The sequence below is a fragment of the Streptomyces sp. NPDC014907 genome (genome assembly GCF_055562975.1).
This window is the reverse complement of the sequence record NZ_JBVHEG010000002.1, coordinates 1-45259: the sequence shown is the minus strand read 5'-3', so window position 1 is coordinate 45259 and position 45259 is coordinate 1. Positions and strand designations below refer to the sequence as shown.

39 protein-coding genes are annotated in these 45259 nt (G+C 73.7%); 28 read left to right on the top strand and 11 right to left on the bottom strand.

What is annotated here, in order from left to right; translation table 11 throughout:
* Positions 1-129 precede the first annotated feature (129 nt).
* The 3 genes from thiE to ACZ3IL_RS05575 all read left to right on the top strand — a co-directional run bounded on the left by thiE (position 130) and on the right by ACZ3IL_RS05575 (position 2832).
* Positions 130-807 (top strand): thiamine phosphate synthase, encoded by a 678-nt coding sequence (gene thiE, locus ACZ3IL_RS05585; protein ID WP_467386923.1) that lies wholly within the window; start codon positions 130-132, stop codon positions 805-807.
* 198 nt (positions 808-1005) lie between these two features.
* Positions 1006-1923 (top strand): methylenetetrahydrofolate reductase [NAD(P)H], encoded by a 918-nt coding sequence (gene metF / locus ACZ3IL_RS05580; protein ID WP_467386921.1) that lies wholly within the window; start codon positions 1006-1008, stop codon positions 1921-1923.
* Positions 1924-1977: 54 nt separating this feature from the next.
* Entirely contained in the window at positions 1978-2832 is an 855-nt protein-coding gene (locus ACZ3IL_RS05575) for a hypothetical protein (protein WP_467386919.1), read from the top strand.
* Between the two features lie 22 nt (positions 2833-2854).
* On the opposite strand, the gene ACZ3IL_RS05570 is transcribed toward ACZ3IL_RS05575, so the two are convergent.
* The 5 genes from ACZ3IL_RS05570 to ACZ3IL_RS05550 form a co-directional block, all read right to left on the bottom strand.
* Positions 2855-4291 (bottom strand): phytoene desaturase family protein, encoded by a 1437-nt coding sequence (locus tag ACZ3IL_RS05570; RefSeq protein WP_467386917.1) that lies wholly within the window; start codon positions 4289-4291, stop codon positions 2855-2857.
* A gap of 51 nt (positions 4292-4342) precedes the next feature.
* Entirely contained in the window at positions 4343-4975 is a 633-nt protein-coding gene (locus ACZ3IL_RS05565; RefSeq protein WP_467386915.1) for a DUF4126 domain-containing protein, read from the bottom strand.
* Between the two features lie 262 nt (positions 4976-5237).
* Entirely contained in the window at positions 5238-5846 is a 609-nt protein-coding gene (locus ACZ3IL_RS05560) for a TetR/AcrR family transcriptional regulator (protein WP_467386913.1), read from the bottom strand.
* Between the two features lie 43 nt (positions 5847-5889).
* Entirely contained in the window at positions 5890-7977 is a 2088-nt protein-coding gene (locus ACZ3IL_RS05555; protein WP_467386911.1) for a YhgE/Pip family protein, read from the bottom strand.
* Positions 7949-9019, bottom strand: coding sequence for an ATP-binding cassette domain-containing protein (locus tag ACZ3IL_RS05550; RefSeq protein WP_467386909.1), 1071 nt, complete (start codon positions 9017-9019; stop codon positions 7949-7951). Before ACZ3IL_RS05550 ends, ACZ3IL_RS05555 begins: the two co-directional genes overlap by 29 nt.
* Positions 9020-9180: 161 nt before the next feature.
* Here ACZ3IL_RS05550 and ACZ3IL_RS05545 point away from each other — a divergent pair, with 161 nt between their 5' ends.
* From ACZ3IL_RS05545 to ACZ3IL_RS05535, 3 genes are all read left to right on the top strand, one after another.
* Complete coding sequence (locus ACZ3IL_RS05545; protein WP_467386907.1) at positions 9181-9699, top strand: SAV_6107 family HEPN domain-containing protein; 519 nt, start codon at positions 9181-9183, stop codon at positions 9697-9699.
* Between the two features lie 67 nt (positions 9700-9766).
* The gene (locus ACZ3IL_RS05540) at positions 9767-10555 is read left to right on the top strand and encodes a class I SAM-dependent methyltransferase (RefSeq protein WP_467386905.1); all 789 of its coding nucleotides are present in this window, start codon (positions 9767-9769) and stop codon (positions 10553-10555) included.
* A 282-nt stretch (positions 10556-10837) separates the two neighbouring features.
* Entirely contained in the window at positions 10838-11242 is a 405-nt protein-coding gene (locus ACZ3IL_RS05535) for a DUF3040 domain-containing protein (protein ID WP_467386903.1), read from the top strand.
* A gap of 438 nt (positions 11243-11680) precedes the next feature.
* Here the strand turns inward: ACZ3IL_RS05535 and ACZ3IL_RS05530 are convergent, their stop codons facing one another.
* From ACZ3IL_RS05530 to ACZ3IL_RS05515, 4 genes are all read right to left on the bottom strand, one after another.
* Positions 11681-14095: a transglutaminase TgpA family protein gene (locus tag ACZ3IL_RS05530; RefSeq protein ID WP_467386901.1), complete on the bottom strand. Its 2415-nt coding sequence runs from the start codon at positions 14093-14095 to the stop codon at positions 11681-11683.
* Positions 14092-15444: a DUF58 domain-containing protein gene (locus ACZ3IL_RS05525; protein ID WP_467388163.1), complete on the bottom strand. Its 1353-nt coding sequence runs from the start codon at positions 15442-15444 to the stop codon at positions 14092-14094. Before ACZ3IL_RS05525 ends, ACZ3IL_RS05530 begins: the two co-directional genes overlap by 4 nt.
* A complete protein-coding gene (locus tag ACZ3IL_RS05520; RefSeq protein ID WP_467386899.1) occupies positions 15444-16463 on the bottom strand; it encodes an AAA family ATPase in 1020 nt (339 codons plus the stop codon). The genes ACZ3IL_RS05525 and ACZ3IL_RS05520 overlap by 1 nt, the downstream gene beginning before the upstream one ends.
* Before the next feature lie 147 nt (positions 16464-16610).
* Positions 16611-17174: a beta-class carbonic anhydrase gene (locus ACZ3IL_RS05515; protein ID WP_467386897.1), complete on the bottom strand. Its 564-nt coding sequence runs from the start codon at positions 17172-17174 to the stop codon at positions 16611-16613.
* Positions 17175-17584: 410 nt separating this feature from the next.
* Here ACZ3IL_RS05515 and rsmH point away from each other — a divergent pair, with 410 nt between their 5' ends.
* The 16 genes from rsmH to ACZ3IL_RS05435 all read left to right on the top strand — a co-directional run bounded on the left by rsmH (position 17585) and on the right by ACZ3IL_RS05435 (position 35251).
* Positions 17585-18541: a 16S rRNA (cytosine(1402)-N(4))-methyltransferase RsmH gene (gene rsmH, locus ACZ3IL_RS05510; protein WP_467386895.1), complete on the top strand. Its 957-nt coding sequence runs from the start codon at positions 17585-17587 to the stop codon at positions 18539-18541.
* Complete coding sequence (ftsL, locus tag ACZ3IL_RS05505; protein WP_467386893.1) at positions 18538-19005, top strand: cell division protein FtsL; 468 nt, start codon at positions 18538-18540, stop codon at positions 19003-19005. The genes rsmH and ftsL overlap by 4 nt, the downstream gene beginning before the upstream one ends.
* A gap of 7 nt (positions 19006-19012) precedes the next feature.
* Positions 19013-21001 (top strand): peptidoglycan D,D-transpeptidase FtsI family protein, encoded by a 1989-nt coding sequence (locus ACZ3IL_RS05500; RefSeq protein WP_467386891.1) that lies wholly within the window; start codon positions 19013-19015, stop codon positions 20999-21001.
* A 16-nt stretch (positions 21002-21017) separates the two neighbouring features.
* Positions 21018-22727 (top strand): UDP-N-acetylmuramoyl-L-alanyl-D-glutamate--2,6-diaminopimelate ligase, encoded by a 1710-nt coding sequence (locus ACZ3IL_RS05495; RefSeq protein WP_467386889.1) that lies wholly within the window; start codon positions 21018-21020, stop codon positions 22725-22727.
* A 4-nt stretch (positions 22728-22731) separates the two neighbouring features.
* On the top strand, positions 22732-24156 hold the full coding sequence (locus ACZ3IL_RS05490; protein ID WP_467386887.1) for a UDP-N-acetylmuramoyl-tripeptide--D-alanyl-D-alanine ligase: 1425 nt from the start codon (positions 22732-22734) through the stop codon (positions 24154-24156).
* The gene (mraY, locus tag ACZ3IL_RS05485) at positions 24153-25223 is read left to right on the top strand and encodes a phospho-N-acetylmuramoyl-pentapeptide-transferase (RefSeq protein WP_467386885.1); all 1071 of its coding nucleotides are present in this window, start codon (positions 24153-24155) and stop codon (positions 25221-25223) included. The genes ACZ3IL_RS05490 and mraY overlap by 4 nt, the downstream gene beginning before the upstream one ends.
* Positions 25205-26644 (top strand): UDP-N-acetylmuramoyl-L-alanine--D-glutamate ligase, encoded by a 1440-nt coding sequence (gene murD, locus ACZ3IL_RS05480; RefSeq protein WP_467386883.1) that lies wholly within the window; start codon positions 25205-25207, stop codon positions 26642-26644. The genes mraY and murD overlap by 19 nt, the downstream gene beginning before the upstream one ends.
* Positions 26645-26699: 55 nt before the next feature.
* Complete coding sequence (gene ftsW, locus ACZ3IL_RS05475) at positions 26700-28040, top strand: putative lipid II flippase FtsW (RefSeq protein ID WP_467386881.1); 1341 nt, start codon at positions 26700-26702, stop codon at positions 28038-28040.
* A 6-nt stretch (positions 28041-28046) separates the two neighbouring features.
* Positions 28047-29141, top strand: a complete 1095-nt coding sequence (gene murG / locus ACZ3IL_RS05470) for an undecaprenyldiphospho-muramoylpentapeptide beta-N-acetylglucosaminyltransferase (RefSeq protein ID WP_467386879.1) — start codon at positions 28047-28049, stop codon at positions 29139-29141.
* Between the two features lie 42 nt (positions 29142-29183).
* Complete coding sequence (locus ACZ3IL_RS05465; RefSeq protein WP_467386877.1) at positions 29184-29987, top strand: cell division protein FtsQ/DivIB; 804 nt, start codon at positions 29184-29186, stop codon at positions 29985-29987.
* Between the two features lie 278 nt (positions 29988-30265).
* Complete coding sequence (ftsZ, locus tag ACZ3IL_RS05460; protein WP_467386875.1) at positions 30266-31483, top strand: cell division protein FtsZ; 1218 nt, start codon at positions 30266-30268, stop codon at positions 31481-31483.
* Positions 31480-32256, top strand: coding sequence for a peptidoglycan editing factor PgeF (gene pgeF / locus ACZ3IL_RS05455; protein WP_467386873.1), 777 nt, complete (start codon positions 31480-31482; stop codon positions 32254-32256). The genes ftsZ and pgeF overlap by 4 nt, the downstream gene beginning before the upstream one ends.
* The gene (locus tag ACZ3IL_RS05450; RefSeq protein WP_467386871.1) at positions 32256-32975 is read left to right on the top strand and encodes a YggS family pyridoxal phosphate-dependent enzyme; all 720 of its coding nucleotides are present in this window, start codon (positions 32256-32258) and stop codon (positions 32973-32975) included. Before pgeF ends, ACZ3IL_RS05450 begins: the two co-directional genes overlap by 1 nt.
* A 122-nt stretch (positions 32976-33097) precedes the next feature.
* A complete protein-coding gene (locus ACZ3IL_RS05445; RefSeq protein ID WP_121832120.1) occupies positions 33098-33718 on the top strand; it encodes a cell division protein SepF in 621 nt (206 codons plus the stop codon).
* Positions 33719-33798: 80 nt separating this feature from the next.
* On the top strand, positions 33799-34089 hold the full coding sequence (locus ACZ3IL_RS05440; protein ID WP_190102598.1) for a YggT family protein: 291 nt from the start codon (positions 33799-33801) through the stop codon (positions 34087-34089).
* Positions 34090-34144: 55 nt separating this feature from the next.
* Entirely contained in the window at positions 34145-35251 is a 1107-nt protein-coding gene (locus ACZ3IL_RS05435; protein WP_467386868.1) for a DivIVA domain-containing protein, read from the top strand.
* Positions 35252-35424: 173 nt separating this feature from the next.
* Here ACZ3IL_RS05435 and ileS read toward each other — a convergent pair whose 3' ends face one another.
* A complete protein-coding gene (ileS, locus tag ACZ3IL_RS05430; protein WP_467386866.1) occupies positions 35425-38568 on the bottom strand; it encodes an isoleucine--tRNA ligase in 3144 nt (1047 codons plus the stop codon).
* 548 nt (positions 38569-39116) lie between these two features.
* Between ileS and ACZ3IL_RS05425 the strand changes: the two genes are divergently transcribed.
* The 5 genes from ACZ3IL_RS05425 (at position 39117) to ACZ3IL_RS05405 (ending at position 43958) form a co-directional block, all read left to right on the top strand.
* On the top strand, positions 39117-39983 hold the full coding sequence (locus tag ACZ3IL_RS05425) for a TraR/DksA family transcriptional regulator (protein ID WP_467386864.1): 867 nt from the start codon (positions 39117-39119) through the stop codon (positions 39981-39983).
* A gap of 124 nt (positions 39984-40107) precedes the next feature.
* Positions 40108-40812, top strand: a complete 705-nt coding sequence (gene lspA / locus ACZ3IL_RS05420) for a signal peptidase II (protein WP_467386862.1) — start codon at positions 40108-40110, stop codon at positions 40810-40812.
* Between the two features lie 40 nt (positions 40813-40852).
* Complete coding sequence (locus tag ACZ3IL_RS05415; RefSeq protein ID WP_467386860.1) at positions 40853-41794, top strand: RluA family pseudouridine synthase; 942 nt, start codon at positions 40853-40855, stop codon at positions 41792-41794.
* Positions 41791-42258, top strand: coding sequence for a GNAT family N-acetyltransferase (locus tag ACZ3IL_RS05410; protein ID WP_467386858.1), 468 nt, complete (start codon positions 41791-41793; stop codon positions 42256-42258). Before ACZ3IL_RS05415 ends, ACZ3IL_RS05410 begins: the two co-directional genes overlap by 4 nt.
* Before the next feature lie 113 nt (positions 42259-42371).
* The gene (locus ACZ3IL_RS05405; protein WP_467386856.1) at positions 42372-43958 is read left to right on the top strand and encodes a Na+/H+ antiporter; all 1587 of its coding nucleotides are present in this window, start codon (positions 42372-42374) and stop codon (positions 43956-43958) included.
* Between the two features lie 120 nt (positions 43959-44078).
* Here the strand turns inward: ACZ3IL_RS05405 and ACZ3IL_RS05400 are convergent, their stop codons facing one another.
* Positions 44079-44360 carry a metal-sensitive transcriptional regulator gene (locus ACZ3IL_RS05400; protein ID WP_018845516.1) on the bottom strand — a complete coding sequence of 94 codons (282 nt, stop codon included), beginning with the start codon at positions 44358-44360 and terminating at the stop codon, positions 44079-44081.
* 196 nt (positions 44361-44556) lie between these two features.
* On the opposite strand from ACZ3IL_RS05400, the gene ACZ3IL_RS05395 reads away from it, so the two are divergent.
* The gene (locus tag ACZ3IL_RS05395) at positions 44557-45135 is read left to right on the top strand and encodes a dienelactone hydrolase family protein (protein WP_467386850.1); all 579 of its coding nucleotides are present in this window, start codon (positions 44557-44559) and stop codon (positions 45133-45135) included.
* Positions 45136-45259: the final 124 nt, after the last annotated feature.

The window sequence follows — 45259 nt, the reverse complement described above, 5'->3', positions numbered from 1 at the left end:
CGCCCCGCCCCGCCCCCCCCCCCCCCCCCCCCCCCCCCCCCCCCCCCGCCCCGCCCGCCCCCCCCCCCCCCCCCCCCCCCCCCCCCCCCCCCCCCCCCCCCCCCGGCGACATCGACGGGGGACCCTTCCATGACCGCGCCCACGACCGCGCCCGTGCCCACGCCCCGCGAGCGGCTCGCCGACGCCCGGCTCTACCTGTGCACCGACGCCCGCAGGCGCCAGGGCGACCTCCCGGACTTCCTCGACGCCGTGCTCTCCTCCGGCGTGGACGTCGTGCAGCTGCGCGACAAGGGCATGGAGGCCGCCGAGGAGCTGGAGCACCTCGCCGTCCTCGCCGACGCCGCCCGCCGGCACGGCAGGCTCCTCGCCGTGAACGACCGGGCCGACGTCGCCCACGCCATCGGCTCCGACGTCCTCCACCTCGGCCAGGGCGACCTGCCCGTCCCCGCCGCCCGGGCGATCCTCGGCGACGGGGTCCTGATCGGCCGTTCCTGCCACGCCGGGGCGGAGGTGGACGCGGCGGCCGCCGAGCCGGGCGTGGACTACTTCTGCACCGGGCCCTGCTGGCCCACCCCCACCAAGCCCGGACGGCACGCGCCGGGACTCGGCCTCGTGCGGTACGCGGCCGGCCTGGCCCAGGACCGGCCCTGGTTCGCGATCGGCGGCATCGACGAGAAGAACCTGGACGAGGTCCTGGACGCGGGCGCCCGGCGGATCGTCGTCGTCCGGGCGATCACCGAGGCCGACGACCCGGCCGCCGCGACCGCCGCCCTCGCCCGGAGGGTCCGGGAGCGCGCGGACGCCTGAGACCGGCCGGAGGACCCGGGGCCGGCGGGGGAGCGGTCCTCCGGGGCCGGACGGGGCCGGGCACGCCCGGACCGGCCGGCCGGGGCACCTCCCCGTGATCTCCGGGAGCGGTTCCCGGGCCCCGCCGCGTGTCCGAAAAGCTGTCCAGCACTCGGACGCCGGGTACGCGGCCCGTCGCCCCGCGTCTAACCTGCCCGTATGGCCCTTGGTACCGCTTCCGTCCGTTCGGACCGCGCGCGCACGGTCCGCGAGATCCTCGCCTCCGGCGGCACGTCGTACTCCTTCGAGTTCTACGCGCCCCGGACCGAGAAGGGCGAGCGGGCCCTGTGGAACACCATGCGCCGCGTCGAGGCGGTCGGCCCCAGCTTCGTCTCCGTGACCTACGGCGCCGGCGGCTCCACCCGGGGCGGCACCGTCAAGGCCACCCAGAAGATCGCCTCCGACACCACGCTCACCCCCGTCGCGCACCTCACCGCCGTCGACCACTCCGTCGCCGAACTGCGCAACGTCCTGGGCCAGTACGCCGACGCCGGCATCCGCAACATGCTCGCCGTCCGCGGCGACCCGCCCGGCGACCCGCTGGGCGAGTGGGTCGAGCACCCGGAGGGGGTCCGGTACGCCGCCGACCTGGTCCGGCTGATCAAGGAGTCGGGAGACTTCTGCGTCGGCGTCGCCGCCTTCCCCGAGATGCACCCCCGCTCCACCGACTGGGACACGGACATCCGGCACTTCGTGGACAAGTGCCGCGCGGGCGCGGACTACGCCATCACCCAGATGTTCTTCGACCCGGAGAACTACCTGCGGTTCCGCGACAGCGTGGTGAAGACGGGCTGCGAGACCCCGATCATCCCCGAGGTCATGCCCGTCGTGAACGTGAAGACCCTCGGCCGGCTGCCCCAGTTGAGCAACGCCGCCTTCCCGGCGCGCGTGAAAGACCGCATCCACGCCGTCAAGGACGATCCCGCCGCTGTACGCTCCATCGGTATCGAGTTCGCGACGGAGTTCTGCGCGCGTCTGCTGTCCGAGGGCGTCCCCGGGCTGCACTTCATCACGCTCAACAACTCCACCGCGACGCTCGAGATCTACGAGAATCTCGGACTGCACCAGCAGTCGTGACCGGTCGTACCCGCCCCGACCCGCGGCGGTGACCGTGGAGAGGGGCGGCGGGGCATGGGGTGGACGGTCCTCTACATCGCGTTCGGCGTGGTCGCGCTGTGGCTGCTGGGGGAGGTGCTCCTCCAGTACAAGGCGCGGCTGCGCTGGCGCCTGCTCGCCTTCGCCGGCTTCCTCGGCGTGGTCCTCGGCGTCCTGATGCCGTCGGTCCCGGTGATCATCGCCGGCGCGGTCGCCTTCGCCGCCGGCCAGACCTGTGTGACGCTCTCGTTCCGCCGCGGCTTCTCCACGGGCTGGGCGATCGGCGGCAACCCCGGCGCGAGCCGCCGCCGCAGGTCCGGCGCGCCGGCCCAGGCCGGCCCCACCCTGGAGGTCACCGGCCTCTCGTACGGCACGGAGGACGAGGGGGGCGCCGGCCACGGTCCCGGGACGCGCCCGGAGACGGCCGTCGAGACCACGATGGTCCACGAGCCCCTGCCGGCGCCCGACGGCACCGGCGGGTACGCGAGCCACGAGACCGGCGGGGGGACCGGCCACCACGCCGGGGCCGCCGCCGGACACGACCCCTACGGCCCCGCCCACGACCCCTACGGGCCGGAGTACGCGCCGGAGCACGGGACCGGGTACGACCCCGGGTACGAGCAGCCCGTCCACCCGCAGCAGGCCTACGACTACGGCGGCGCCGGACAGCAGCAGTACGCCGCCTACTCCGACCCGTACATCGGCCCGGGCACGGACGGCCAGCAGTACACCTCGTACTACGGCGACCCCTACGCGCCCTCGTACGCCTACGACACCCCGCCCGGCGGGGTCTGGGTCCCGCAGCAGCGCGACACCGAGCCGGCCCCGCAGCAGGCCCCCGGCCCGTACGGCCACGAGCCGCACCCGGACGACCGGGAGTACCGCCACTGAGGCGTACGGGACCTCCGCGGCCTCATCGGGAGCCGCGGAAGTCCGCCCCCTCCACGATCAGCCCCGCCACCAGCGCGCCCGACATGCCCGCGTGGGCGAGCCCGCCGCCCGGGTGCGACCAGCCGCCCGCGAGGAAGAGCCCGGGGAGCGGCGCGCGGTTGCCGGCCGGGAGCAGCCGGCCCCCGGCCCCGGCGAGCGCCGGCCCCGGCACCTCGGCCGAACCGGTGTCCCGCCGCACGTCCTCGGGGGTGCGGACGTGCCGCCACAGCAGCCGCTCGCGCAGCTCCGGCACCGCGCTCCCGGCCGCCTCCACCATCCGGTCGGCAAAGGGCTCCCAGTCCTGGCGGGACCCCCCGGTCCGCACGGTCGCCGTGACCGTCACCGCCTCGTGGTCCGCGTCCGGCCGCAGCGCCGGGTCGTCCGGCCGCAGCACGGTCACCGTGGGCCGGGCGCCCTCCGCGTGCACGACGGTCCGGTGGACCGCGTCCGCCTCCCGCGCTCCGCGCAGGGCCAGACAGACCGTCACCCGGCCGGTGCCGAGCACCTGGTGGCGCGGCGGGCCGTCGCCCCGCTCCCCCGCGACGGCGTGCTCGCGGCGGAGCGCGGACACCGGGGCCCCGGAGACCACGTGGTCGGCCGGGACCTCCTCGCCCCCGGCCAGCCGGACGCCGGCCGCCCGGCCGTCCTCCTCCAGGACGTCCTCCACCGGCGCGCCGAAGACGAACTCCACCCGCCGCTTCCGGCACCGCTCGTACACGGCGTCGGCGAGTGCCCGCAGGCCCCCGGCCACGTACCAGCTCCCGAAGGTCTGCTCCATGTACGGCAGGACGGCGGCCGAGGCCGGGGCGCCGGCCGGGTCGAAGCCGTAGGACCACGCGTACGCGTCGAGCAGGGCGGCGAGCCGGGGATCGCGCAACTCCCGCTTCCCCACCTGTGCCAGCGTCGTCGTCGGGCGGCGCAGCAGGCCCGCCTTCGGGGCCGGGTACGGTTCGCGGGCGAGCGGCGCCGGGTCGGCCGGCTGCGGCTCCTCCAGGAGCGGCCGGCGGGTGCGGTCCCAGGCCTCGCGGGCCCGCGTCAGGAAGTCGCCCCACCGCTCGCCCGCGCCCGCGCCGAGCGCCGCGTCCAGGGCGGCGACCGTGCCGGCCCGGGAGGCGTTCGGCAGGTCCACGCGCGTACCGTCGGCGAAGACGTGACGGGCCGCCGGATCGACCTGCGTCAGCGCGACGCACTCCTCCAGGGGCTCCTTGCCCGTCTTCACGAACAGGTCGCGGTACACGGCGGGCAGGTGCAGCAGCCCCGGGCCCGTGTCGAAGGCGAACCCGTCCCGCTCGAAGCGGCCGACCGCGCCGCCGTACGTCGCGCCCCGCTCGTACACCGTCACCCGGTGGCCCGCCACGGCCAGCCGGGCCGCCGCCGCCATGGCGCCGAGTCCCGCGCCGATCACCACAATCCGTGCCATGACGGCGAGCCTATCCGGCCCCCGCGACACCACCGGCCGCGCGGGGAGGGGTCAGGGGAGGGACGGCCCGCCGGGCGGCGGGGGGCCTCCCCGGGCCGCGAGCCTCCTCTCCTCCCGGCGCTGTGACCCGCGGCGCAGAAAGCGGCGGATGCGCCGGGCGAGGAAGACCACGACGACCAGGCCGAGCAGGAGCAGGGCGCCAGCGACGGCCGCCGCCGCCACCGGGTGGAAGAGCGCGAAGGTGACGAGCGCGGCGACCCCCAGGTCCTCCGCCAGGCTCAGCGCGATGTTCGAGAACGGTTCCGGCGAGGTGTTGACCGCCATCCGCGTACCCGCTTTGACCACGTGGCTGAGCAGGGCCGTCGAGCCGCCGACCGCGCCCGCCGCCAGCTCCGGCAGCGATCCGTCCTGCCCGGCGAGGAGGGCGCCGACGACGGCCCCCGCGACCGGCCGGATCACGGTGTGGACGGAGTCCCACGCCGAGTCGACGTACGGGATCTTGTCCGCCACCGCCTCGCACAGGAACAGCACGCCCGCGACGACGAGGACGTCGGTGCGCTGCAAGGAGCCGGGCACCTCGTCGGTCAGCCCGGCCGCGCCGAGGACGCCGAGCAGCAGGACCACCGCGTACGCGTTGATCCCGCTGGCCCAGCCGCTGGTGAACACCAGGGGGAGTACGGACACGCCCGCGATCGTAACCAGGACTGAGTACCCGTACCTAGGCGGCGGGATGAGTAGGCGCGCGGATGGGCCCGGCACGGTCCGGACGGAAGAGTGGGGCCCACGGAAAAGGGGCGCGGCCCCGGACCGCCGGCACGGGGCGGCGGAACGGGACCGCGCACCCGCACCGGTACGGGGGTGCGTGAGAAGGCCGGTGCGGCGAGGCTCGGGGGGATCGAGCTTCGCCGCACCGGCCCTTTCGCGTCCCGCGCGCGTGCGCCCCGCGTCAGCGGCCGCCCACCCGGCCGTGGAGGAGGCGGGAGAGCGCCGCGTGGACGTCGTCGAGCGAACGCCCGCTCTGGAAGGCCTGCCAGTCGAGGGCCGCCACGAGGACCATGCCCACGAGGGCCGCCGCCGTCAGCTGGACGTCGATCTCCTCGTTCAGCTCCCCGGCCTCGATCCCCTCGCGCAGGACGCCCTCGACCACCGCGACCGCCTCCTGGCGGACCACCAGGAGCGTGGAGTTCCACGCCCGGTTGGTGCGCCACAGCTCGGCCACGTACAGCTGGGTGAAGGCCGGGTAGCGGTCGATGAAGACCAGGCCCGCCCGGATCATCGCGTCCAGCGCGTCGACCCGGCTCCCGCCGCGCGCGGCGGTCTCCTCGGCCGCCGTGCGCAGGGAGGCGGCGAGCAGCGACACCCCGTGCCGCAGCAGTTCCTCGAAGAGCTCGGTCTTGCTCTTGAAGTTGTAGTAGACCGTGCCCTTGGCCACGCCCGCCCGCTCGGCGATCTCGTCCACCGTCGTCGCGGAGAAGCCCTGTTCCGCGATGAGGGTGACGGCCGCCTCGTAGAGCTTCGCGCGCGTGGCCCGGCGTCGGGTGCTGCTGCTGTCCATGGGGTCGATTCTCACAGGTGTGACGGGCGGCACCGGCCGCGCCTCACAGGCTCAGTTCGGGATGGAGCCGGTCCAGCGTCCAGACCTGCCGCCTGCGGGCCGAGACGGCCGTGAGGGCCAGGGCGCCCGCGGTGAACGCGGCCAGGACCGCGCAGGCCTGCCAAACGGGCCCGGTCCCGCCTCCCGTGATCAGCCGGCGCAGCGCCTCGACCACGTAGGTCATCGGCAGGAAGGAGTGGACGGCGTTGAAGAAGGCCGGACTGGTCTGTACGGGGTACGTGCCGCCCGCCGAGGTGAGCTGGAGCATCAGGAGCGCGAGCACCAGGATGCGTCCCGCCGCGCCGAAACGGGCGTTGAGCCACTGCACGATCGCGGTGAAGCAGCAGGTGACCAGGGTGAGGAAGCCGACCGTGCCGGCGGCCCGCGCCATCTGGAGGCCCAGCCCCCAGTGCAGCACCGACATCAGGGCCGCGACCTGGAGGACGCCGATCGCCGCCACCGGCAGCCAGCCCGCGAGGGCGATCCGCCAGGCCGAACCGCCCGCCGCGAGGGCGCGCCGGTTCAGCGGCTGGATGATCATGTACGCGACCATCGCGCCGACCCAGAGGGAGAGCGGGATGAAGTACGGGGCGAAACCGGTGCCGTAGTTCGGCGCCTTGTGCATCGACTGGGAGGCGAGCCGCACCGGGTCGGCCATGACCTCCGTGCGCCGGTCGCGGTCCTGCTGGTCGTAGTCCGGTATCCGGCCGACGCCGTCGCGCAGCCCGCCCGCCAGCTCCCCGGAACCGTCGGCCAGCTTGAACAGGCCGCCGTCCAGGTCGGTCGCGCCCTTCTTGAGCTTGCCGATCCCGGTGTCGAGCCTCACCGAACCGCTCTTCGCCCCGGTGATGCCGGTGTGCAGCTTGTCCGCGCCCGCCGCGACCTTCTTGGCGCCCGCGTTGAGCTCGTTGATCTTCCGGACGGCGCCCTCGACGTCCTCGTCCAGGTGCGGTGCGCGGGCGGCCAGCTCGTCGGCCTGCTTCTTGAGCGTGACGAGCCGCGCGTCCAGGACCTTCAGGTCGCCCTTGCTGTCCTTGGTCAGCTCGTGCACGTCGTCCGCGACGGTCGCCACGTCGCCGGCGGTGACCGCGGCCCTCTTCAGGACCTCGCACGCCCGGGCGTCCGGCTCCGGGTTCTCCACGCACGCCTCGCGGTGCAGCGCGGCCATGTCGGTGTCGGCCTTGTGGGCGGCGGTGCGGACCAGCGGGGCCCGCTTGGCCAGGACGTCGAGGTTGTGGCGGACGGCGGTGGCCGAGTCGGAGACCAGCCGGGCCGTGTCGCGGATCGACCTGCCGTTGTCCGCCAGGTAGGGACGGACCTTGTCGGCGGTGCCGTTCACCTTGTCGGCGAGGGCCTGGGTGCCGTCGGCGACCTTGCGGGAACCGTTCTCCAGGTCCTTGGCGCCCTTGTCGAGCTTCTTCAGGCCGGCGGCCAGGTCACCGCTGCCGGTCTTGGCGTTCACGAGGCCGTTCTCCAGGCTCTCGGAGCCCTTCTTCGCCTTGTCCACGCCCCGCTTCAGGTCGGCCGCGCCCGCGGCGGCCTTCTCGGTGGCGTCGTGGATGTCGGAGAAGGAGATGAAGATCTTGTCGAGGAAGGAGCGCGAGGACTTGGCCGAGGCCGCGCTGCGCACCTCGGCGAAGACCGTCCGGGATATCTGGCCGACGATGTAGTTGTTGGCGTCGTTCGTCCGCACCCGCAGGGCCCCGGTCTCGGGGGAGTCGCCGGAGCTGGAGGCGATGCGGGAGCTGAGGTCGCCGGGCATCGTCAGGGACAGGTAGTACTTCCCGTCCTCGACGCCCCGGCGCGCCTCGGCGTCGCTCACCCGGTGCCACTCGAAGGTCCCGCTCTCCAGGAGGCCCTTCGTGAGCTCGTCGCCGGCGTTGATCCTCCGGCCGTCGGCGACGGCCCCCCGGTCCTCGTTGACGAGGGCCACGGGAATCCTGTCGAGCCTGCTGTACGGGTCCCAGAACGAGTACAGGTAGAGGGCGCCGTAGAGCAGGGGCAGCAGCAGGATCGCGACGAGCGCGGCGCGCGGCAGCTTCCCCCTGCCGAAGCGCCTCAGCTCAAGCGCGGCCAGTTTCGGCGAGCGCATCGGCCGCCCCCTCCTCGGTCGTGGACGCGGTGGTGTCCGTTTCGGCGTGGTCGGTTCCGGTGGCGGCGGCCCGGACGGTCGCGGTTTTCGCGTCGCCGGTGCCGGTGGACTCGGTGTCGGCGGGCTCGGTGCCTGCGGGCTCGGCTCCGGAGGGCTTGGCGCCGGAGGGCTTGACGCCGGCCGGCCCGGACTCCGCGCCGCCGGTGCCCGCGGTGCCGGCGGGCCTGCTCTCCGCCCCGCCGGTCCCGGTGCCGGGGGCTCCCGCGTCGCCGGTCCCGGTGCCGCCGGCCGCGGGCTCCTCCGCGTGTTCCTCCGGGGTCTCCTCCTCCCGCACGGGAAGGGTGCGGACCCGCAGGACGTCCGCGGGGGACTCGCTGCAGACGGCGAGGACGGTCGTCCCGGACGCGGCCAGGGAGCGCAGGAGCTCCCAGGCCCCGGCCCGGTCGGCGTCCGAGAGCTTCAGGTCGAGGTCGTCCACGGCGAGCAGCCGGGGGCGGCCGATCAGGGCGAGGGCGAGGGAGAGCCGCAGCGCCGCCGGCCGCTCCAGGTCCCGCACGGCGGTCCGCCCGCCCTTCGGCAGGGCGTCGAGGTCGAGCCCCGCGGCGGCCACGGCCTCCGCGATCCGGGCCCGGGCCTCCGCCGCCCGCGTACCGGGACGCCGCAGGAGCGCCCGTACGGAACCGTCGAAGCGGCGCTGGAGCAGGGCCCGCTCGCGCAGGTGCTCGGCGACCGTGAGGGCGGGGTCCAGCTCGCTGACGCCGAACACCTGGCCCAGCGCGCTGATCCGGCGCACCGCGGCCATCTTCCGGGGCAGCGGGAGACCGCCGACCTCGGCGTGCCCCTCCGACGCCTTCATCCGGCCGGTGAGCGCGAGGAGCAGACAGGTGCGCCCCGAACCCGACGGGCCCTCGATCGCCACCAGCGCGCCCGGCTCCGCCCGGAAGGAGACCTCCCGGAAGGCCCAGCCCCGGGGCCCCTTCACTCCGAAGCCGTCCGCGACGACTGCGGCGCCGTGCGGCGGCCGCCCGGTTTCCGTGTCCACGGACCCACCCCCTTCCCCATTTTTGAACTGACCAGTCAGTGCAAAATTTACCCCTGAGCCAGAACCTTCGCAAAAGAGCAGGTCAGCGTGATTGTCAGTGGGGGTGGGCACCATGAACACATACGGCAGCAGTGCCGTCACGCGACGACAGGAGGCTCGTCATGGCACGTCCATCCGCAGCAGCCACGCCCCGGCGCCACCACGTCCCCGCGCACTCCGGGCCCGCGTCCGACATCCACCCCGTCTCCCGCCGCACCGCCGCCCCGCCCGCCGCCCTCGACCTCCTCGCCAAGGCCCGCGCCGGGCTCGACGAGGCCGCCGCCCTCGACCGTCCCCACGAGCGGTACGCCACCGCCCACCTCGCCGCCCTGCGCGCCGCGGCCGCCGTGCTCGCCGCCCGCGGCAGACCCGAGAGCGGCTCCCACCGCCGGGAGCGGATACGGAGCGCCTGGGAGCTCCTGGCCGAGCTGGCGCCCGAGCTGGCCGAGTGGAGCGACCACTTCGCCGCCGGCGCGCCGCGCAGGGCCCGCGCCGAGGCGGGCATCACGAGCGCCGCCACCCCGAGGGAGGCCGAGGACCTCCTCCGGGACGCCGCGCACTTCCTGCGCCTGGTCGAGCGGCTCCTCTCCCTCCGGCCGGTGCGGCCCCGCGGCCCCGCCGGCGGCGGAACGGAAGGATGATCCGAAAGGCGGGACCGAGGCCATAGGGTGGGGAGGGTCCGTACCCGTCACCGAGGAGTCAACAGCCGTGCCGGACCCTTCCCCCGCCTTCGGACGCGAGGCGACCTCACGCCCGTCGCGCGCCTCCCTGCGCACCGCCGTCGTCTGGGACGTCCTCAAGGACGCCCTGGACCGCCGGGTCGAGGCCACCGGGAAAGACGTCCTCGACGTCCTCGACACGGGCGGCGGCTCCGGGAACTTCGCGGTGCCGGTGGCCCGCCTCGGCCACCGGGTCACCGTCGTCGACCCCAGCCCCAACGCCCTCTTCGCGCTGGAGCGCCGGGCCGCCGAGGCCGGGGTCGCCGACCTCGTGACCGGAGTCCAGGGAGACGCCCGCGGCCTCTTCGACGTGGTCGGGCGCGAGGGGTACGACGCCGTGCTCTGCCACGGCGTCCTGGAGTACGTGGACGACCCCGCCGAGGGCGTGCGGAACGCGGTCGCCGCGCTCCGTCCCGGCGGCAGCCTCAGCCTGCTCGCCGCCGGAGTCGGCGGCGCCGTCCTGGCCCGCGCCCTCGCCGGGCACTTCACCGAGGCCCGGCACGCGCTCACCGATCCGGCGGGCCGCTGGGGCGCGGGCGACCCCGTGCCCCGGCGCTTCACCGCCGAACAGCTCGCCGGACTGGCCACCGGGGCCGGGCTGGACGTCGGCGCCGTGCACGGCGTCCGGATCTTCGCGGACCTCGTCCCCGGCGTCCTCGTGGACACCGAGCCGGACGCCGCCGAGGCCCTCCTCAGGCTGGAGGCCGCCGCCGCCGAGCTGCCCGCCTTCCACGCCGTCGCCACCCAGTTGCACGTTCTCGGCGAGAAGCGGGCCTGAGCAGGGGCCACCCGTCCGGCGGTGCGGGCCACCGTGCTCCATGGAGTACGCCACAGCCCGCCCGGCACGGCCTCCGGCCCCGTATGATCGAGGGACACCATCCGGCATGACGGACCGGGGGCCGGGGAATCAACGCCTCAGCGACCGGTCCTCACGGCGGCCCGGATCGGTTGCACGATTGGCTACTCGGCATTGTGGGCGGGTTTCACGGGGGCGATTCCCTGCCTATTCTGAAAGGGCCGCATACCGGTCGCCCCCGCGACCGACGACTAGGAGGACTCCGTGCCGCTCTCGGAGCACGAGCAGCGAATGCTCGAGCAGATGGAGCGAGCGCTGTACGCCGAAGACCCCAAGTTCGCGACAGCGCTCGAGGGAAGCGGACTGCGTACGTACACCCGGCGACGGGTCTACCAGGCAGTCGCCGGCTTCCTGGTGGGTATCGCGCTCCTCATGGCCGGAATGGTCGCACAGCAGACCTTGATCGGCGTGATGGGATTCCTCATCATGCTGGGCTGCGCGGTCCTGGCGGTCACCGGCTGGCGCAGGGCGCCGAAGCCGGGCGAGCAGCAGGCCGGGGCTGGAACGGCGGCCGTCGGCCGCCGGACCCGGCAGCGACGCTCCATGATGAACCGGATGGAAGAGCGGTGGCAGCGCCGCCGCGACGAACAGCAGGACGGCGGCCACTGACGGCCCCCTGAGCGGCGCCCCCGCTCCTTCCGCACCCGAACCCCGCGAGGCCGCGCACCCGAGCGCACCGGCCCCGCGGGGTTCGAGGTTTTCCGGCCCCCCTCAGTTACCTGTTCCGCACGGGCGGGGAACGGCGGGGGCCGGAGCCCGGAAAGCCCCGGCCCCGACGCCGACGAGCCCGGAGCCGAGGGGGGTCCGGGGGCTCAGGACCGAGGGGGCTGGAGAGCCGGTGCCGGCGAGCCCGGAGCCGAGGAGGTCCGGCCCCGGCCGGGAAGCCCGGCGCCGGTGCCCGGCGGCACCCCGGAGCCGGACCCGGCAGGACCCCGGCCCAACGCCTGGCGGCACCCCAACGCCCCGGTACCCCGATACCGGAGCCCGGCAAGGACCCCGGCACCCCGGCACCGGGCCCGGCAGGACCCCGGCCCGGGGCCCGTTCCCTCAGCCCGTTCCCTGCGGCGCCCGGCGCAGGCGGGACGTCAGCGCGTGGCGGCGGTCCGACCATCCGGCCGCCATCGACGACCGGCGGGCCGAGACCGCCCACCGGACCCGGACCGCCGAGCGCGGGAGGAGGAGGGCGCGCAGGCGGGTGCGGCGGTTCGCCCCCGCGTGGAAGCCCGCCCGGACCCGGGCCGCGTCCTCGGCCAGGCCCGCGGCCGGCCGCGGCCGGGGCGCGTACAGCGCCTCCTCCACCGCCCCCGCCACCCGGCGCACCGCGTCCGCGGCCTCGTCCCGCAGCCCGCCCAGGCGCACGATCCGTTCCGCCGTCCGCCGTGGCGTCCGCGACCCGTCCGGTTCGATCCCGTAGTCCCAGGCGGTGTCGTTGATCTCCCGCCAGACCGCGAGCGTCCGCGCCGCGGTCTCCCCGGCGCCGCGCGTCCCGGCGGAGCCGAGCCGCCGGGCACGGACCCGGGACCGCCAGAGCAGCGGCAGCGACGGCAGGACGAGGAGCAGCAGCGCGGCCAGGGACAGCAGCACCACCGTCAGCGGGTCCGGCCCGGAGCCGCCCGAGGACGCCCCGGCCGCCACCGCCTTCGCGCCGCAGTCGCCGAGCCGCCGCATCTGCGGCGTGCAGCTCTCCGACGCGCTCGGCGCGGCCGACGGCGCCTCCGACGCGGCCGGCCGGGGCTGCGCGGGCCCGGTGGCGGTGCCCGTGGACGTGGTCTCCCGGGCGTACGAGGGGGTGGAGCCCCGGGACGGGGTCGGTTCGAACCGCGTCCAGCCCGCTCCCTCGAAGTACAGCTCGGGCCACGCGTGCGCGTCCCGGATGCCGACCGACACCGATCCGTCGGTCTGGGTCGTGCCCGGCATGAAGCCCACGGCCACCCGGGCCGGGATGCCGAGCGACCGGGCCATCGCCGCCATCGAGAAGGAGAAGTGGACGCAGAAGCCCTGCTTGTCCTTCAGGAAGCGGGAGACCGCCCGCACCCCGGTGCCGGACTCCACGTCGACGTCGTAGCGGAAGCCGCCGTCCCGCGCGAACCAGTCCTGGAGCCGTACGGCCCGCTCGTAGTCGTTGCGCGCGCCCCGGGTGACGCTCAGGGCCGTCGCCCGCACGTCGGGCGGCAGCGACGCGGGCACCCCGGTGTACTCGCGGCGCAGCTTCTCCGGGGCGGCCCCGGCGGCGGCGAGCTGCTCCGCCGTCGGTTCCGTCTCCAGGCTGGTGACCTGGTAGCGGGCGCCCCGGGTGGTCTGCTTGTCGTCGCCGACCAGCATCCGGCCGGCCGGTTCGTAGCGCCAGCGCCCGTCGATGTCGACCCGGGCGGCCGGGTACGGCATCGGCAACCACTTCTGCTCGTACGCGTCGGAGGCGACGAAGTTGGTGGTCACCTCGGTGACCCGGACGCCCTGGGAGAGCCCCTCCGGCCACGGCAGCCGCTCGGGCACGTCCTCGATCGGGCGGACCGAGGACTTCCACGAGACGCCGTCGAACCGGTCGAGCGCGACGAGCCGCAGGTACATGCCGCTGTTGTCGGGGGCGTTGGTCCGGTAGCGCAGGACCTCCCGGTCCTCCTGCTGGCGCAGGTCGTCCTGGAGGGAGACCAGCGGGTTGACGGCGGAGATCGTGCCGCCCCTTCCGGCGCCTCCGGTCCCCTCGCCGTCGCCGGCACCCCCGAGGAGGCCGCCGTCCAGACCGGGCAGCACGAACGGCACCACCAGCGCGACGCCCATGGCCACGGCGCCGATCCGGCGGCCGGTCCGGGTCGGGGCGAAGGACGGGCCGTCGCCGACGGGCGAACCGGGACGGCCGGAACGCCGGACGCCGCCGAAGACCCGCCCCCACTGGGAGAGCCGGTCGCGGCCCTCCGAGAGGAGGAGCAGCAGGTAGCCGGTGGCCGCGAGGAGGAACCAGAGCCATCCCGCGCCGCCGCCGGAGAGGCCGGCCGCCACCGAGTACAGGGCGAGCAGCGGTAGACCGGCCGGCGCCGCCCTGCGGAAGGTGACCGCGAGGGCGTCCACCAGGAACCCGATCACCACCACCCCGCCGACCAGCATGAGCCGGATGCCCTCGGTGTCCGGCGCGGGGACGGCGTACTGGCCGACGTCCTCGGCGCCCGCCCGCAACAGTCCGGCGGCGTGCGCGAACGCCCCCGGTCCGGGGAGCAGCCCGAGCACCGCCCGCTCGCGTGCGAAGATCGCGGTCAGCGCGAGCAGCGCGACGGCGGCCTGGGCGGCCAGGACCGTCCACCGGGCCGACGGCACCCGCCGGACCAGCGTGCCCGTCCCGCTCACCAGGGCGAGCACGAAGGCCGCCGTGAAGATCCAGGTCGCCGGCCTGACCAGCGGGAGCAGGGCCCCGGCCGCCATCAGGGTGGCGGCCCAGGAGGCCAGCGTCAGCCGTGCGAGCCCGCTCATGACCATCCTCCGTAAGGGGTGTCGGCGGCGGTCTCCGCGCGGTCCCCGGCCGCCTGCCGCCACAGATCGGCGAGCCGGGCGCCGGGCGGTACGGCCAGCGCCGTCCAGCCCGCCTCGCGGAGCTGCCGCACCCGGTCCCCGACCGCGCCGGAGACGGAATCGCCGGTGAGCCAGGCGCCGGAGTCCAGGAGGAAGGCGACGGCCGCGCCGGTGCGCTCGCGCATCCGGCCGACCAGGGCGGCCTGCTCCTCGTCGAGATCGCCGAGGAAGGCCACGAGCAGCCCGTCGCCGCCGGCCCGCACCACGTCGGAGGCGCGCGAGAGGCCGGCCCCCTCGGAGTGGTCGATCACCGCGAGGGTGTCCATCATCAGTCCGGCCGAGTCCGCCGGGTCCTGCGCCGGGCCGCCGAAGCCCTCGGAGCCGTCCCCGGGGATCGCGCTGCCGGTGTCCGTGAGGAGCCGGACCGCGTAGCCGCGCTCCAGCATGTGGACGAGCGCGGAGGCGGCGCCGGAGACGGCCCATTCGAAGGCGGATTCGGGGCCCGCGCCCTGGTGGGCGACCTCGCGGGTGTCGAGCAGGACGGTGCAGCGGGCGCGCTGCGGCTGCTCCTCGCGGCGGACCATCAGTTCGCCGTAGCGGGCGGTGGAGCGCCAGTGCACCCGGCGCAGGTCGTCGCCGTGGCGGTAGGCGCGGGGGATGACGTCGTCGTCGCCCGCGAGGGCGAGCGAGCGCTGCTGCCCGTCGCCGTACCCGCCGGCCTGGCCGAAGAGCGCGACCGGCGGCAGGGCCTCGGTCCTGGGCACGACGGTGAGGGTGTCGTACGAGCTGAAGGAGCGGGTCAGCTCGCACAGCCCGAACGGATCGCCCAGCCGCAGCTGGAGCGGTCCGAGCGGGAAGCGGCCGCGCAGGTCGGAGCGGACCCGGTAGGACACCTCGCGCCGCCCGCCCGCCTCGACCCGGTCGAGGACGAAACGGGGGCGGGACCCCAGCATGTAGGGCACGTGGTCCTGGAGCATGAGCAGACCGGTGGGGAGCCGGGAGACGTTCTCCATCCGCAGCCGGACCCGGGCCTCGGCGCCCGCCTCCACCCGCTGGGGCGTGAGCAGGCGCGAGGTCGCGACCCGGTACCGGGTGCGGTGCAGCACGAGGACGCAGAGCAGCGGCAGGACGGCGAGCAGCAGCCCGACGCGCAGCAGGTCGGCCTGGCCGAGCACGTACGCGCAGACGGCGGCGGCCACCCCGGCGGCGAGGAAGGACCGGCCCCGGGTGGTGAGGCCGCCGAGGGAGACCCGCAGCCCGCCCCGGTCGTCCTCGTCCCGCCGCGCGTCCGGCGCGGCGGCGTCCGTCATCACAGCGGCCGGGTGCCGGGCCGCTGCCGGTCGTGGAGCGGGACGGCGGGCGGGGCCGAGGCCGGGACGGGCGTGCGCTGGAGGATGTCGTGGACGACCTGCTCGGCGGTCCGGCGGTTCAGCCGGGCCTGCGCCGTCGGCAGCAGCCGGTGGGCGAGGACGGGCGCGGCGAGGGCCTGGAGGTCGTCCGGCAGGACGTACTCGCGCCCGTCGAGCGCGGCGGAGGCCCGGGCGGCCCGCAGCAGGTGGAGGGTGGCCCGGGGGGAGGCGCCGAGCCGCAGGTCGGGGTGGGCGCGGGTGGCGGCGACGAGGTCGACCGCGTACCGGCGCACGGCGTCGGCGACGTGCACCGCGCGCACCGCCTCGATCAGCTTGAGCACGTCGTGGGCGTGGGCCACCGGCCGCAGGTCGTCCAGGGGGGAGACCGAACCGTGCGCGTCGAGCATCCGGAACTCGGCCTCGGCGCTCGGGTAGCCGATGGAGACCCGGGCCATGAAGCGGTCGCGCTGGGCTTCGGGCAGCGGGTAGGTGCCCTCCATCTCGACCGGGTTCTGGGTGGCGACGACCATGAACGGGCTGGGCAGCTCGTACGTCCGGCCGTCGATGGTGACCTGCCGCTCCTCCATGGACTCCAGGAGCGCGGACTGGGTCTTCGGCGAGGCGCGGTTGATCTCGTCGCCGATCACGATCTGGGCGAAGATCGCGCCGGGCTTGAACTCGAACTCCCGCCGCTGCTGGTCGAAGACCGACACGCCCGTGACGTCCGAGGGCAGCAGGTCGGGGGTGAACTGGATGCGGCGCACCGAGCAGTCGATGGACCGGGCCAGCGTCTTGGCCAGCATGGTCTTGCCGACGCCGGGGACATCCTCGATCAGGAGGTGTCCCTCGGCGAGCAGCACGGTCAGCGAAAGCCGTACGACCTCGGGCTTGCCCTCGATCACGCTCTCCACCGACCTGCGGACCCGCTCCGCGGTGGTGGTCAGATCAGTGAGGCTCGCTCGATCGTCATAGGTCGTCACCCGGCCCTCCTCGGCCTTCCGGAACACACGGACACCTGCCCCCGGAGGGATCTTCGGGGGGCGTCCACCCGGGCATTCTCACGGGCCCGGCCGGGTCGTGTCACTCGGCTGCCGGCAAGTGCGGAGGATATGCCGGGGTTTCGACCGTTAAACCTGGTCGGCGGAGGGGGTGTCCGACGGGTCGATCTCGCGCAGCAGGCCCGTCGTCACGTCGAAGACGAAGCCCCGCACGTCGTCGGTGTGGAGCAGGAAGGGGGAGGTCCGCACCCGCTGCATCGACTGCCGGACGTCCTGGTCCACGTCGCGGAAGGCCTCGACCGCCCAGGCCGGCCGCTGGCCGACCTCCATCTCCAGGTCGTGCCGGAACTCCTCGGTCAGGGACTCCAGGCCGCAGTTGGTGTGGTGGATCAGGACCACGCTGCGCGTCTTCAGGGCGCGCTGGCTGATGGTGAGCGAGCGGATCACGTCGTCGGTGACCACGCCGCCCGCGTTGCGGATGGTGTGGCAGTCGCCGAGTTCGAGACCGAGGGCCGCGTGCAGGTCGAGACGGGCGTCCATGCAGGCGACGACGGCGACGCCCAGCACGGGGCGCGCGTCCATTCCGGGGTCGGTGAAGTCGGCGGCGTAGCGTTCGTTCGCCTCGACGAGACGGTCGGTGACCGTGGAGTCGGTCCGTACGGCGTCGGCGGAAGTGTGTGCGGAGGTCGACATGGTTCAGACGTTATCGGCCGGAGGGCGCCGCGGCGCGTTGTGAGAAGGGACAAAGAACGTCAATGAACCTTGTTGTGAGGTAATCCACAGGGGTGAGGGGCGCGTCCCGAACGGGTGACCCGTCCGGAATGTCCCTCCGGGGCGCCGGAGCCGTGCGACGCGCCAGCCGGTTGATTGACCGGCGGGTCCGGTGGACTAAAGTGACGCGAAGTTCACGGAGAAGACGAGCGGTTTCCGCCGTTTCTCCCCCGTGTGTGCGGCGGTACCTACGGCTCGGCCTCCTCCCGCTCGCCGGTCGGCCGACGCGCCCTTCCGGCGCCGGGCGACCCTCCCCTTCAGCCGGGGCGCCCCGGCGGCGAGCGGGCGGGGACCCGGCGGTACGTGCCCCGTGCCCGACCCGAGAAGGTGCGTTGAGCAACGACCGACACGTCCCGGTGATGCTCCAGCGGTGCCTGGACATGTTGGCCCCCGCCCTGGAACGCCCCGGCGCGGTCGCCGTCGACTGCACCCTGGGACTCGGCGGCCACAGCGAGGCCCTCCTGGAACGGTTCCCCGAGGTGCGGCTCGTCGCCCTCGACCGGGACAAGGAGGCCCTGCGGCTCTCCGGCGAACGGCTCGCCCCCCACGGGGACCGCGCCACCCTCGTCCACGCGGTGTACGACGAACTGCCCGAGGTCCTCGACCGGCTCGGCATCGCCGAGGTGGACGGCGTCCTGTTCGACCTGGGCGTCTCCTCCATGCAGCTCGACGAGGCCGACCGGGGCTTCGCCTACGCCCAGGACGCCCCGCTCGACATGCGCATGGACCAGTCGACCGGCATCGGCGCGGCCGAGGTCCTCAACACCTACCCGCCCGGCGAGCTGGTCCGCATCCTGCGCGCGTACGGCGAGGAGAAGCAGGCCAAGCGGATCGTCTCCGCGATCGTGCGCGAGCGCGAGCGGGAACCCTTCACCACCAGCGCCCGGCTGGTCGAACTCATCCGCGACGCCCTGCCCCAGGCCGCCAAGCGCACCGGCGGCAACCCGGCCAAGCGCACCTTCCAGGCCCTGCGCATCGAGGTCAACCACGAGCTGGAGAGCGTCGAGCGGGCGATCCCGGCGGCCGTGGGGGCCCTCGCCCTCGGCGGCCGGATCGCCGTCCTCTCGTACCAGTCCCTGGAGGACCGCATCGTCAAGCAGGTCTTCGCGGCCGGGGCGGCGACCACCGCCCCGCCGGGCCTGCCGGTCGTCCCCGAGAAGTACCAGCCCCGCCTGAAGCTGCTCACCCGCGGCGCCGAGCTGCCCACCGAGGAGGAGGTCGCCGAGAACCGGCGCGCCGCCCCGGCCCGGCTGCGGGGCGCCGAACGCATCCGGAAAGACGTGCCGTGAGCACGGCGAAGGGGCCGCTCAAAGGGCGGGCCGAGCGGCTCGGACGGCTCATGCCGTCGGAGCCCGGCACGGCCGCCCGCACCCCCTTCGTCCTGCTCGTCGTGGTGCTGCTCGGCGGCGGCCTGATCAGCCTGCTCCTGCTGAACTCGGCGCTCAACCAGGGCTCCTTCCGGCTGAACGAGCTGAAGAACGAGACCACCGAACTGACCGACGAGGAACAGGCCCTCCAGCGGGACGTCGACGACTACGCCGCCCCCGACGCCCTGGAACGGCGCGCCCGCGAACTCGGCATGGTCCCGGGCGGCAGCCCCGCCTTCCTCGGCCCGGACGGCAAGGTGCTCGGCGAGCCCTCCGCCGCCCCCTCGCCGGCTCCCGCCCCGACGGTCCCGCCCACCGCCGGTTCCCCCGCCGCCCCGGCGACGGCGACCGCGCCCGCAACCGCTCCGACGACCTCCGGCAGGTGACCGAGCAGTGCCCCCCAAGGAGCCCACGCGCCGCCGCGTCCCCGGTCCCGCCCGGCCCGCCCGCCCCCGCACCGCCGCGGCCCCCGGCGGGCCCCGCGCGCCCCGTCCCGCACCCCGCCCGGCCGCCGGGCGGACCGCGCCCCGGCCCCCGGCCCGGCGGCCCCGCACCATCCGGCTCGGCAACCCCCGGCCCCGGCTGCGCCTGGTCTCCCTGGGCCTGACCCTGGTCATGCTGGTCTTCGTCGTCCGGCTGCTCCAGGTCCAGGCCGTCGACGCCGGCGCGTACGCCGCCAAGGCCGACAGGTACCGCTTCCAGGAGTACACGCTCTCCGCCGAGCGGGGCGAGATCACCGACCGCAACGGCATCGCCCTCGCCGCCAGCGTCGACGCGTACGACATCACCGCCGACCCCAAGCTCTTCACCCGCGAGGAGAGCAAGGTCGCGGACGCCCCCGAGCGGGCGGCCGCCCTCCTCGCCCCGATCCTCGGCAAGCGGCCCGCCGAACTGGCGAAGAAGCTCCGCACCCCGAAGTCCCGCTACACCCTGCTCGCCCGCAAGCAGACCCCGCAGGTCTGGAACCAGATCAAGGACCTCAAGAGGTTCTACGCCCAGAAGGCCCAGCCCTCCGCCGGCGGCAACGGCGTCAACCTCCTCGGCGGCGTCCTCAGCGAGCCCAGCAGCAAGCGTGTCTACCCGAACGGCGAACTCGCCGCCGGGATACTGGGATACGTCAACGCCGAGGGCCGGGGCGCCGGCGGCGTGGAGTCCATGCTCGACCCGGAGCTGGCGGGGAAGGACGGCACGATCCGCTTCACCCAGTCCGGCGGCCGCCAGGTGCCCACCGCGGGCTCCCGGGGCACCCCCGCCGTCCCCGGCTCCGACATCGAGCTGACCATCGACCGGGACATCCAGTGGGCCGCCCAGCAGGCCATCACCGAACAGGTGGGGAAGTCCGCGGCCGACCGCGGCTACGTCGTCGTGCAGGACACCGCGACCGGCGAGATCCTCGCCCTGGCCAACGCCCCCGGCTTCGACCCCAACGACCTCTCCGCCGCCAACTCCGCCGCCATGGGCAACGCCGCCCTCCAGGACGCCTACGAACCCGGCTCCACCAGCAAGGTCATGTCCATGGCCGCCGTCCTGGAGGAGGGCAAGGCGGCCCCCGACACCCACGTCATCGTCCCCAACCGGCTCCACCGCGGCGACCGGCTCTTCAAGGACGACGTCGACCACGAGACCTGGTACCTGACCCTCAACGGGGTCCTCGCCAAGTCCAGCAACATCGGCACCATCCTCGCCACCGGCCGGCTCGGCCCCACCCAGGCCGAGTCCAACAAGGTCCTCCACTCCTACCTGCGCAAGTTCGGCATCGGCAGCCCCACCGGCCTCGGCTATCCGGGGGAGACCTCCGGCATCCTCGCCAAGCCCCAGGACTGGTCGACCTCGCAGCAGTACACGATCCCCTTCGGCCAGGGCCTCTCCGTCAACGCCGTCCAGGCCGCCTCCGTGTACTCCACCATCGCCAACGGAGGCGTACGGGTCGCCCCGACGCTCGTCCGCGGCACCAGGGGACCCGACGGGCGCTTCGCGCGGGCGGCCGAACCGGAGAAGTCACGGGTCGTCAGCGAGAAGACCGCCAAGACCCTCGCCACCATGCTGGAGTCCGTCGTCGAGGACCGGGAGGGCACCGGCACCAAGGCCGCCATCCCCGGCTACCGCGTCGCGGGCAAGACCGGCACCGCCAACCGGGTCGACCCCGAACTCGGCCGGTACAAGGGCTACACCGCCTCCTTCGCCGGCTTCGCCCCCGCCGACAAACCGCGGATCACCGTCTACTGCGCCATCCAGAACCCCACCCGGGGCAGCCACTTCGGCGGCCAGATCTGCGGCCCCGTCTACAAGAAGGTCATGGAGTTCTCCCTCAAGACCCTCCACGTCGCCCCCACCGGCGACGAACCCGCCCGCCTGCCGGTCACCTTCGACCCCACCCCGTGACACTCCGGGAGCACCAGTGACAACGATCACCCCCCATTCCGGGAACCGGAAATCGAACTCCGGCGAGACCCCGGGCTCTTTTGGCCCCCCACAGGGTGCGCCCGGTACGCTCACCGCCGTGCCACACGCTGATCAGTACCGAACCACCCCGCCACGGCCGGAGCGGGTCCGCCCGACACCCCTGGGCGACCTCGCCGCGCTGCTCGGGACCGACGTCTCCGGGAGCGCCGACGCCTCCGGGACCGCCGAGGTCACGGGCATCACGCACGACTCCCGGGCCGTGCGCCCCGGGGACGTGTACGCGGCCCTGCCCGGCGCCCGCGCCCACGGCGCCGACTTCGTCGCCCAGGCCGCCGGACTCGGCGCCGCCGCGATCCTCACCGACCCGGCGGGCGCCGCCCGCGCCGCCGCGACCGGCCTGCCGGTCCTGGTCGTCGGGGACCCGCGCGGCCGGATGGGCGAACTCGCCGCCGAGATCTACGGACGGCCGGGCACCGGCCTCCTGAAGATCGGCATCACCGGCACCTCCGGCAAGACCACCACCGCCTACCTGGTGGAGGGGGGACTGCGCGGCGCCGGACGCCGGACCGGCCTCGTCGGCACCGTCGAGATGCGGATCGGCGACGAGCGCGTCAAGTCCGAGCGCACCACCCCCGAGGCCACCGACCTCCAGGCCCTCTTCGCCGTCATGCGCGAACGGGACGTGGAGGCCGTCGCCATGGAGGTCTCCAGCCACGCCCTCGTGCTCGGCCGGGTCGACGGCTGCGTCTTCGACGTCGCCGTCTTCAACAACCTCAGCCCGGAGCACATGGAGTTCCACTCCGGCATGGAGGACTACTACCGGGCCAAGGCCGGGCTCTTCACGCCCGTCCGCAGCCGCCTGGGCGTGGTCAACCTGGACGACGCGTACGGCCGCAGGCTCGCCGGGGAGGCCGGCGTCCCGGTCGTCACCTTCTCCGCCGAGGGCCGTCCCGACGCCGACTGGCGCGCCGAGGACCTCGTCCTGGGCTCCCACGGCTCCACGTTCACGGCCGTCGGCCCCGGGGGCGAGCGGATTCCCGCCACCGCCCCGCTGCCCGGCCCGTTCAACGTCGCCAACACCCTCGCCGCGATCGCCACCCTCGCCGTCGCCGGCCTCGACCCGAAGGCCGCCGCCGAGGGCGTCGCCGCCGTCCCCGGCGTACCGGGCCGCCTGGAGCGCGTCGACGCCGGCCAGCCGTACCTCGCGGTCGTCGACTACGCGCACAAGACGGACGCCGTCGAATCGGTGCTGCGCTCCCTGCGCGAGGTCACCGAGGGCCGGCTGCACGTGGTCATCGGCTGCGGAGGCGACCGCGACACCACCAAACGCGGCCCGATGGGCGCCGCGGCGGCCCGCCTCGCCGACACCGCCGTCCTCACCTCGGACAACCCCCGTTCCGAGGACCCCCTGGCCATCCTCACCGCCATGCTCGCGGGGGCCGCGGAGGTCCCCGCCGCGGAGCGCGGCGAGGTCCTCGTCCTCGCCGACCGCGCCGCCGCGATCGCCGCGGCCGTCGCCCGCGCCCGGCCGGGCGACACCGTCCTGGTCGCGGGCAAGGGCCACGAACAGGGCCAGGAGACCGCCGGGACCGTCCGCCCCTTCGACGACCGCGAGGTCCTGCGCGCCGCGATCCTCGAACGGAACGTCCCGGCCACCCCGTCGGACAGCAGCGCCGAAGCCACTCACCAGAACAGTCAGGGATGAAGCAGTGATCGCCCTCTCCCTCGCCGAGATCGCCGGAATCGTCGGCGGGCAGACGCACGACATACCGGACGCCGACGCCCGGATCACCGGGCCCGTCGTCATCGACTCCCGCGAGGTGCGGCCCGGCAGCCTCTTCGCGGCCTTCGCCGGCGAGCGCGCCGACGGCCACGACTACGCGGCACGCGCCGTCGAGGCGGGTGCGACGGCCGTGCTCGTCACCCGCCCCGTCGGCGTGCCCGCGATCGTCGTGGACGACGTCCAGACCGCCCTCGGGGCCCTCGCCCGCGCCGTCGTCGAACGGCTCGGCACCGATGTCGTCGCCCTCACCGGCTCGGCGGGCAAGACCTCCACCAAGGACCTGATCGCCCAGGTCCTCGGCCGGCACGCCCCCACCGTGTGGACGCCCGGCTCGCTCAACAACGAGATCGGCCTGCCGCTCACGGCGCTCCGCGCGACCGAGGAGACCCGGCACCTGGTCCTGGAGATGGGCGCCCGCGGCATCGGCCACATCCGCTACCTCACCGGCCTCACCCCGCCCCGCATCGGCCTCGTTCTCAACGTCGGCTCCGCGCACATCGGCGAGTTCGGCGGCCGGGAGCAGATCGCCGTGGCCAAGGGCGAACTGGTCGAGGCGCTGCCCGCCGAGGCGGAGGGGGGAGTGGCGGTCCTCAACGCCGACGACCCCCTCGTCCGCGCCATGGCGGACCGCACCAAGGCCCGGGTGGTCCTCTTCGGCGAAGCGGACGAAGCGGCCGTACGTGCCGAGAACGTCCACCTCACGGAGGCCGGGACGCCCTCTTTCCGGCTTCACACACCCACCGGGTGCAGCGACGTGACCTTGCGCCTGTACGGTGAGCACCACGTGTCGAACGCGCTCGCCGCGGCCGCCGTCGCGCACGAGCTGGGCATGCCTGCCGAGGAGATCGCCACCGCGCTCTCCGAGGCCGGCTCCCTGTCGCGCTGGCGCATGGAGGTCACCGAGCGTCCGGACGGCGTGACGATCGTCAACGACGCCTACAACGCGAATCCCGAGTCCATGCGAGCCGCCCTGCGCGCGCTCGCGGCCATGGGCAGGGCCGCACAGGCCCGCGGGGGCCGTACGTGGGCGGTGCTCGGCAAGATGGCCGAGCTCGGTGACGCATCGCTCGCCGAGCACGACGCGGTCGGACGGCTCGCCGTCCGGCTCAACGTCAGCAAGCTCGTGGCGGTCGGGGACAGGGAAGCGTCCTGGCTGCAACTGGGCGCATATAACGAGGGTTCGTGGGGTGAGGAGTCGGTGCACGTGTCCGACGCACAGGCGGCGGTCGACCTGTTGCGCAGTGAGCTGCGCCCGGGGGACGTCGTCCTTGTGAAGGCGTCCAGGTCGGTCGGTCTCGAACAGGTCGCCACGGCCCTCCTCGACACCGAGGGCGAGGTCACCGGCCGATGAGGCAGATCCTCTTCGCGGGGGCCATCGGGCTCTTCCTGACCCTGATCGGCACCCCGCTGCTCATCAAGCTCCTCGCGCGCAAGGGGTACGGGCAGTTCATCCGCGACGACGGCCCCCGCGGCCACGCCGGGAAGAAGGGCACGCCCACCATGGGCGGCATCTCCTTCATCCTGGCCACGCTCATCGCGTACGCCCTGGCCAAGGTCATCACGGGCGAACCGCTCTCCTACTCCGGCGTGCTGGTCCTCTTCCTGATGGCCGGCATGGGCCTGGTCGGCTTCCTCGACGACTACATCAAGATCGTCAAGCAGCGGTCGCTCGGCCTGCGGGCCAAGGCGAAGATGGCCGGCCAGCTGATCGTGGGCATCGCCTTCGCGGTGCTCGCGCTCCAGTTCTCCGACTCGCGCGGCCTCACCCCGGCCTCCACCAAGCTCTCCTTCATCACGGACTTCGGCTGGTACATCGGCCCGGTGCTCTTCGTGGTCTGGGCGCTCTTCATGATCCTGGCCATGTCCAACGGCGTGAACCTGACGGACGGTCTGGACGGCCTGGCCACCGGCGCCTCGGTGATGGTCTTCGGCGCGTACACCTTCATCGGGCTCTGGCAGTTCCAGGAGTCCTGCGCCAACGCGCTGACCCTCACCAACCCGAACGCCTGCTTCGAGGTCCGTGACCCGCTCGACCTCGCAGTCGTGGCCTCCGCCCTCATGGGAGCCTGTTTCGGCTTCCTCTGGTGGAACACCTCGCCCGCCAAGATCTTCATGGGCGACACCGGCTCGCTCGCCCTCGGCGGCGCCCTCGCCGGTCTCGCCATCTGCTCCCGCACGGAGCTCCTGCTGGCCCTGCTCGGCGGCCTGTTCGTGCTGATCACGATGTCCGTGGTCATCCAGGTCGGCTCGTTCAAGATGACCGGCAAGCGCGTCTTCCGGATGGCCCCCCTCCAGCACCACTTCGAACTCAAGGGGTGGTCCGAGGTCCTGGTCGTCGTCCGGTTCTGGATCATCCAGGGCATGTGCGTGATCGTGGGCCTGGGCCTCTTCTACGCGGGATGGGCATCGGCGAAGTGACAGAACGGCTCGACTGGAACGGCAAGAAGGTCACCGTCGCGGGACTCGGCGTCTCCGGCGTCCCGGCCGCCCGCGCCCTGCACGGGCTCGGCGCGCGGGTGACCGTCGTCAACGACGGCGACGACGAGCGCTCCCGGGCGCAGGCCGCCGCGCTGGAGGCGGAGGGGATCACCGTCCGGCTCGGCGACGGCGACTCCCTGCCGTCCGGCACCGAACTGATCGTCACCGCGCCCGGCTGGCGGCCCGACAAGCCGCTCTTCGCGGCCGCCGCCGGGGCGGGCGTCGAGATCTGGGGCGACGTCGAACTCGCCTGGCGGCTCCGGGGTCCCGGGGCGGCCCCCTGGCTCGCGGTCACCGGCACCAACGGCAAGACCACGACCGTGCGGATGCTCGCCTCCATCCTGGAGGCGGCCGGTCTGCGGACCGCCGCCGTCGGCAACATCGGCGTCTCGCTCCTCGACGCCGTCCTCGGCGAGGAGGAGTACGACGTGCTCGCCGTCGAACTCTCCAGCTACCAGCTGCACTGGGCGCCCTCGGTCCGCGTCCACTCGGCCGCCGTGCTCAACCTGGCGCCCGACCACCTCGACTGGCACGGCTCCATGGAGGCGTACGCCGCCGACAAGGGCCGGATCTACGAGGGCAACCGGGTCGCCTGCGTCTACAACGCCGCCGACGGCGCGACCGAGGACCTGGTCCGCGAGGCCGACGTCGAGGAGGGCTGCCGGGCGATCGGCTTCACCCTCGGCACCCCCGGCCCCTCCGAACTGGGCGTGGTCGAGGGCATCCTCGTCGACCGGGCCTTCGTGGAGAACCGGCAGAAGAACGCCCAGGAGCTGGCCGAGGTCGCCGACGTGCGGCCCCCGGCCCCGCACAACATCGCCAACGCCCTCGCGGCCGCCGCCCTGGCCCGCGCCTTCGGCGTCGACGCCAGGGCCGTACGGGACGGCCTCAGGGCCTTCCGGCCCGACCCGCACCGCATCGAACCGGTCGAGGAGGTCGGGGGGGTCACGTACGTCGACGACTCCAAGGCCACCAACACCCACGCCGCGGAAGCCTCGTTGGCGGCCTACGAGCCGATCGTCTGGATCGCCGGCGGTCTGGCCAAGGGCACCACCTTCGACGAGCTGGTGCGGAAGTCCGCGAAGCGGCTGCGCGGAGCCGTCCTGATCGGCGCCGACCGGGCCCTGATCCGCGAAGCCCTGGCGCGACACGCCCCGGAGGTCCCGGTGGTCGACCTCGACCGGACCGACACTGGGGCGATGTCCGAGGCGGTCCGCGAGGCGGCCCGGCTCGCCCGCCCGGGAGACACGGTCCTGCTCGCCCCGGCCTGCGCCTCGATGGACATGTTCACCAACTACAACGAGCGCGGCGAGGCCTTCGCGGACGCGGTCCGCGCCCTCGCCGCCACCGGGGACGCCTGACCCGACCAGTGGGAGGGTCCGGCAGCACCGGACACGACCGGAGGGGACAGCGACCATGCCGAGCAAGATCGCCGGGACGCGCCGGCCCTCCGCCGCACGCGGCGGGGGGCGGGCTCCCGCGACCCCGGGGCGGACGCGCGGCGGAGGAGTGCGGGGACTGTACGAGCGGGCCAGGAAGGCCTGGGACCGCCCCCTCACGGCGTACTACGTGATCATCGGCGCGGGGATGCTCATCACCGCGCTCGGGCTCGTGATGGTCTACTCCGCCTCGATGATCACCGCGCTCACCTACGAGCTCGTGCCCTCCTACTTCTTCCGGAAGCAGTTCTTCGCCGCGCTCCTCGGCACGGGGCTGCTGTTCGTCGCCTCCCGGATGCCGGTGAAGCTGCACCGGGCGCTCGCCTACCCGCTGCTGGTCGGCGCGGTCTTCCTGATGGTCCTGGTCCAGATCCCCGGGATAGGGCACGCGGTCAACGGCAACCAGAACTGGATCTCCCTCGGCGGCCCCTTCCAGCTCCAGCCCAGCGAGTTCGGCAAGCTGGCGCTGATCCTGTGGGGGGCCGACCTGCTCGCCCGCAAACAGGACACGCGGCTCCTGACCCAGTGGAAGCACATGCTGGTGCCGCTGGTCCCGGTCGCCTTCATGCTGCTCGGCCTGATCATGCTCGGCGGCGACATGGGCACCTCGATCATCCTCGCCGCGATCCTCTTCGGCCTGCTCTGGACGGCCGGGGCGCCCACCCGGCTCTTCGTCGGGGTGCTCGGGGTCGCCGGCGCGATCGGCGTGCTCCTCATCAAGACGAGCGACAACCGGATGAAGCGCTTCGAGTGCGTCGGAGCGACCGATCCGGGCGGCGAGGGAGCCCCCTGCCTCCAGGCCGCGCACGGAATCTATGCTCTGGCGTCGGGCGGCTGGTTCGGTTCCGGGCTCGGTGCGAGCGTGGAGAAGTGGGGCCAACTGCCCGAGGCGCACACCGACTTCATCTTCGCGGTCACCGGTGAGGAACTGGGCCTCGCGGGGACGCTGTCGGTACTCGCCCTGTTCGCGGCTCTAGGCTATGCGGGTATCCGCGTGGCCGGAGGCACGGAGGACCCCTTCGTGAGGTTCGCCGCGGGAGGTGTGACCACCTGGATCACGGCGCAGGCCGTGATCAACATCGGTGCGGTGCTCGGCCTGCTGCCGATCGCCGGTGTCCCGCTCCCGCTGTTCTCCTACGGAGGGTCGGCCCTGCTGCCGACCATGTTCGCCGTCGGGCTCCTCATCGCCTTCGCGCGACAGGAACCCGCCGCGAAAGCGGCCCTGGCCATGCGCCGCCCCGGCTGGGGCAAGCGGGTCGGGAAGAGATGGAAGTCGATGCGACGGCGCGTGAAGAAGCGCCCGTCCGGAGAGCGGTGAATTTCGGTGCATGTCGTACTCGCCGGTGGGGGGACCGCCGGCCACATCGAGCCCGCGCTCGCCCTCGCGGACGCCCTGCGGAGGCAGGACCCCAGCGTGGGGATCACGGCGCTCGGCACGGAGAAGGGTCTGGAGACCCGGCTCGTGCCCGAGCGGGGCTACGAGCTGGCGCTCATCCCCGCCGTGCCGCTGCCCCGCAAGCCCACCCCCGAGCTGATCACCGTCCCCGGACGGCTGCGCGGCACGATCAAGGCCGCCGAGCAGGTCCTGGAGCGCACCGGGGCGGACTGCGTGGTCGGCTTCGGCGGCTACGTGGCGCTGCCCGGCTACCTCGCGGCCAAGCGGCTCGGCGTGCCGATCGTGGTCCACGAGGCCAATGCCCGGCCGGGCCTGGCCAACAAGATCGGTTCGCGGTACGCGGCCGGGGTCGCCGTCGCCACTCCGGACAGCAAGCTCCGCAACGCCCGTTACATCGGCATCCCGCTGCGGCACACCATCGCGACCCTCGACCGGGCGCGGGTGCGGCCCGAGGCGCGCGCCGCCTTCGGCCTCGACCCGAACCTGCCGACGCTGCTGGTCTCCGGCGGTTCGCAGGGCGCCCGGCGGCTCAACGAGGTGATCCAGCAGGTCGCCCCGGTGCTTCAGCGCTCCGGCATCCAGATCCTGCACGCGGTCGGCCCGAAGAACGAAATGCCGCGCGTCGACAACATGCCCGGTATGCCGCCGTACGTGCCGGTACCGTACGTGGACCGGATGGATCTCGCGTACGCCGCGGCCGACATGATGCTCTGCCGCGCGGGCGCGATGACCGTCGCCGAGCTCTCCGCCGTCGGACTGCCCGCCGCGTACGTCCCGCTGCCCATCGGCAACGGCGAACAGCGGCTCAACGCCCAGCCGGTGGTCAAGGCCGGCGGCGGGCTCCTCGTCGACGACGCGGAGCTGACGCCGCAGTGGGTGCAGGGCAACGTCCTGCCCGTACTGGCCGATCCGCACCGGTTGTACGAGATGTCCCGCGCCGCCGCCGAGTTCGGGCGCCGGGACGCCGACGACCTGCTCGTCGGCATGGTGTACGAGGCGATCGCCGCCCGCCGCCAGGCGTAGCGCGGCGCGCTCCCCCCAGGGACGGAAGGCAGGAGGCGCCAGGTGGCAACCGCACCGACGACCGCCGGGAAGCGCGGCGCGAGCAGGTCGAAGGGGTCGCCGGACGGGCCCGCGCGGCCGGAGGACCGGAACGATCGATTCCGGGCCCTCCGGCCCCGGGTGCTCCTCGCCGCGGCCGGCCTCGTGGCGGTCGCCGCCGGCGCGGCCTGGGCGCTCTACGGGTCGTCCTGGTTCCGCGTGGAGGCCGTGGAGACCTCCGGCACGCGGGTCCTGACCCCGGCCCGGGTCGAGGCGGTCGCCGCCGTCCCGGTGGGCGCCCCGCTCGTCTCCGTCGACACCGGCGCGATCGAGGCCCGGCTGCGGCGGGAACTGCCGCGGATCGGGACGGTCGACGTCGAACGGGACTGGCCGCACGGAATCGCACTGAAAGTGACGGAACGGGAGCCCGTCCTCCTCATCGAGAAGGGCGGGAAGTACACCGAAGTGGACTCGTCCGGCGTGCGGTTCGCCACCGTCCCCACCGCCCCCCGGGGCGTCCCCCGGCTCGTCCTCGACGCCTCCGCCTCCCCGAGCCTCCGCCGCTTCGGCGCGGACCGGCTGCTCCGGGAGGCGGTCCGCGTCCGGGGTGAACTCCCGGAGCGAATCGCCGGGGACACCCGTGTCGTGCGCGTCACCTCGTACGATTCCGTCACCCTGGAACTGACCGGGGGGCGTACCGTCTTCTGGGGGAGCGGCGAGCACGGCCCGGTCAAGGCCCGGGTGCTCACCGCTCTCCTGAAGGCCGCTCCCAAAGCGGGACACTTCGATGTAAGTGCTCCCACGGCGCCCGCCGTGTCGGGGAGTTGACGTCCGTCAGCACTGGCCAGCACCCTGGTTGGCCAGCGCTACGGGTGATCACATAGGGTGAAAAGAAAAACGGGAGGTTCGGCGTGTTCGTTGAACGTGCGCCACTTGTCGACTTAGTGTCCTGTCCGGAAGAGTCCAGCGAACAGAGACACTGGTAACCCTAAACTTCAACGTTAGGGTTTGGGTCGGCGTTTCGGACCGTCCCAATCGGCATCCGTCGTCGCAGCGCGGCCAACCGCGCGGTGGCGACACGTAACTCGAGGCGAGAGGCCTTCGACGTGGCAGCACCGCAGAACTACCTCGCAGTCATCAAGGTCATCGGTGTCGGCGGCGGTGGTGTCAATGCCATCAACCGAATGATCGAGGTCGGTCTCAAGGGCGTCGAGTTCATCGCGATCAACACCGACGCGCAAGCGCTGTTGATGAGCGACGCCGACGTCAAGCTCGACGTCGGCCGTGAACTCACCCGTGGCCTCGGGGCCGGGGCGAACCCGGCCGTCGGTCGCAAGGCGGCAGAGGACCACCGTGAGGAGATCGAGGAGGTCCTCAAGGGGGCCGACATGGTCTTCGTCACCGCCGGCGAAGGCGGCGGCACCGGCACCGGCGGAGCCCCCGTCGTCGCCAACATCGCGCGCTCGCTCGGCGCCCTCACGATCGGTGTGGTCACCCGGCCGTTCACCTTCGAGGGACGCCGTCGCGCCAACCAGGCGGAGGACGGCATCGCCGAACTCCGCGAAGAGGTCGACACCCTCATCGTCATCCCCAACGACCGGCTGCTCTCGATCTCGGACCGCCAGGTCTCCGTGCTCGACGCCTTCAAGTCGGCCGACCAGGTCCTCCTGAGCGGCGTCCAGGGCATCACCGACCTCATCACCACCCCCGGCCTGATCAACCTCGACTTCGCCGACGTCAAGTCGGTCATGTCCGAGGCCGGTTCGGCCCTCATGGGCATCGGTTCCGCCCGCGGCGACGACCGCGCGGTGGCCGCCGCGGAGATGGCGATCTCCTCGCCGCTCCTGGAGGCCTCCATCGACGGCGCCCGCGGCGTGCTGCTCTCCATCTCCGGCGGCAGCGACCTCGGCCTCTTCGAGATCAACGAGGCCGCGCAGCTGGTCAGCGAGGCCGCCCACCCCGAGGCCAACATCATCTTCGGCGCCGTCATCGACGACGCCCTCGGCGACGAGGTCCGGGTCACCGTCATCGCGGCCGGTTTCGACGGCGGCCAGCCGCCGGCCCGCCGGGACAACATCATCGGCTCGGTCTCCGCCAAGCGCGAGGAGCCCGCCCCGGCGCCCCGCGCCACCGAGCCCTCCCGCCCCCTGGGCGGCCTCGGCACGGTGGCCCCGCGCGAGGACCCGGCCCCCGCCCCGGCGGAGCCGGCCCCCCCGGTCGTCAACGAGACCCCGCTGTCTCCCGTCCCGCCGGTGGTGCCGCCGGCCCGTCCGTACGCGGACAGCCAGGCGGAGGAACTGGACGTCCCGGACTTCCTGAAGTGATAGGACGTCGCTTCGACGCGAACGGCGCGCACTTCGCCTTCACCGACCGGTGGGGCGGGGTGAGCGCCGTTCCGTACGAGGAGCTCAACCTCGGCGGCGCGGTGGGCGACGACCCCGGGGCCGTGCTCGCCAACCGGGCGCTCGCCGCCGGGGCCCTCGGGCTCGACCCGGCGCGGGTGGTCTGGATGAACCAGGTGCACGGCGCGGACGTCGTGGAGGTCACCGGCCCCTGGGGGGACGGGGCGGTCCCCTCCGTGGACGCGCTGGTCACCGGCCGGCCCGGACTCGCCCTCGCCGTCCTCACCGCGGACTGCGTCCCCGTCCTGCTCGCCGACCCGGTGGCCGGGGTGGTGTCCGCGGCCCACGCCGGACGGCCCGGAATGGTCGCGGGGGTCGTCCCCGCCGCCGTGCGGGCCATGACCGGCCTCGGCGCCGACCCCGCCCGCATCGTCGCCCGCACCGGCCCGTCCGTCTGCGGACGCTGCTACGAGGTGCCGGAGGCGATGCGCGACGAGGTCGCGGCCGTCGAACCGGCCGCCGCGGCGGAGACCTCCTGGGGGACCCCCGCCGTCGACGTCGCCGCCGGGGTGCGCGCGCAGCTCGCCCGGCTCGGGGTCCGCGACGTCGAGGACGCCGGGGTCTGCACTCTGGAGTCGCGCGACCACTACTCGTACCGGCGGGACCGCACCACGGGACGACTCGCGGGATATGTCTGGTCGGACGCCGCGACGTCCCCGGGGGCGTCCCCCGGTCTCCCGGCAGGAAAGAGCTGATGACGGACCGTACGGCGGAACTCGCCGAGAACCTGGCCCGGGTGGAGGCGCGCATCGCCGCGGCCTGTGCCGCCGCGGGGCGCGCCCGGGAGGAGGTCACCCTGATCGTGGTGACCAAGACCTACCCCGCGAGCGACGTGCGAATCCTCCACGGCCTGGGGGTCCGGCACGTGGCCGAGAACCGGGACCAGGACGCCGCCCCCAAGGCGGCCGCCTGTGCCGATCTCGACCTGAACTGGCACTTCGTGGGCCAGTTGCAGACGAACAAGGTCAAGTCCGTGCTCGGTTATGCCGACGTGGTGCAGTCCGTCGACCGTCCGAAGCTCGTTTCCGCACTTTCCGCCGCGGCGGAGAAGCGGGGACGCGAACTCGGCTGCCTGGTCCAGGTCGCGCTCGACGCCGGCGCCGGCGAGCGGGGCGACCGGGGCGGCGTCGCGCCGGACGGCGTCGAGGAGTTGGCGGCGGCCGTGGACGCCGCTCCCGGGCTGCGGCTCGACGGCCTGATGACCGTCGCCCCGCTCGCCGGGCCGTACGCGGGCCGGCAACGCGCCGCCTTCGACCGGCTGATGGATTTGTCGACTGCCCTGCGCGCGACCCGTCCTGCTGCGAACATGGTCTCGGCGGGAATGAGCGGAGACCTGGAAGAGGCCGTCGCGGCCGGGGCGACACACGTACGCGTCGGTACGGCGGTACTCGGTGTCCGCCCGAAGCTCGGGTAACGTCGCGAAGCAAGTCGGACCACAGCAGAAAATATGGTCATTCCGCAGAACGGCGGGACGACCCGTGGATCGCCGGCACTTGGTGACGAGGCCGATCCACCACAGAGCGGAGGAATCGGAGAATGGCCGGCGCGATGCGCAAGATGGCGGTCTACCTCGGCCTCGTGGAGGACGATGGGTACGACGGCCGGGGCTTCGACCCCGACGACGACTTCGAGCCCGAGCTGGAGCCGGAACCGGAGCGCGACCGGCGCCACGCGCCTCCGCGTCAGGTGGAGCACGAGGAACCGGTACGCGTGGTGAAGCCCCCGGCCCCCCGGGAGCCCGTCGCCCATTCCGTCCCGGTACTCGCCGAAAGCGGACGTCCGGCCCGAATTGCCCCCGTGGCATCCATCACACCCGAACGCCCGAGCCTGGAGAAGAACGCGCCGGTGATCATGCCCAAGGTCGTGTCCGAGCGGGAGCCCTACCGCATCACCACACTGCACCCCCGGACCTACAACGAGGCCCGTACCATCGGGGAACACTTCCGTGAGGGCACCCCGGTGATCATGAATCTCACGGAGATGGACGACACCGACGCGAAGCGACTTGTCGACTTCGCCGCCGGACTCGTCTTCGGACTCCATGGCAGCATTGAGCGCGTGACGCAGAAGGTGTTCCTGTTGTCGCCTGCTAACGTCGATGTCACGGCGGAGGACAAGGCCCGGATCGCAGAGGGCGGATTCTTCAACCAGAGCTGAGAACACAGGAACCGGACGGGCCGGCCGCGAAGCGGCCGGACGAGCGAGAGCACGGAAGCCAGGGGAGAGGGAAACGCGGGATGGGCGTCGCACTACAGGTGGTCTACATCGTGCTGATGTGCTTCCTCGTCCTCCTGATCGTCCGGCTTGTCATGGACTACGTCTTCCAGTTCGCCCGTTCATGGCAACCCGGCAAGGCGATGGTGGTCGTTCTGGAGGCCACCTACACTGTCACCGACCCACCGCTCAAGCTCCTGCGGCGGCTGATCCCGCCGCTGCGTCTCGGGGGCGTGGCACTCGACCTGTCCTTCTTCGTTCTGATGATCATCGTCTACATCCTGATCTCCGTGGTGAGCAGCTTCGCGAGATGAGTGTGGACGATACGGTCTTGCCGACTGCCGACGACTACGTAGAGGTGAAGAAGAGATGCCGCTGACTCCCGAGGACGTGCGGAACAAGCAGTTCACGACCGTCCGCCTTCGAGAAGGCTATGACGAGGACGAGGTCGATGCCTTCCTCGACGAGGTCGAGGCCGAGCTGACCCGCCTGCTCCGCGAGAACGAGGACCTGCGCGCCAAGCTGGCCGCCGCGACGCGTGCCGCCGCGCAGAACCAGCAGCAGCAGGGCATGCGCAAGCCCCCGGAGCAGCAGGATCGTCCCGTCGGTCCCGGGGCTCCGGTGCCCGCCGCCATATCGGGACCGCCGGTCCAGCAGCAGCAGCCCCAGATGGGTCCGCCGCAGCTGCCCTCCGGTGCTCCTCAGCTTCCCGCCGGCCCCATGCAGGGCGGCCCCATGCAGGGCGGGCCCATGGGCCCCGGTCCGATGCAGGGCGGCCCCATGCAGGGCGGTCCGATGGGTCCCGGCCCGATGCAGGGCGGCCCCATGGGTCACCCGCAGCAGCAGCAGATGCAGCAGCAGCAGCCCGCGCAGGGTCCCGGCGGCGACAGCGCCGCGCGTGTCCTCTCGCTGGCCCAGCAGACCGCGGACCAGGCGATCGCGGAGGCCCGTTCCGAGGCCAACAAGATCGTCGGCGAGGCGCGTTCGCGCGCCGAGGGCCTGGAGCGGGACGCCCGCGCCAAGGCGGACGCCCTGGAGCGGGACGCGCAGGAGAAGCACCGCGTCGCGATGGGCTCCCTGGAGTCCGCCCGTGCCACGCTCGAGCGCAAGGTCGAGGACCTGCGCGGCTTCGAACGCGAGTACCGCACGCGTCTGAAGTCGTACCTGGAGTCGCAGCTGCGTCAGCTGGAGACCCAGGCGGACGACTCGCTGGCTCCGCCGCGCACCCCGGCCGCGGCCTCCCTGCCGCCGGCCCCGTCGATGGCCTCGGCCGGCGCGGGCGCGCCGTCCTACGGCAGCGGCGGGATGGGTGGCGGTCCGTCCATGGGCGGTGGCCCGTCCTACGGCGGCGGTCAGCAGCAGATGTCCCCGGCGATGACCCAGCCGATGGCTCCGGTCCGTCCGCAGGCTCCGCAGCCGATGCAGCAGGCTCCGGCGCCGATGCGCGGCTTCCTGATCGACGAGGACGACAACTGACGGCGGGCGCTCGCGCGTCGAGCGCGTAGCCGTCGGCAGGCTGAGAGGGCCGGGCCCCGGGAGACCGGGGCCCGGCCCTCTGCCGTACGCGGACACGGGCACGCCCGGACCGGGCGGCGGAAACGGAACGGCCCGGCTCCCCCCACCGGGGGAGCCGGGCCGTTCGCCGGGCCCTACGCCTTGCGGAGACGGAAGGTCAGGCCCAGGGACTCGTCCGTGAACGGGGCCCCGTACGTGTCGTCGCCCTCGCCGTTCGCGTGGTCCGTCGCCAGGACCTCGTCCGCGATGAGGGCCGCGTGGGCCGTCAGGGCCTCCGCGGTCTCCGGAGAGGCGGAGGTCCAGCGCAGGGCGATGCGGTCGGCGACGTCCAGGCCGCTGTTCTTGCGGGCCTCCTGGATCAGCCGGATCGCGTCACGGGCCAGGCCCGCCTGCCGCAGCTCCGGGGTGATCTCCAGGTCCAGGGCGACCGTCGCGCCCGCGTCCGAGGCCACGGACCAGCCCTCCCGGGGGGTCTCCGTGATGATGACCTCCTCCGGGGTGAGGGTGACGTCCTCGCCGTTCACCGGCAGGACCGCCGTGCCGGAGCGCAGCGCCAGGGAGAGGGCCGCCGCGTCCGCCGCCGCCACCGCCTTCGCCACGTCCTGGACGCCCTTGCCGAAGCGCTTGCCCAGGGCACGGAAGTTGGCCTTGGCCGTGGTGTCGACCAGGCTGCCGCCGACCTCGGAGAGGGACGCCAGCGAGGAGACGTTCAGCTCCTCCGTGATCTGGGACCGGAGCTCCGGGGAGAGGGCCGTGAAGCCCGCGGCCGCCACCAGGGCGCGGGAGAGCGGCTGACGGGTCTTCACGCCCGACTCCGCGCGCGTCGCGCGCCCCAGCTCCACCAGGCGCCGGACGAGCAGCATCTGCTCGGAGAGGGTGCCGTCGATCAGGGCGGCGTCCGCCTCCGGCCAGGTGGCCAGGTGGACCGACTCCGGGGCGTCCGGGGTCACCGGGACCACCATGTCCTGCCAGACCCGCTCGGTGATGAACGGGGTCAGCGGGGCCATCAGGCGCGTGACCGTCTCGACCACCTCGTGCAGGGTCCGCAGGGCCGCCCGGTCGCCCTGCCAGAAGCGGCGGCGGGAGCGGCGCACGTACCAGTTGGAGAGGTCGTCGACGAACGCCGACAGGAGCTTGCCGGTGCGCTGGGTGTCGTACGACTCCATCGCCTCGGTGGTCTCGGCCACCAGCGCGTTCAGCTCGGAGAGCAGCCACCGGTCGAGGACCGGGCGGTCGGCCGGGGCCGGGTCCGCCGCGCTCGGCGCCCAGCCGGACGTGCGGGCGTACAGCGCCTGGAAGGCGACCGTGTTCCAGTACGTCAGGAGGGTCTTGCGGACGACCTCCTGGATCGTGCCGTGGCCCACCCGGCGGGCCGCCCACGGCGAGCCGCCGGCCGCCATGAACCAGCGGACCGCGTCGGCGCCGTGCTGGTCCATCAGCGGGATCGGCTGGAGGATGTTCCCCAGGTGCTTGGACATCTTGCGGCCGTCCTCGGCGAGGATGTGGCCCAGGCAGACCACGTTCTCGTACGCCGACCTGTCGAAGACGAGGGTGCCGACGGCCATCAGGGTGTAGAACCAGCCGCGGGTCTGGTCGATCGCCTCGGAGATGAACTGCGCCGGGTAGCGGCTCTCGAACAGTTCCTTGTTCTCGTACGGGTAGCCGTACTGGGCGAACGGCATGGAGCCCGAGTCGTACCAGGCGTCGATGACCTCGGGGACGCGGGTGGCCGTCCTCCCGCAGCCGTCCGCCGGGCAGTCGAACGTCACCGCGTCGATGTACGGGCGGTGCGGGTCCAGGCCCGACTGGTCGGTGCCGGTCAGCCCGGTCAGCTCGGCGCGCGAGCCCACGCAGGTGAGGTGGCCCTCCTCGCAGCGCCAGATCGGCAGCGGGGTGCCCCAGTAGCGGTTGCGGGAGAGGGCCCAGTCGACGTTGTTGGTCAGCCAGTCGCCGAAGCGCCCGTGCTTGACCGACTCCGGGAACCAGTTGGTCCTCTCGTTCTCCGCGAGCATGCGGTCCTTGACCGCGGTCGTGCGGATGTACCAGGACGGCTGCGCGTAGTAGAGCAGCGCCGTGTGGCAGCGCCAGCAGTGCGGGTAGCTGTGCTCGTACGGGATGTGCCGGAAGAGCAGGCCGCGGGCGTCCAGGTCGGCGGTGAGCGTCTCGTCGGCCTTCTTGAAGAAGACGCCGCCGACCAGCGGCACGTCCTCCTCGAAGGTGCCGTCGGGGCGGACCGGATTCACGACGGGCAGGCCGTACGCCTTGCAGACCCGGAGGTCGTCCTCGCCGAAGGCGGGGGACTGGTGGACCAGACCCGTGCCGTCCTCGGTGGTCACGTACTCGGCGTTCACGACGTAGTGCGCCGGGGCGTCGAAGGGGACCAGCTCGAAGGGGCGCCGGTAGGTCCAGCGCTCCATCTCGGCGCCCGTGAAGCTCTCGCCGGTGGTGACCCAGCCCTCGCCGAGGGCCTTCTCGACCAGCGGCTCGGCGACGACGACCTGCTCGTCGCCGTCGCTGGCGACCACGTAGGTGACCTCGGGGTGGGCGGCGACGGCCGTGTTGGACACCAGGGTCCACGGGGTCGTCGTCCAGACCAGGAGCGCCGCCCGGCCGGCCAGCGGGCCGGAGGTGAGGGGGAAGCGGACGTAGACCGAGGGGTCGACGACCGTCTCGTACCCCTGCGCCAGCTCGTGGTCGGAGAGGCCGGTGCCGCAGCGGGGGCACCAGGGGGCCACCCGGTGGTCCTGGACGAGGAGGTCCTTCTCGAAGATCTGCTTCAGGGACCACCAGACCGACTCGATGTACGAGGGGTCCATGGTCCGGTACGCGTCGTCGAGGTCGACCCAGTAGCCCATCCGGGTCGTCAGCTCGGCGAAGGCGTCGGTGTGCCGGGTCACGGACTCGCGGCACTTGTCGTTGAACTCGGCGATGCCGTACGCCTCGATGTCCTTCTTGCCGGAGAAGCCGAGCTCCTTCTCGACGGCCAGCTCGACCGGCAGGCCGTGGCAGTCCCAGCCGGCCTTGCGGGCCACGTGGTAGCCGCGCATGGTCCGGAAGCGGGGGAAGACGTCCTTGAAGACGCGGGCCTCGATGTGGTGGGCGCCGGGCATGCCGTTGGCGGTGGGCGGGCCCTCGTAGAAGACCCACTCGGGGCGGCCCTCGGACTGCTCCAGGGTCTTCGCGAAGACCTTGTTCTCCCGCCAGAAGTCGAGCACGGCGTGTTCGAGGGCGGGCAGGTCGACCTGGGCGGGCACCTGGCGGTACTGCGGCGGTGTCATGCGGTGGACTCTCCTCCGGACGGACGGTTCTGCTTCCGTCGGAGGGACGAGAGCGCTGCTCCCGCGGTACCACCCTCCTTGGTCCCGGGCGTGACCGTCCGGAACCCCCTCATTGGGGTCGCGACGCCGGGTCTAGTCACCGCGCCTCGGCACGGCTTTCTTCCGGCGGCTCCGGGGTGATGCTTCACATCGGGCTCGCCCCCGGGCTCTCACCGTCCCCGGGTCGCTCATGGCTGCGTACGACGCTACTCGTCCCCATCCAAGCCTTTCGCTGGGGCCAGTGTACGGCGCCCGGGGGAACGCGGGGCACCGGTTTTGCCGTGACCCGAACGGCCACACGGCGGCCACCGGCCCGGCGCGGGGCCATGTGGGGGAGGGGCCGGGGCGGACGGCCGGGCGGGGCCCGGGCGCGGCGGACGCGGGACGCTCCGGCGGGGGAGCGGGGACGGGCGGGAAAGGCGGCGTGGCCCGTTGCCGCGGGCCCCGGGTCGATTTATCGTCCCAGCACGATTCGCGTGCAGGATCACACCTGGTGAAGGGGCCGCGACATGGTGGCGAAGAAGACCGCCGCGAAGAAGGCCACGGCCGGAGGCGGGGCGCCGCGCGCCGCGCGTTCCGCGGCCGGGGAGGAACCGGCGGCCGCCGCGAGGAGCGCCGCCGGGGAGAAGGAGCACGAGGCGAAGGAGCCCGGGGAGAAGGAGCCCGGGGAGGCGTCCGGGAGGAAGCGGACCGGGAGGACGGGCGCCAAGAAGGCCGTCGCGAAGAAGGTGGCGGCCGCCGGGAAGACGGTCGCGAAGAAGGCGGCGGCCGCCCGGAAGGCCGTCGTGGAGAAGACGGGAGCGGCGACCTCCGCGGACGCCGCCCCGGACGCCCCCGCCGGGAAGGCCGGGGCGAGGAGCGCGGCCGCCGGGAAGAAGCCCGCGCGGAAGCAGACAGGAGCCAGGACGGTGGCAGTGAAGAAGACGGCGGGCGGCGTCACGACCGTCGACGGGGAGGCCGCGGTGCCCACCGCACGCGGCGGCGGGCTCGCGGTCCGGCCCGGTGAGGACCCCTGGACGGCGGAGGAGGTCGCCGGGGCCCGTGACGGACTGCGGGCGGAGGCGCTGCGGCTGCGCGGGGAACTGGCCCACTCCCAGCAGGAGCTGACCGGCCTCATGCGGGACTCCGGCGACGGCGCCGGGGACGACCAGGCCGACACCGGCACCAAGAACATCACCCGCGAGCACGAGCTGGCCCTCGCGGCCAACGCCCGGGAGATGCTGGAGCAGACCGAGCACGCCCTGGAACGGCTGGACGCCGGCACGTACGGCCTGTGCGAGGTGTGCGGCGACCCGATCGGCAAGGCCCGGATGCAGGCCTTCCCCCGCGCCACGCTCTGCGTCGAGGACAAGCAGCGGCAGGAGCGGCGCGGCTGACGGCGGGGGCGGCGCGGGGGCGCCGCGACCGGGGGCCCGGCCGGTGCTCTCGGCTGCCGGTCCCGTGCGCCCGTGCCGTACCCTCGGGGCACGGTCAGGCATCGAGGTCGAGGGACTCACTCACGTGGCAGAGGCGGAGCGCATCATCGGTACGCCGGATTCAGCAGGGGCCGACGGGCCGGCCGCCCCCGACGGGACGCCGGGCCCCTCCGGCGGGACCCCGGAATCCCCCGGCAGGGCTCCGGACCACGACGGGACCCCGGACCACGACGTGACCGCGGAATCCTCCGGCGCGGCCCCGGACCGGGACGGCGCGGCCGCCGCCCCGGAGGCGCGGCCCCGGGGCAGGCGCAGGATCGTCGCCCTGTTCGTGGTGGCCGTCCTCGCCTACCTGCTCGACCTCGGCAGCAAGGTGCTCGTGGTCGAGAAGCTGGAGGGCCGCGAGCCGATCCCGGTCATCGGCGACCTGCTCCGCCTCGACGCCCTCCGCAACCCGGGCGCCGCCTTCGGCATGGGCGAGGCCTTCACGATCATCTTCACCTGCATCGCCGTCGCCGTGATCGTCGTGATCGTCCGGCTCGCGCGGAAGCTCTACAGCCTGCCGTGGGCGATCGCGCTCGGCCTGTTGCTCGGCGGCGCGCTCGGCAACCTCACGGACCGGATCTTCCGCTCGCCGGGCGTCTTCGAGGGCGCGGTCGTCGACTTCATCGCCCCCGCGCACTTCGCCGTCTTCAACCTGGCCGACTCGGCGATCGTCTGCGGCGGCGTCCTCATCGTGATCCTGTCGTTCCGGGGCCTGGACCCGGACGGCACCGTCCACGAGGACTGACCCCGGACGGAGCACGCCCCGCACAAGGCATACTCGACGGGTGAGTACGAGTCCCGAGATCCGCACCCTGCCCGTTCCCGATGGCCTGGAGGGCGAGCGCGTCGACGCCGCCATCGCCCGCATGTTCGGCTTCTCCCGCACGAAGGCGGCCGAGCTGGCCGCCGCCGGGAAGGTCCAGGTCGACGGCTCCGTCGTCGGCAAGTCCGAGCGGGTCAGCGGCGGCGCGTGGCTGGAGGTCGAGATGCCGGGCGCGGCCGCGCCCGTGCGGATCGTCGCGGAGCCCGTCGAAGGCATGGAGATCGTCCACGACGACGACGACATCGTGGTGATCATGAAGCCGATCGGCGTCGCCGCGCACCCCAGCCCCGGCTGGACCGGCACCACGGTCATCGGCGGCCTCGCCGCCGCCGGGTACCGCATCTCCACCTCCGGCGCCGCCGAGCGCCAGGGCATCGTGCACCGCCTCGACGTCGGCACCTCCGGCCTCATGGTGGTCGCCAAGTCGGAGTACGCGTACACCTCGCTCAAGCGCCAGTTCAAGGAGCGCACGGTCGACAAGCGCTACCACGCCCTGGTGCAGGGGCACCCCGACCCGATGAGCGGCACCATCGACGCCCCGATCGGCCGGCACCCGAACCACGACTACAAGTGGGCGGTGACCGCCGACGGCAAGCCCTCCGTCACGCACTACGACCTCATCGAGGCGTACCGCTCGGCCTCGCTGCTCGACATCAAGCTGGAGACGGGCCGCACCCACCAGATCCGGGTGCACATGTCCGCCCACCGCCACCCCTGCGTCGGCGACCTCACCTACGGCGCCGACCCGACCCTCGCCAAGCGCCTCGGCCTGACCCGGCAGTGGCTGCACGCCGTCCGCCTCGGTTTCGAGCACCCGGGCGACGGGTCGTGGGTCGAGTTCGCCAGCGAGTACCCCGAGGACCTCCGGCGGGCCCTGGACCGGATCGCGTCGGAGAGCCGGTGAGCACCGCGTACACCGTCCGCGAGGCGCGGGGCGACGAGGACCGCGCGGCGTGCTTCGCGGTCCGCCGCGAGGTCTTCGTCGAGGAGCAGGGCGTCCCGGAGGAGCTGGAGTACGACGCGTACGACGCGACCGCCGTGCACGTGCTCGCGGTGCGCGGGGACGGGCTGCCGCTGGGCGCCGGGCGGCTGCTGCACGGTGACGACGCCCTCGGGCGGACCGGCGGCGACGCCTCGGTGGGCTCGCTCGGCCGGCTCGCGGTCGTCGGCGCGGCGCGCGGCCTCGGGGTCGGCGCGGCCCTCGTCCGGAGCGTCGAGGACGCGGCGAGGGAGCGCGGGCTGACCGCCGTCGACCTGCACGCGCAGACCCACGCGCTCGGTTTCTACGAGCGGCTGGGGTACGAGGCGTACGGCCCCGAGTTCCCGGACGCGGGCATTCCGCACCGGTCCATGCGCAAGGCCCTGTAGGCGCGGTCCGGCGGACGCGCGCCGGGTGCCGGACGGACCGGCGCCGCGCCCGCCCCCGGGGCTCGACCAGGGGTAACGGGTGTGAAAACGGACTTACGTGGCAGGCTGAGGCCGTGGATCAATTGGCCCTGCTGTTCCTGCTGCTCCTCGGCGCCGTGCTCACCGTGCCCCTCGGCGAGCGGCTGGGGCTGCCCGCGCCCGTCCTGATGACCCTCGTCGGGATCGTGCTGGCCTTCCTGCCGTTCGTGCCGAACGTCGAGATCCCGCCGGAGTACATCCTTCCACTGGTGCTGCCGCCCCTGCTGTACGCCGCCGTGCAGCGGACCTCCTGGCGTCAGTTCGCGGCCAACAGACGGCCGATCTTCCTGCTCGCGGTCGCCCTGGTGTTCGTCACCACGGCCGCCGTCGGCGCCGTCGCGAACGCGCTGGTGCCCGGCATCCCGCTGGCCGCCGCCATCGCCCTCGGCGCCCTCGTCGCGCCGCCGGACCCGGTCGCCGCGACCGCCGTCGCGGGCTCGCTCGGACTCCCCCGCCGGCTGGTGTCGATCCTGGAGGGCGAGGGGCTCTTCAACGACGTCACCGCGATCGTGCTCTACCACGTGGCGATCGCCGCCGCCGTCAGCGGCTCCTTCTCCTGGTACGGGGCGGCCGGGCAGCTGGTGCTCTCGGCCGTCGTCGCCGTCGCCGTCGGCCTGGGGCTCGGCTGGCTCTCCAACAAGCTCATCGGGGTCCTGGGCGACGCCACCCTCCAGACCGGCCTCACCCTCCTCGTGCCCTTCGTGAGCTACGTCCTCGCCGAGGAGCTGCACGGTTCCGGGGTCCTCTCCGTCCTGATCACCGCGCTCTTCCTGGCCGAGCACGCGGCCGACGCCGACGACGTCATGGGCCGGCTCGCCGGGCAGACCTTCTGGCAGGTCGTCGACACCCTCGTCACCGGCATCGCCTTCGGCCTCATCGGCCTGGAGGTCGTCCACGTCTTCGGGTACGCGAACGGGCACGCCCTGGAGATGATCGGCTGGGGCGCCGCCGTGGCCGGGACGGTCGTCGTCGTCCGGCTGCTGTGGCTGCTGCCCGCGACCTGGCTGGCGAAGAGGCTGCACACGCTCCGGGACGTGGACGAGGAGATCCCCGTGAGCTGGCGGGAGACCGTCGTCATGTGGTGGGCGGGGATGCGCGGGGTGGCCTCGGTGGCGCTGGCGCTCGCCGTTCCGCTCACCACCGACGACGGCTCGCCCTTCCCTGGCCGCGCGGAGATCGTCTTCATCGCCTTCTGCGTGATCCTCACCACCCTCGTCCTCCAGGGGCTCACCCTGCCCGCCCTGGTCCGGCGGCTCGGGGTGAAGGCGGACACCGAGGCGGAGCGGGCCCTGGAGCGCGACCTCGCCGTCCGGGCCGCGAACGCGGCCAAGCGGAGGCTCAAGGAGATCGAGGAGGTCGAGGACCTGCCCGAGGAGGTGCAGGAACGGCTCCACCGGGGCGCCTTCGACATCGGGGCGCGGATCAGCCCCGACATGGTGGAGGACGAGCGGCGGGCCGCCTCCGCCGAGCGGGCGAACCGGTTCAAGGCGGTGCAGCGCATCCAGCGGGAGCTGATGTCGGCCGCCCGGCACGAGGTCCTCGCGGCGCGCAGCGAGCCGGGCGCCGACCCCGAGGTGGTGGACCGGGTCCTCCGTCAGCTGGACGTGCGCAGCATGCGGTGACGGGCGGCGCGGCCCGGACGCGCGGCCGGGCGGACGGCGGCCGTGGCCGCCTCCGTGTTCGTCGGCGGTCCCGCCCGGCCCGGCCCGCGAGGGGCCGGGATGCGAGGGGCCGGGCCCCGCTCAGGCCAGGGAGAGGAACAGCTTCTCCAGCCGGGCGCGCATCTGCTCCCGGTCACCGGAGGCGGCCATGTCCGCGTCGGTCAGGCAGTGCTGCAGCCCCGTGGCGATGATCGCGAAACCCGCCTTGTCCAGCGCCCGGGAGGCCGCCGCGAGCTGGGTGACCACGTCCTCGCAGTCCCGCCCCTCCTCGATCATCTTGATCACGCCGGCGATCTGGCCCTGCGCCCGGCGCAGCCGGTTGACCACCGTCTTCAGTTCCTCGGCCGCCATGGCCAGCTCCACGGCCCACACTCCTTCGCGATACCCCCACGGGTACCTTACCGAAGAGGGAACCCCTCGGGCCGGAGGAAAGTCCCCCGGGGGACCCCTCGCCGCCTCCACCGCCGGCCGGGCCGGGCCGGGGAGGGTCCGGCGGCCCGCGGCGGGTGCCGGGCCCGGCTTTCGGAGCGGCCCCGCGGCGGGTGGCAGGATGGCGCGCATGGACATCATGCTTTTCCACTCGGTTCACGGAGTGCGCCCGGCCGTCGGGGCCGCGGCCGACCGGCTGCGGGACGCCGGACACCGGGTGTGGACGCCGGACCTCTTCGACGGCTGGACCACCGAGTCGGTGGAGGAGGGCATGGCGAAGCGGGACGAGATCGGCAAGGACGAACTGCTGAAGCGCGCGATCCTGGCCGCCGCCCCGTACTCGGAGCGCGGTCTCGTGTACGCCGGCTTCTCGTTCGGCGCGTCGGTCGCGCAGACCCTGGCCCTCGGCGACCGGAAGGCGCGCGGCCTCCTGCTGCTGCACGGCACCTCCGACCTCGCGCCGAACGCGTCGGTGGACGAGCTGCCGGTGCAGCTCCACGTGGCCGAGCCCGACCCCTTCGAGACGGACGACTGGCTGTCCGCCTGGTACCTCCAGATGGGCAGGGCCGGGGCGGACGTGGAGATCTACCGCTACCGGGGCGCCGGGCACCTGTACACGGACCCGGGGCTGCCCGACTGGGACGCGGAGGCCGCCGGGCGGACCTGGTCGGTGGCGCTGTCGTTCCTGGAGGGGCTGGAAGGGGCGTAGGGCGCGCGCACGTGTGCCGGGGGGGGGGGGGGGGGGGGGGGGCGCCCCCCCCCCCCCCCCCCCCCCCCCCCGCCGGGGGCGGGTGGTCCGTGTTTTCGAGGGCGGCTTCCGTTCCTGGGGGCTC

What these genes read in the sequence shown, in the direction of transcription:
- thiE (WP_467386923.1), top strand. Translation starts at nt 130, where the DNA reads ATGACCGCGCCCACGACCGCGCCCGTGCCCACGCCCCGCGAGCGGCTC.
- metF (WP_467386921.1), top strand. Translation starts at nt 1,006, where the DNA reads ATGGCCCTTGGTACCGCTTCCGTCCGTTCGGACCGCGCGCGCACGGTC.
- ACZ3IL_RS05575 (WP_467386919.1), top strand. Translation starts at nt 1,978, where the DNA reads ATGGGGTGGACGGTCCTCTACATCGCGTTCGGCGTGGTCGCGCTGTGG.
- ACZ3IL_RS05570 (WP_467386917.1), bottom strand. Translation starts at nt 4,291, where the DNA reads ATGGCACGGATTGTGGTGATCGGCGCGGGACTCGGCGCCATGGCGGCG.
- ACZ3IL_RS05560 (WP_467386913.1), bottom strand. Translation starts at nt 5,846, where the DNA reads ATGGACAGCAGCAGCACCCGACGCCGGGCCACGCGCGCGAAGCTCTAC.
- ACZ3IL_RS05555 (WP_467386911.1), bottom strand. Translation starts at nt 7,977, where the DNA reads ATGCGCTCGCCGAAACTGGCCGCGCTTGAGCTGAGGCGCTTCGGCAGG.
- ACZ3IL_RS05545 (WP_467386907.1), top strand. Translation starts at nt 9,181, where the DNA reads ATGGCACGTCCATCCGCAGCAGCCACGCCCCGGCGCCACCACGTCCCC.
- ACZ3IL_RS05530 (WP_467386901.1), bottom strand. Translation starts at nt 14,095, where the DNA reads ATGAGCGGGCTCGCACGGCTGACGCTGGCCTCCTGGGCCGCCACCCTG.
- ACZ3IL_RS05525 (WP_467388163.1), bottom strand. Translation starts at nt 15,444, where the DNA reads ATGACGGACGCCGCCGCGCCGGACGCGCGGCGGGACGAGGACGACCGG.
- ACZ3IL_RS05515 (WP_467386897.1), bottom strand. Translation starts at nt 17,174, where the DNA reads ATGTCGACCTCCGCACACACTTCCGCCGACGCCGTACGGACCGACTCC.
- mraY (WP_467386885.1), top strand. Translation starts at nt 24,153, where the DNA reads ATGAGGCAGATCCTCTTCGCGGGGGCCATCGGGCTCTTCCTGACCCTG.
- murD (WP_467386883.1), top strand. Translation starts at nt 25,205, where the DNA reads ATGGGCATCGGCGAAGTGACAGAACGGCTCGACTGGAACGGCAAGAAG.
- ftsW (WP_467386881.1), top strand. Translation starts at nt 26,700, where the DNA reads ATGCCGAGCAAGATCGCCGGGACGCGCCGGCCCTCCGCCGCACGCGGC.
- ACZ3IL_RS05450 (WP_467386871.1), top strand. Translation starts at nt 32,256, where the DNA reads ATGACGGACCGTACGGCGGAACTCGCCGAGAACCTGGCCCGGGTGGAG.
- ACZ3IL_RS05445 (WP_121832120.1), top strand. Translation starts at nt 33,098, where the DNA reads ATGGCCGGCGCGATGCGCAAGATGGCGGTCTACCTCGGCCTCGTGGAG.
- ACZ3IL_RS05440 (WP_190102598.1), top strand. Translation starts at nt 33,799, where the DNA reads ATGGGCGTCGCACTACAGGTGGTCTACATCGTGCTGATGTGCTTCCTC.
- ACZ3IL_RS05435 (WP_467386868.1), top strand. Translation starts at nt 34,145, where the DNA reads ATGCCGCTGACTCCCGAGGACGTGCGGAACAAGCAGTTCACGACCGTC.
- ileS (WP_467386866.1), bottom strand. Translation starts at nt 38,568, where the DNA reads ATGACACCGCCGCAGTACCGCCAGGTGCCCGCCCAGGTCGACCTGCCC.
- ACZ3IL_RS05425 (WP_467386864.1), top strand. Translation starts at nt 39,117, where the DNA reads ATGGTGGCGAAGAAGACCGCCGCGAAGAAGGCCACGGCCGGAGGCGGG.
- ACZ3IL_RS05395 (WP_467386850.1), top strand. Translation starts at nt 44,557, where the DNA reads ATGGACATCATGCTTTTCCACTCGGTTCACGGAGTGCGCCCGGCCGTC.